At 38.8% G+C, this 57,671-nt stretch carries 60 protein-coding genes, 1 other RNA gene and 2 other annotated features (2 of these 63 only partly in view); of the genes, 53 read left to right on the top strand and 8 right to left on the bottom strand.

Annotated elements, in window-relative coordinates; genetic code table 11:
- The 7 genes from AC3WJG_RS07250 to yajC all read left to right on the top strand — a co-directional run.
- A protein-coding gene (locus AC3WJG_RS07250) for a BofC C-terminal domain-containing protein (protein ID WP_028410578.1) crosses the window boundary here: on the top strand, nucleotides 1-306 show its 3' portion. 231 nt of this gene lie to the left of the window's left edge; only the last 306 of its 537 coding nucleotides appear in the window; the start codon falls outside the window, past its left edge; the stop codon is at nucleotides 304-306.
- Nucleotides 307-603: 297 nt separating this feature from the next.
- Nucleotides 604-1,215 (top strand): Holliday junction branch migration protein RuvA, encoded by a 612-nt coding sequence (ruvA, locus tag AC3WJG_RS07245; protein ID WP_013059321.1) that lies wholly within the window; start codon nucleotides 604-606, stop codon nucleotides 1,213-1,215.
- A 16-nt stretch (nucleotides 1,216-1,231) separates the two neighbouring features.
- Nucleotides 1,232-2,233 (top strand): Holliday junction branch migration DNA helicase RuvB, encoded by a 1,002-nt coding sequence (ruvB, locus tag AC3WJG_RS07240; protein WP_013059320.1) that lies wholly within the window; start codon nucleotides 1,232-1,234, stop codon nucleotides 2,231-2,233.
- Nucleotides 2,230-2,430, top strand: coding sequence for a DUF2905 domain-containing protein (locus AC3WJG_RS07235; protein ID WP_013059319.1), 201 nt, complete (start codon nucleotides 2,230-2,232; stop codon nucleotides 2,428-2,430). Before ruvB ends, AC3WJG_RS07235 begins: the two co-directional genes overlap by 4 nt.
- Nucleotides 2,431-2,453: 23 nt before the next feature.
- The gene (queA, locus tag AC3WJG_RS07230) at nucleotides 2,454-3,482 is read left to right on the top strand and encodes a tRNA preQ1(34) S-adenosylmethionine ribosyltransferase-isomerase QueA (protein ID WP_025750588.1); all 1,029 of its coding nucleotides are present in this window, start codon (nucleotides 2,454-2,456) and stop codon (nucleotides 3,480-3,482) included.
- A 23-nt stretch (nucleotides 3,483-3,505) separates the two neighbouring features.
- On the top strand, nucleotides 3,506-4,645 hold the full coding sequence (tgt, locus tag AC3WJG_RS07225) for a tRNA guanosine(34) transglycosylase Tgt (RefSeq protein ID WP_013059317.1): 1,140 nt from the start codon (nucleotides 3,506-3,508) through the stop codon (nucleotides 4,643-4,645).
- Nucleotides 4,646-4,717: 72 nt separating this feature from the next.
- The gene (yajC, locus tag AC3WJG_RS07220; RefSeq protein ID WP_013059316.1) at nucleotides 4,718-4,981 is read left to right on the top strand and encodes a preprotein translocase subunit YajC; all 264 of its coding nucleotides are present in this window, start codon (nucleotides 4,718-4,720) and stop codon (nucleotides 4,979-4,981) included.
- Nucleotides 4,982-5,016: 35 nt separating this feature from the next.
- Here the strand turns inward: yajC and AC3WJG_RS07215 are convergent, their stop codons facing one another.
- Nucleotides 5,017-5,400: a TIGR04086 family membrane protein gene (locus tag AC3WJG_RS07215; RefSeq protein WP_013085105.1), complete on the bottom strand. Its 384-nt coding sequence runs from the start codon at nucleotides 5,398-5,400 to the stop codon at nucleotides 5,017-5,019.
- Nucleotides 5,401-5,546: 146 nt separating this feature from the next.
- Here AC3WJG_RS07215 and AC3WJG_RS07210 point away from each other — a divergent pair, with 146 nt between their 5' ends.
- Nucleotides 5,547-6,200 (top strand): DUF421 domain-containing protein, encoded by a 654-nt coding sequence (locus tag AC3WJG_RS07210; RefSeq protein ID WP_407818572.1) that lies wholly within the window; start codon nucleotides 5,547-5,549, stop codon nucleotides 6,198-6,200.
- Nucleotides 6,201-6,220: 20 nt separating this feature from the next.
- On the opposite strand, the gene spoVB is transcribed toward AC3WJG_RS07210, so the two are convergent.
- Nucleotides 6,221-7,831, bottom strand: coding sequence for a stage V sporulation protein B (gene spoVB, locus AC3WJG_RS07205; RefSeq protein ID WP_102812664.1), 1,611 nt, complete (start codon nucleotides 7,829-7,831; stop codon nucleotides 6,221-6,223).
- Nucleotides 7,832-7,895: 64 nt separating this feature from the next.
- On the opposite strand from spoVB, the gene AC3WJG_RS07200 reads away from it, so the two are divergent.
- The 6 genes from AC3WJG_RS07200 to dtd all read left to right on the top strand — a co-directional run bounded on the left by AC3WJG_RS07200 (nucleotide 7,896) and on the right by dtd (nucleotide 16,436).
- Nucleotides 7,896-8,189 carry a post-transcriptional regulator gene (locus AC3WJG_RS07200; protein ID WP_025750585.1) on the top strand — a complete coding sequence of 98 codons (294 nt, stop codon included), beginning with the start codon at nucleotides 7,896-7,898 and terminating at the stop codon, nucleotides 8,187-8,189.
- Nucleotides 8,190-8,326: 137 nt separating this feature from the next.
- Nucleotides 8,327-10,564 (top strand): protein translocase subunit SecDF, encoded by a 2,238-nt coding sequence (gene secDF / locus AC3WJG_RS07195; protein WP_028410582.1) that lies wholly within the window; start codon nucleotides 8,327-8,329, stop codon nucleotides 10,562-10,564.
- 140 nt (nucleotides 10,565-10,704) lie between these two features.
- Nucleotides 10,705-13,044, top strand: a complete 2,340-nt coding sequence (recJ, locus tag AC3WJG_RS07190; protein WP_102812663.1) for a single-stranded-DNA-specific exonuclease RecJ — start codon at nucleotides 10,705-10,707, stop codon at nucleotides 13,042-13,044.
- A gap of 18 nt (nucleotides 13,045-13,062) precedes the next feature.
- On the top strand, nucleotides 13,063-13,575 hold the full coding sequence (locus tag AC3WJG_RS07185; protein ID WP_013059309.1) for an adenine phosphoribosyltransferase: 513 nt from the start codon (nucleotides 13,063-13,065) through the stop codon (nucleotides 13,573-13,575).
- A 185-nt stretch (nucleotides 13,576-13,760) separates the two neighbouring features.
- Nucleotides 13,761-15,959 (top strand): RelA/SpoT family protein, encoded by a 2,199-nt coding sequence (locus AC3WJG_RS07180; RefSeq protein WP_013059308.1) that lies wholly within the window; start codon nucleotides 13,761-13,763, stop codon nucleotides 15,957-15,959.
- A gap of 15 nt (nucleotides 15,960-15,974) precedes the next feature.
- Nucleotides 15,975-16,436, top strand: coding sequence for a D-aminoacyl-tRNA deacylase (dtd, locus tag AC3WJG_RS07175; protein WP_028410584.1), 462 nt, complete (start codon nucleotides 15,975-15,977; stop codon nucleotides 16,434-16,436).
- Here the strand turns inward: dtd and AC3WJG_RS07170 are convergent.
- On the bottom strand, nucleotides 16,427-17,311 hold the full coding sequence (locus AC3WJG_RS07170) for an N-acetylmuramoyl-L-alanine amidase family protein (RefSeq protein ID WP_225049509.1): 885 nt from the start codon (nucleotides 17,309-17,311) through the stop codon (nucleotides 16,427-16,429). The genes dtd and AC3WJG_RS07170 overlap by 10 nt on opposite strands.
- 166 nt (nucleotides 17,312-17,477) lie before the next feature.
- Between AC3WJG_RS07170 and AC3WJG_RS07165 the strand changes: the two genes are divergently transcribed.
- From AC3WJG_RS07165 to pstA, 8 genes are all read left to right on the top strand, one after another.
- The gene (locus tag AC3WJG_RS07165) at nucleotides 17,478-17,654 is read left to right on the top strand and encodes a hypothetical protein (protein ID WP_013059305.1); all 177 of its coding nucleotides are present in this window, start codon (nucleotides 17,478-17,480) and stop codon (nucleotides 17,652-17,654) included.
- A gap of 87 nt (nucleotides 17,655-17,741) precedes the next feature.
- Nucleotides 17,742-17,974: a binding site (T-box leader), on the top strand.
- 68 nt (nucleotides 17,975-18,042) lie between these two features.
- On the top strand, nucleotides 18,043-19,311 hold the full coding sequence (gene hisS, locus AC3WJG_RS07160; RefSeq protein ID WP_028410586.1) for a histidine--tRNA ligase: 1,269 nt from the start codon (nucleotides 18,043-18,045) through the stop codon (nucleotides 19,309-19,311).
- A 12-nt stretch (nucleotides 19,312-19,323) separates the two neighbouring features.
- Nucleotides 19,324-21,102, top strand: a complete 1,779-nt coding sequence (gene aspS, locus AC3WJG_RS07155; RefSeq protein ID WP_028410587.1) for an aspartate--tRNA ligase — start codon at nucleotides 19,324-19,326, stop codon at nucleotides 21,100-21,102.
- 118 nt (nucleotides 21,103-21,220) lie between these two features.
- Nucleotides 21,221-21,402, top strand: a non-coding RNA gene (gene ssrS / locus AC3WJG_RS07150) — 6S RNA.
- A 162-nt stretch (nucleotides 21,403-21,564) separates the two neighbouring features.
- Nucleotides 21,565-22,329, top strand: a complete 765-nt coding sequence (locus tag AC3WJG_RS07145) for a tRNA threonylcarbamoyladenosine dehydratase (protein ID WP_028410588.1) — start codon at nucleotides 21,565-21,567, stop codon at nucleotides 22,327-22,329.
- Between the two features lie 422 nt (nucleotides 22,330-22,751).
- The gene (locus AC3WJG_RS07140) at nucleotides 22,752-23,636 is read left to right on the top strand and encodes a phosphate ABC transporter substrate-binding protein PstS family protein (protein WP_028410589.1); all 885 of its coding nucleotides are present in this window, start codon (nucleotides 22,752-22,754) and stop codon (nucleotides 23,634-23,636) included.
- A 124-nt stretch (nucleotides 23,637-23,760) separates the two neighbouring features.
- Nucleotides 23,761-24,648, top strand: coding sequence for a phosphate ABC transporter permease subunit PstC (gene pstC / locus AC3WJG_RS07135; protein WP_013059300.1), 888 nt, complete (start codon nucleotides 23,761-23,763; stop codon nucleotides 24,646-24,648).
- Complete coding sequence (gene pstA / locus AC3WJG_RS07130; protein WP_028410590.1) at nucleotides 24,645-25,574, top strand: phosphate ABC transporter permease PstA; 930 nt, start codon at nucleotides 24,645-24,647, stop codon at nucleotides 25,572-25,574. Before pstC ends, pstA begins: the two co-directional genes overlap by 4 nt.
- A gap of 46 nt (nucleotides 25,575-25,620) precedes the next feature.
- Here the strand turns inward: pstA and AC3WJG_RS07125 are convergent, their stop codons facing one another.
- The gene (locus tag AC3WJG_RS07125; RefSeq protein WP_028410591.1) at nucleotides 25,621-26,898 is read right to left on the bottom strand and encodes a replication-associated recombination protein A; all 1,278 of its coding nucleotides are present in this window, start codon (nucleotides 26,896-26,898) and stop codon (nucleotides 25,621-25,623) included.
- Nucleotides 26,899-27,124: 226 nt separating this feature from the next.
- Here AC3WJG_RS07125 and cymR point away from each other — a divergent pair, with 226 nt between their 5' ends.
- The 21 genes from cymR (at nucleotide 27,125) to AC3WJG_RS07020 (ending at nucleotide 48,294) form a co-directional block, all read left to right on the top strand.
- Nucleotides 27,125-27,541, top strand: a complete 417-nt coding sequence (gene cymR / locus AC3WJG_RS07120) for a cysteine metabolism transcriptional regulator CymR (RefSeq protein ID WP_013059297.1) — start codon at nucleotides 27,125-27,127, stop codon at nucleotides 27,539-27,541.
- 23 nt (nucleotides 27,542-27,564) lie between these two features.
- Entirely contained in the window at nucleotides 27,565-28,707 is a 1,143-nt protein-coding gene (locus AC3WJG_RS07115) for a cysteine desulfurase family protein (protein WP_028411684.1), read from the top strand.
- A 106-nt stretch (nucleotides 28,708-28,813) separates the two neighbouring features.
- Entirely contained in the window at nucleotides 28,814-29,926 is a 1,113-nt protein-coding gene (gene mnmA, locus AC3WJG_RS07110) for a tRNA 2-thiouridine(34) synthase MnmA (RefSeq protein WP_028410593.1), read from the top strand.
- A 157-nt stretch (nucleotides 29,927-30,083) separates the two neighbouring features.
- On the top strand, nucleotides 30,084-30,743 hold the full coding sequence (locus AC3WJG_RS07105; RefSeq protein WP_013085089.1) for a tetratricopeptide repeat protein: 660 nt from the start codon (nucleotides 30,084-30,086) through the stop codon (nucleotides 30,741-30,743).
- Between the two features lie 24 nt (nucleotides 30,744-30,767).
- Nucleotides 30,768-33,125, top strand: coding sequence for an SF1B family DNA helicase RecD2 (recD2, locus tag AC3WJG_RS07100; RefSeq protein ID WP_492588075.1), 2,358 nt, complete (start codon nucleotides 30,768-30,770; stop codon nucleotides 33,123-33,125).
- Between the two features lie 141 nt (nucleotides 33,126-33,266).
- Nucleotides 33,267-33,458, top strand: coding sequence for a YrzR-like zinc ribbon domain (locus tag AC3WJG_RS07095; RefSeq protein ID WP_013059292.1), 192 nt, complete (start codon nucleotides 33,267-33,269; stop codon nucleotides 33,456-33,458).
- A 25-nt stretch (nucleotides 33,459-33,483) separates the two neighbouring features.
- Complete coding sequence (locus tag AC3WJG_RS07090) at nucleotides 33,484-33,618, top strand: YrzQ family protein (protein WP_013059291.1); 135 nt, start codon at nucleotides 33,484-33,486, stop codon at nucleotides 33,616-33,618.
- Between the two features lie 114 nt (nucleotides 33,619-33,732).
- Nucleotides 33,733-34,794, top strand: a complete 1,062-nt coding sequence (locus tag AC3WJG_RS07085; protein ID WP_013059290.1) for an AI-2E family transporter — start codon at nucleotides 33,733-33,735, stop codon at nucleotides 34,792-34,794.
- A gap of 51 nt (nucleotides 34,795-34,845) precedes the next feature.
- Nucleotides 34,846-35,057: a binding site (T-box leader), on the top strand.
- A 125-nt stretch (nucleotides 35,058-35,182) separates the two neighbouring features.
- On the top strand, nucleotides 35,183-37,816 hold the full coding sequence (alaS, locus tag AC3WJG_RS07080; RefSeq protein ID WP_028410594.1) for an alanine--tRNA ligase: 2,634 nt from the start codon (nucleotides 35,183-35,185) through the stop codon (nucleotides 37,814-37,816).
- Nucleotides 37,817-37,900: 84 nt separating this feature from the next.
- A complete protein-coding gene (locus tag AC3WJG_RS07075) occupies nucleotides 37,901-38,170 on the top strand; it encodes an IreB family regulatory phosphoprotein (RefSeq protein ID WP_013059287.1) in 270 nt (89 codons plus the stop codon).
- Nucleotides 38,171-38,587 (top strand): Holliday junction resolvase RuvX, encoded by a 417-nt coding sequence (gene ruvX, locus AC3WJG_RS07070; RefSeq protein ID WP_013059286.1) that lies wholly within the window; start codon nucleotides 38,171-38,173, stop codon nucleotides 38,585-38,587.
- Nucleotides 38,588-38,741: 154 nt separating this feature from the next.
- Complete coding sequence (locus AC3WJG_RS07065; protein WP_013059285.1) at nucleotides 38,742-39,026, top strand: DUF1292 domain-containing protein; 285 nt, start codon at nucleotides 38,742-38,744, stop codon at nucleotides 39,024-39,026.
- Between the two features lie 412 nt (nucleotides 39,027-39,438).
- Nucleotides 39,439-40,542 carry an endolytic transglycosylase MltG gene (gene mltG / locus AC3WJG_RS07060; protein ID WP_028410595.1) on the top strand — a complete coding sequence of 368 codons (1,104 nt, stop codon included), beginning with the start codon at nucleotides 39,439-39,441 and terminating at the stop codon, nucleotides 40,540-40,542.
- Nucleotides 40,543-40,723: 181 nt separating this feature from the next.
- Nucleotides 40,724-41,380: an O-methyltransferase gene (locus AC3WJG_RS07055; RefSeq protein WP_013059283.1), complete on the top strand. Its 657-nt coding sequence runs from the start codon at nucleotides 40,724-40,726 to the stop codon at nucleotides 41,378-41,380.
- On the top strand, nucleotides 41,377-42,306 hold the full coding sequence (locus AC3WJG_RS07050; protein ID WP_028410597.1) for a peptidase U32 family protein: 930 nt from the start codon (nucleotides 41,377-41,379) through the stop codon (nucleotides 42,304-42,306). Before AC3WJG_RS07055 ends, AC3WJG_RS07050 begins: the two co-directional genes overlap by 4 nt.
- Nucleotides 42,307-42,345: 39 nt before the next feature.
- Entirely contained in the window at nucleotides 42,346-43,608 is a 1,263-nt protein-coding gene (locus AC3WJG_RS07045; RefSeq protein WP_337133911.1) for a peptidase U32 family protein, read from the top strand.
- A 7-nt stretch (nucleotides 43,609-43,615) separates the two neighbouring features.
- Nucleotides 43,616-44,251: a uridine kinase gene (gene udk, locus AC3WJG_RS07040; RefSeq protein ID WP_013059280.1), complete on the top strand. Its 636-nt coding sequence runs from the start codon at nucleotides 43,616-43,618 to the stop codon at nucleotides 44,249-44,251.
- 217 nt (nucleotides 44,252-44,468) lie between these two features.
- Nucleotides 44,469-44,945: a transcription elongation factor GreA gene (gene greA, locus AC3WJG_RS07035; RefSeq protein ID WP_013059279.1), complete on the top strand. Its 477-nt coding sequence runs from the start codon at nucleotides 44,469-44,471 to the stop codon at nucleotides 44,943-44,945.
- 119 nt (nucleotides 44,946-45,064) lie between these two features.
- Nucleotides 45,065-45,622, top strand: a complete 558-nt coding sequence (locus AC3WJG_RS07030; RefSeq protein WP_028410598.1) for an isochorismatase family protein — start codon at nucleotides 45,065-45,067, stop codon at nucleotides 45,620-45,622.
- A gap of 122 nt (nucleotides 45,623-45,744) precedes the next feature.
- Nucleotides 45,745-47,511: a peptidoglycan D,D-transpeptidase FtsI family protein gene (locus tag AC3WJG_RS07025; protein ID WP_060745435.1), complete on the top strand. Its 1,767-nt coding sequence runs from the start codon at nucleotides 45,745-45,747 to the stop codon at nucleotides 47,509-47,511.
- A 117-nt stretch (nucleotides 47,512-47,628) separates the two neighbouring features.
- Complete coding sequence (locus AC3WJG_RS07020; protein WP_028410600.1) at nucleotides 47,629-48,294, top strand: YrrS family protein; 666 nt, start codon at nucleotides 47,629-47,631, stop codon at nucleotides 48,292-48,294.
- 12 nt (nucleotides 48,295-48,306) lie between these two features.
- Here AC3WJG_RS07020 and AC3WJG_RS07015 read toward each other — a convergent pair whose 3' ends face one another.
- Nucleotides 48,307-48,522 (bottom strand): YrzA family protein, encoded by a 216-nt coding sequence (locus AC3WJG_RS07015; RefSeq protein ID WP_334038162.1) that lies wholly within the window; start codon nucleotides 48,520-48,522, stop codon nucleotides 48,307-48,309.
- 138 nt (nucleotides 48,523-48,660) lie between these two features.
- Between AC3WJG_RS07015 and AC3WJG_RS07010 the strand changes: the two genes are divergently transcribed.
- The 6 genes from AC3WJG_RS07010 to AC3WJG_RS06985 all read left to right on the top strand — a co-directional run bounded on the left by AC3WJG_RS07010 (nucleotide 48,661) and on the right by AC3WJG_RS06985 (nucleotide 53,059).
- Nucleotides 48,661-49,302, top strand: a complete 642-nt coding sequence (locus tag AC3WJG_RS07010) for a class I SAM-dependent methyltransferase (RefSeq protein ID WP_028410601.1) — start codon at nucleotides 48,661-48,663, stop codon at nucleotides 49,300-49,302.
- 17 nt (nucleotides 49,303-49,319) lie between these two features.
- On the top strand, nucleotides 49,320-50,015 hold the full coding sequence (gene mtnN, locus AC3WJG_RS07005) for a 5'-methylthioadenosine/S-adenosylhomocysteine nucleosidase (protein ID WP_028410602.1): 696 nt from the start codon (nucleotides 49,320-49,322) through the stop codon (nucleotides 50,013-50,015).
- A gap of 141 nt (nucleotides 50,016-50,156) precedes the next feature.
- A complete protein-coding gene (locus AC3WJG_RS07000) occupies nucleotides 50,157-51,080 on the top strand; it encodes a PLP-dependent cysteine synthase family protein (RefSeq protein ID WP_028410603.1) in 924 nt (307 codons plus the stop codon).
- Nucleotide 51,081: 1 nt separating this feature from the next.
- Complete coding sequence (locus tag AC3WJG_RS06995; RefSeq protein ID WP_060745433.1) at nucleotides 51,082-52,215, top strand: bifunctional cystathionine gamma-lyase/homocysteine desulfhydrase; 1,134 nt, start codon at nucleotides 51,082-51,084, stop codon at nucleotides 52,213-52,215.
- Nucleotides 52,216-52,296: 81 nt separating this feature from the next.
- Nucleotides 52,297-52,527, top strand: a complete 231-nt coding sequence (locus AC3WJG_RS06990) for a YrhC family protein (protein ID WP_013059270.1) — start codon at nucleotides 52,297-52,299, stop codon at nucleotides 52,525-52,527.
- Between the two features lie 391 nt (nucleotides 52,528-52,918).
- Nucleotides 52,919-53,059 carry a YrzI family small protein gene (locus AC3WJG_RS06985; RefSeq protein WP_014458165.1) on the top strand — a complete coding sequence of 47 codons (141 nt, stop codon included), beginning with the start codon at nucleotides 52,919-52,921 and terminating at the stop codon, nucleotides 53,057-53,059.
- Between the two features lie 169 nt (nucleotides 53,060-53,228).
- On the opposite strand, the gene sigK is transcribed toward AC3WJG_RS06985, so the two are convergent.
- Nucleotides 53,229-53,957: an RNA polymerase sporulation sigma factor SigK gene (gene sigK, locus AC3WJG_RS06980; protein WP_028410605.1), complete on the bottom strand. Its 729-nt coding sequence runs from the start codon at nucleotides 53,955-53,957 to the stop codon at nucleotides 53,229-53,231.
- Between the two features lie 216 nt (nucleotides 53,958-54,173).
- Between sigK and AC3WJG_RS06975 the strand changes: the two genes are divergently transcribed.
- A complete protein-coding gene (locus tag AC3WJG_RS06975) occupies nucleotides 54,174-54,323 on the top strand; it encodes a hypothetical protein (RefSeq protein WP_013085077.1) in 150 nt (49 codons plus the stop codon).
- 174 nt (nucleotides 54,324-54,497) lie between these two features.
- On the opposite strand, the gene pssA is transcribed toward AC3WJG_RS06975, so the two are convergent.
- Nucleotides 54,498-55,037 carry a CDP-diacylglycerol--serine O-phosphatidyltransferase gene (pssA, locus tag AC3WJG_RS06970; protein ID WP_013059266.1) on the bottom strand — a complete coding sequence of 180 codons (540 nt, stop codon included), beginning with the start codon at nucleotides 55,035-55,037 and terminating at the stop codon, nucleotides 54,498-54,500.
- Nucleotides 55,038-55,151: 114 nt separating this feature from the next.
- Here pssA and AC3WJG_RS06965 point away from each other — a divergent pair, with 114 nt between their 5' ends.
- On the top strand, nucleotides 55,152-55,934 hold the full coding sequence (locus tag AC3WJG_RS06965) for a phosphatidylserine decarboxylase (protein WP_337133912.1): 783 nt from the start codon (nucleotides 55,152-55,154) through the stop codon (nucleotides 55,932-55,934).
- Between the two features lie 73 nt (nucleotides 55,935-56,007).
- On the opposite strand, the gene AC3WJG_RS06960 is transcribed toward AC3WJG_RS06965, so the two are convergent.
- Nucleotides 56,008-56,148, bottom strand: coding sequence for a sporulation histidine kinase inhibitor Sda (locus AC3WJG_RS06960; RefSeq protein ID WP_028410607.1), 141 nt, complete (start codon nucleotides 56,146-56,148; stop codon nucleotides 56,008-56,010).
- A 549-nt stretch (nucleotides 56,149-56,697) separates the two neighbouring features.
- On the opposite strand from AC3WJG_RS06960, the gene AC3WJG_RS06955 reads away from it, so the two are divergent.
- Both AC3WJG_RS06955 and yqeH read left to right on the top strand, forming a co-directional pair.
- The gene (locus AC3WJG_RS06955; RefSeq protein ID WP_013059263.1) at nucleotides 56,698-57,210 is read left to right on the top strand and encodes a YqeG family HAD IIIA-type phosphatase; all 513 of its coding nucleotides are present in this window, start codon (nucleotides 56,698-56,700) and stop codon (nucleotides 57,208-57,210) included.
- A gap of 3 nt (nucleotides 57,211-57,213) precedes the next feature.
- Nucleotides 57,214-57,671 carry the start of a ribosome biogenesis GTPase YqeH gene (gene yqeH / locus AC3WJG_RS06950; protein ID WP_013059262.1) on the top strand. Its footprint extends 649 nt past the window's final position, so only the first 458 of its 1,107 coding nucleotides appear in the window; its start codon is at nucleotides 57,214-57,216; its stop codon lies beyond the right edge, outside the window.

The following is a 57,671-nucleotide window of genomic DNA, read 5'->3' as shown; positions in this document are numbered from 1 at the left end:
CTAGTTTTTAGAACAAGCATAGACGATATTTCACCTATTTTAAAAGAGAACGGTTATGTAGGGCTTTCTGTTAATGGTATTCTCTCAGCATTTGAAGGCAAACCAGCTTCGTCGCAGCACATTATACAATCGTTTTTTCAAATTGACATCAAAAGGCTTGAGAGCTATCAGCATGAACAATTAAAGAAAGGTATTCGCGTTCAATCAAAAGATGAATATCTTTCCCTCATTAATTTCTATAAAATCTATCAGCTCCAGCAGCGGCCGCTTTCAATCAAGCAGCCGTTTTTTAGTATGGTAAAATAATTATTGAATTCAACATTCTAAATTGCTTCTATTTGCTTTTGGCGATATGTTAAAATGGTATTCAGCAGTCTAGTATTGTATATATTTTAAAAGGTCATTCATCAATAAAAGTGTGCGGTTCTATTTTTTACAGCTATTGTAAAAATAGGTTGTCAAAGATGAAAAGAGGCAAACGTTCTCTTGAACGTCTTTTTAAAAAGCAGCTTTAAAGGAAAATAGAGAACGATGCGGGCAGGATTCTTCGTAGGCAAAGTTGAAGGTCACTGCCCGCGCGTACGTGATTAAGGAGAGAGCTTATTGTTTGATTATATCAAAGGCACTGTTACATATATAAATCCTGAGTATGTAGTAATCGAAAACAACGGGATAGGCTATCAAGTCTTTACGCCGAACCCATATGTATTTTCAATTGATGAACAACCAAAGACGGTTTACACCTATCAATATGTAAGAGAAGACGTAATTGCACTTTACGGGTTTGCTTCCCGAGAACAAAAGGATTTATTTATGAAGTTAATTAGCGTGTCAGGAATCGGCCCAAAAGGCGGTTTAGCTATTTTAGCGTCAGGTAATCCAGCGCAGGTTGTCCAAGCTGTGGAAGAGGAAGACGAGAAGTTTTTAGTTAAGTTTCCAGGAGTAGGTAAAAAAACAGCTCGACAGATGATTCTAGATTTAAAAGGAAAGCTGCATGATATTGTACCAGATGCCGTTCCTTCTTTATTTGCAGATTTGGACGCACAAGAAGTCAAATCTCAAAGTTCAGAAGCACTCGATGAAGCGATTGAAGCACTTAAAGTATTAGGTTATGCAGAAAGAGAAATCAAAAAAATTGTTCCGGCTTTAATGAAGGAAACGATGACAACGGATCAGTATATTAAAGAAGCGTTAAAGCGATTATTGAAACAATAAGTAAGGGAGGAGTAAAATGGACGATCGTATTGTAACGGGAGATGTTCTTGGTGAAGAAGAAATCATCGAGCAAAGTTTGCGGCCGCAAACCTTACAGCAGTATATTGGTCAGCATAAAGTAAAATCCCATCTGGACATTTTTATTAAAGCTGCCAAAATGCGAAGCGAAACGTTAGATCACGTGCTTTTATATGGTCCTCCAGGGTTGGGGAAAACAACTCTTGCTACTATTATCGCTAATGAAATGGGCGTGCAAATCCGAACGACCTCAGGACCCGCTATTGAGCGTCCAGGCGATTTAGCCGCAGTTTTAACCAGCTTAGAGCCTGGAGATGTGCTTTTTATTGATGAAATTCATCGATTAAATCGTTCGGTTGAAGAAGTACTATACCCAGCAATGGAAGATTTCTGTTTAGATATTGTTATTGGAAAAGGACCGAGTGCACGTTCCGTCCGTCTGGATTTGCCTCCGTTTACGCTAGTAGGTGCCACGACAAGAGCAGGGCTTTTATCTTCTCCTTTGCGTGATCGCTTCGGCGTTTTAAGCCGTTTAGAATATTACCAAGAAGAAGATCTTGCTTCGATAGTAGAAAGAACAGCCGCTATTTTAGATGTAGAGATTGATGAGAAAGCTACGTTTGAGATGGCTAGACGTGCTAGGGGAACTCCGCGTATTGCGAATCGCTTGCTTCGAAGAGTCAGAGATTTTGCTCAGGTCAAAGGAGACGGAGCCATAACCGAAAGGCTTGCCAACGAAGCATTAGAAATGTTGCAGGTGGACCGTTTAGGTCTTGATCATATTGACCATAAATTATTAAGAGGGATTATCGAAAAATTTAGGGGCGGCCCTGTAGGGTTAGACACAATATCGGCTACTATTGGTGAAGAGTCTCACACAATTGAAGACGTATACGAGCCGTATCTATTGCAAATCGGCTTTTTGCAGCGAACGCCTCGAGGACGAATTGTGACGCCTTTGGTCTATGATCATTTTCAGCTGGAGGTGCCTGATCAGTGAATGATATGCCTAAGATGCTTATCACATTAGGGGGCATTTTAGTCGTCATTGGGCTGTTATGGCAGTTCGTTGGCAAGCTTCCTGGCGATATTTTTATCAAAAAAGGAAATACAACCTTTTATTTCCCGATTGTGACATGTATTCTAGTAAGCGTTGTGTTATCACTTATTTTTTATGTAATTGGCAAATTTAAATAATTAAGTAGAAACAGGTGAACATTTTGAAAGTAGATTTATTTGATTTTCATTTACCAGAAGAATTGATTGCCCAAACGCCGCTTGAGCAGCGAGATGCGTCAAGACTCATGGTATTAAACAAAGAAACAGGAAATGTGAAGCATCATATGTTTCATGACCTTCTTGATTATGTGCAAGAAGGAGATTGTTTAGTGTTAAACGACACGCGTGTTCTTCCTGCACGATTATTTGGGACAAAAGAAGATACAGGTGCTAATATTGAAGTATTGCTTTTAAAACAAACACAAGGCGATACGTGGGAGACGCTTGTAAAACCGGCTAAACGAGTAAAAGAAGGCACGGTTATTTCGTTTGGTGACGGACGTCTGACAGCTGTATGTAAAGAAACGAGCGACCAAGGCGGACGTTTGTTAGAATTCAACTATGAAGGCATCTTTTATGAGGTTCTGGAACAACTGGGAGAAATGCCGCTGCCGCCTTATATTAAAGAACGCTTGGATGATCAAGAGCGCTACCAAACGGTTTTTGCTCGCGAACAAGGTTCTGCAGCAGCGCCAACAGCAGGTCTTCATTTTACAGAAGAGATGCTTGAACAGTTAAAAGAAAAAGGTGTGCATATTGCATTTTTAACGCTTCATGTCGGATTGGGTACATTCCGTCCAGTCAGCGTTGACGACTTAGAAGAACACGATATGCACTCAGAGTTTTATCAAGTGAGTGAAGGAACTGCTGCTTTACTAAACAGCGTACGCGAAAAAGGCGGTCGCATTATTTCAGTAGGCACAACTTCTACCCGTACCCTTGAAACGATTGCAACTGAGCATAACGGCAAATTTGTTGCTTCTTCAGGCTGGACCAATATTTTTATCTTCCCAGGGTATGAATTTAAAGCAATTGATGGAATGATTACAAATTTCCACCTTCCAAAATCTACGCTCATTATGCTTGTAAGTGCCTTAGCAGGAAGAGAAAACGTTATTTCTGCCTATGAACAAGCTGTAGCAGAGAAGTATCGCTTTTTCAGCTTCGGCGACGCGATGCTAATTTTGTAATTTAACATGAAAGGAATACATCAATGACAGCAATTCGTTACGAACATATAAAAACTTGTAAACAAACAGGAGCGCGTTTAGGGATTGTCCATACGCCTCACGGCTCATTTGAAACGCCTATTTTCATGCCAGTAGGCACATTAGCTACAGTAAAAACAATGTCTCCGGAAGATTTAAAAGCAATGGGGGCAGGCATTATTTTAAGTAATACGTATCATTTATGGCTTCGTCCAGGTCATGAAATTGTTAAAAAAGCGGGTGGCCTTCATAAATTTATGAACTGGGATCGTCCCATCTTAACGGATTCAGGCGGCTTCCAAGTTTTCAGCTTAAGTGATTTGCGCCGTATTGAAGAAGAAGGCGTTCATTTCCGCAACCATTTGAATGGAGACAAGCTTTTCTTATCTCCAGAAAAAGCGATGGACATTCAAAATGCGCTTGGGTCTGATATTATGATGGCATTTGATGAATGCCCACCTTATCCAGCAGAATATGACTACTTAAAACGTTCAGTTGAACGCACAAGCCGCTGGGCAGAGCGATGCCTTGAGGCTCACAGCCGCCCTCAAGACCAAGGTCTTTTTGGGATTGTTCAAGGCGGAGAGTTTGAAGATTTACGCCGTCAAAGTGCAGCAGATTTAGTTTCAATGGACTTCCCAGGTTATGCTGTGGGAGGGCTGTCAGTTGGAGAACCAAAAGATGTAATGAATCGTGTGCTTGAGTTTACGACGCCATATTTACCAACCGACAAACCACGTTATTTAATGGGAGTGGGATCACCTGACTCGTTAATTGATGGAGCGATTCGCGGGATTGATATGTTTGATTGCGTATTACCAACGCGTATTGCACGTAACGGAACGCTTATGACAAGCGAAGGTCGTCTTGTTGTTAAAAATGCAAAATATGCAGAAGACTTCGGTCCGATTGATCCAAACTGTGACTGCTACACGTGTCAAAATTATTCAAGAGCGTACATTCGCCACTTAATTCGTTGTAATGAAACGTTTGGAATTCGTTTAACATCTTACCATAACTTATATTTTCTGCTAAACTTAATGGAGCAAGTCCGTGAAGCCATTCGCGAAGACCGACTTGGCGATTTCCGCGATGAGTTCTTTGAAAAATATGGGTTTAACGGCCCGGACGCAAAGAATTTCTAGGTCACTACAGGAATTTTCATCAAATTTATGAATGAGTACCTGTTGATAATATAAATAAAAGGAGGAGTTTTCATGGGAGTTTTACAAAATATTTGGCCATTACTTTTAATGTTTGTCATTTTCTATTTCTTGTTAATCCGTCCACAGCAAAAACGTCAAAAAAACGTACAGCAAATGCAATCAGCACTTAAAAAAGGTGATAAGGTTGTTACAATTGGCGGTATGCATGGTTTGGTAGACGCAATTGATGAGTCACAAGTTGTGGTTCGCAGCACTGACGGTTCAAAATTAACGTTTGACCGCAATGCTATTCGTGAAGTAAGAAGCGTAGATTAATAAAAAAACGTCACGTACATGTACGTGACGTTTTTTTATGCTTCTCGTGAACCGGCAATGTTTACGCCAACAATTCCCCCTAGAATAGCGACTCCAATAAATCCAGCGTGAAATAAGAGCTGCTGTGCAGAAAACAGGTGACTATAGCCGAGGAATTGTAGTAAAAACATTAAAAAAGAATAAGAAACACCAGTGGCTCCTCCAACGAGAAGTCCCTTTGAACCGTTTCGGCCTCCCGCGATAAATCCTCCGATAAACAGTGTAATAAATGAGAGAATAAGTAAAAATAAACGTACGGATTGTTCTTCAAGCGATGTGAATTTTAAAATAAGCGAAAAGATAATGCTAATCGCTAAAGCCATCACTAAGATTGTTGCTACTCCTGCAAATACAGCGTTGCTCATTCGTTTTGCACCCAACTTGTTTCCCCCTCATGAAATAAAAAGATAGGTGAACCCTTAGTACGAGCATATTCGAGAGACCTTCAAAATAGACGCATAAAAGTAAGGCTATTTTAAAATAAATGGTACAAACTACAAGGGAATACATAAAGGAGGTCTTTGCAGTGGAGTTGTTCATCATGGTTGCGCGAACCGTTCTTTTATATGTAGTCGTTTTGATTATTTTTCGCGTTATGGGAAAAAGGGAGATAGGTGAGCTAAGCATATTGGATTTAGTGGTCTTTATTATGATTGCTGAAATGGCAGTAATGGCGATTGAAAACCCAAAAGATCCTTTACTGTATTCAATTCTTCCAATGCTAACGCTTCTTATTATTCAAATTGGCTTAGCTATATGGTCTCTTAAAAGCAATCGAATGCGAAATTTTATTGATGGCAAACCTAGCATTATTATTGAGAATGGAAAAATAAATGAACATGAAATGAAAAGGCAGCGATATAACTTCAATGACTTGCTCGTGCAGCTGCGTGATAAAAATATAAAAAATGTAGCTGATGTTGAATTTGCTATTTTAGAATCTTCAGGAAGGCTATCCGTGTTTGAGAAAGATCAGCAATCAGGTGAAAAAGGCAATTTGAATTTGCCTTTTATCATTGACGGCGTTATTCAAGAAGAGCATCTGCTGCATGAACATAAAACAACGGAATGGTTAAGGGCAGAGCTGGAAAAGCGAGGGTATTCAAACTTAGATAAGATTTCATATTGCAGCTACGACAACGGGAAATTTTTTATAGATTTGGTAGATGTGAAACAATAAAACGCGGATTGCTCCGCGTTTTATTTTCGTTTAAAATAGCGTAAAACAGAAAAACGGTTTAATTCTTCCTTTGTTATCAGTCTAAAAAGCAGCAAAAACAGTACATATACAAAGCTTGTCAGTGCAATTGATAAAACGGTTCGTAAGCTCAACGGGATGGAAGTGAAAAGGTTCATATAAGCGAAGTGTCCAATAAAGCCTGATATGCCCATTACAGCAAAGCTGCGAAGGTACTCAAACACATGAAGCTTATACGTGATTTTTTTCATAACCGTAGAAAGATGTAAAAGAGTGACAAGCATCATCCCAACAACAATTGCAAGACCAGCTCCCATAATGCCTAGATTGGGCTGAGTTCCGAGTAAGAAGATAAGAGATGTTTTGACCGCTGCTCCTATAAAACTGTTAATCATGGCGGCTTTTGCAAGGTCTAGCGCCTGCAGAACAGCTTGAAGCGGCCCTTGAAAGTAATAAAAGATAAAAAAAGGCGCCATGACTTTGACAAAAATAGCAGCTTTGTCAGAACCATACATCAATTCCATTACCGGATTAGCAAATACATAAAGAACAACAACGGCCAGTCCGCCTGTTACAAACGACAAGCGGAGAGCTTGATGAAGCCGATATTCGATTTGTTTCATTTGATTCTGTGCAAGAGATTCACTGATTGCGGGAACCAAAGAAGTGGATAGAGACACCGTTACAAAAGAAGGCAACATCAGGAGCGGGAGTGCAAAGCCTGTTAATTCTCCGTACTGCTTCGTTGCTACCGCTGTCGCTACTCCTGCGATTGCTAAACTTTGAGCTACTACAATCGGCTCTAAAAACCAAGAAATTGACCCAATCATGCGGCTTCCTGTCGTGGGAAGAGCGATTCGCATTAAGTCAAAGAACGTATCTTTGCCCGCATGTAAAGAAGCAAAAAATTTTCGTCTTACCGTTATTTTCTTCTTTCGCTTGAACATAAACACCATATAAAACAGTGAAGCTAGTTCTCCAAATACGGAAGAGAGCATAGCACCAGCCGCAGCGTACTCAATTCCATAGGGCAAAAATGCTTTTGTACATACGGCAATTAACGTAATCCGCACCACTTGTTCGATAATTTGAGAATAAGCGGCAGGCTTCATTTGCTGCTTTCCTTGAAAATATCCACGGATGACAGACGAGACGGCGATGATTGGAATAACTGGAATAATCGCAAGCAGCGGATAGATCGTACGTGAATCTGTAAAGAAGGTTTTTGCTACAACGGGAGCGAATAATATTAGTCCGAGCGTAAATAAAACGCTCAGCGTACACGTAATACTTAAAGAGACGACAAGTATTTTTTTTATTTTATGCCTGTCACCTAAAGCTTCTGCTTCTGCCACTAACTTGGATATGGCAACCGGTAGCCCAAGCTGTGTTAAGGTGATTACTAATACCAGCGTGGGGACCGCCATCATATAAAGTCCCACACCTTCGTCTCCAATCATTCGAGCCACCACAATTCGATTGACAAACCCGAGTACACGTGTAATTAAGCCAGCAATTATTAAAATAATAGTTCCCTGTAAAAATTTAGACATATACTCACTGCTTTCTTGAGGTTTATACAGTGAATATATGCGCCCCCGGTGTCCAAGCATGACAAGTATTCCTCATACGAGAAAGAAATTTTACGCGAAATGTCAAACGGAAAGGAGGATCGATATGACACATCCATTTATTTCAGCTTCGAAAGAACTTATACAGCCTGTCTTATCCAGCAAAATGGAAGAGTTTCATATGCTTGGATATGAAGAAGTAACGGAGAACGATTTATTGAGTTATTTAGAAATGAAAAAATGGAAAAAAGAAAAGGAGCTATCTCTCCATCAAGTGGTAAATGATATTTTATCTGTTAAGATCACGCAGGTGATGAGCTATGTAACAATTGAATCTTATAAATCTGATATGTTCTCAAGTGTTAATAATGGAGAAGACTGGAAAGAATTATTAAAGTAGAGCTTGTAAAATACATGTAATAAAATTTGATAAGGTCTTTATTTGACAGACATTAGGTTATGAATGATAATTAGATTGGTCATTTATCTATTGTTATCATTTCATGTTTTTTACATAAGAAGGAGGATTTTCTGTCGATGGTTAAAAGAGGACGTATCGTTGCCTTTTTCCTCTTAGTACTGCTTGTGTTTAGTACAATCGGAACAACGATGACTGGAATTACAAAAGATATTAAACTTGGCCTCGACCTTCAAGGTGGATTTGAAATTTTATATAAAGTCAGTCCAGCTAAAAAAGGCGATGTCATTGACAAAAAGGCACTTAACAGCACGGTTGAAGCGCTGCGTCAACGTGTCGATGTACTGGGAGTTAGTGAGCCCAGCATTCAAATTGAAGGAAACGACCGTATCCGCGTTCAGCTAGCTGGTGTCACGAATCAAAAGCAAGCCAGGGATCTGTTATCAACTCAAGCAAACTTAACGTTCCGTGACGTGAACGATAAGGTGCTGATGGATGGTACAGACTTAGCGCAAGGCGGAGCAAAGCAATCGTTTGACCAAAGCAATCAGCCTAGCGTCTCACTAAAGTTAAAAAATGCGAAAAAATTTGAAAAGATCACGCGAGAGCTTTCTCAAAAACCAGCACCTAACAATTTAATTGTCATTTGGCTGGATTATGAAGAAGGAAAAGACTCATACCAAAAAGAAGCGACAAAACAAAATCCGAAGTATCTATCTGCAGCCTCTGTTAGCAGCGTGTTAACACAGCCAGATGTTGAGATTTCAGGTGGAAACTTCACAGTGAAAAGTGCAACACAGCTGGCGGAATTGCTAAATGCCGGGTCGCTGCCGGTTAAATTGGATGAGCTATACTCTACATCCGTTGGAGCACAGTTCGGAGAAGAAGCTCTTCATACGACTATATTAGCGGGTATTATCGGCATCGGAATTATCTTCCTTTACATGCTGTTTTTCTACCGTTTACCGGGGCTTATTGCCATTATTACACTCAGTTTCTATATCTACTTGAACTTAGTTGTATTTGACTGGATGCACGTAGTTATGACGCTTCCAGGTATTGCGGCTCTTATTCTCGGCGTAGGTATGGCAGTAGATGCAAATATTATTACCTACGAGCGGATTAAAGATGAGCTGAAAACAGGAAGGTCCGTTATATCGGCATACCGGGCAGGAAATCGTCGCTCTCTTGCCACCATTTTTGATGCCAATATTACAACGATGCTAGCGGCTCTTGTACTGTTCTTTTACGGTACAAGCTCAGTAAAAGGATTTGCTACGACGTTAATGATCGGGATTGTGCTAAGCTTTGTAACTGCTGTTTATGGTACTCGTTTACTAATGAGTCTTTTAGTAAACAGCCGCTGGTTTGATAAAAAACCAGGCTACTTTGGCGTGAAGAAAGAGCAAATTCACGATTTAAGCAAAGATGACGGCACAACCGTTTTACCTACGCGTTGGGATAAAATTGACTTTGTTAAATACCGTAAAGCGTTCTTCACGTTTTCAAGTGTGCTCGTGATTATCGGTATTATCTCGGTTGCCGTGTTCAGGCTGAACCTCGGTATTGACTTTACAAGTGGAACTCGCATAGAGATTCCGGCAAATCATACCGTTACGCAGGCTGAGATACAGCGTGAAATGAAGTCTCTTGATATCGAAACGGATGACGTAGTTATTACAGGAAAAAGTAATGATACGGGTGTCGTACGTGTAGTTGGGGTCTTGAATAAAAAAGAAATTGCCAATTTAAAAGATCACTTTAAAGACAAATATGGTTCTGAACCAAATGTAAGCACCGTTTCGCCGACAGTTGGAAAAGAACTGGCGAAAAATGCGATGCTTGCGATTTTAATTGCTTCAATTGGAATTATCATTTATGTAACGATTCGATTTGAATTTTACATGGCGCTTGCAGCCGTGCTTGCTCTGTTGCATGATGCGTTCTTTATCGTTACGGTCTTTAGCTTAACGAGATTAGAAGTTGATTTAACGTTTATCGCTGCTGTCTTGACGATTGTTGGTTACTCAATTAACGATACGATCGTTACGTTTGACCGCATTCGTGAAAATATGCAGAAATTTAAATCCAAAACGTTTGACGACTTGGCGTTTATCGTAAATCTAAGTTTGCGTGAAACGTTTACTCGTTCGATGAACACCGTGTTAACAGTTGTGATTGCAGTTGTAGCACTTCTTCTATTCGGAAGTGAATCGATTCAAAACTTCTCAATTGCTCTGTTAGTAGGTTTAATCCTTGGTGCATATTCATCTGTGTTTATTGCTGCTCAGCTATGGCTTGTGTGGAAAGGAAAACAGTTGAAGCGTGAGGAACAAAAAGAAGTAGAAAGCAAGTAATTCAAAAACGTGCGAAGTATTCGCACGTTTTTTTGTGCGTGAAAATTCAAGACGTACTGTCAGAAAAATGTGCTTATTTTCTTTCGTTGCTCCATTTCATCCACTCTAGTATAATAATGTGGGTTAAGGGGTGAAGAGACATGTTACAGTCAAAAAAACGTTGGAATGTTCAAGAATGTGATGAACAACTTGTTAATGAATTTGTAGAAAACCTCAATATTACACCTCTAGTAGCTTCGTTATTACTTAATAGAGGCATGACAACAGTAGAAGCGGCGCGTGAGTTTTTACACGTTGATGCACAAACGTTCCACGATCCGTTTTTGTTGCACGATATGGACAAAGCAGTAGCTCGTATTCAGCAAGCAATTGATCATAATGAAAAAATTATGATCTATGGAGATTACGATGCTGACGGCGTCAGCAGCACTTCTGTTATGTTATCTGCTTTACAGCAGCTTGGCGCTGATGTTGATTTTTATATTCCTAATCGCTTTACAGAAGGTTATGGGCCGAATAAGGCGGCATTTGATAAAATAAGCGCAGGCGGCTATCAGCTGGTGATTACGGTAGACACAGGTATTTCGGCAGTCGAAGAAACTGCGTATGCACGTGAATTAAACTTTGATTTAATTATTACGGATCACCACGAGCCGGGGCCGGTTTTACCGGATGCTTATGCAATTATTCATCCAAAGCTGCCGGGAAGTACATATCCATTTAAAGAACTGGCAGGTGTAGGAGTGGCTTTTAAACTCGCTCATGCGCTGTTAGGGGAGCTTCCGGAACATCTGTTAGAACTAGCAGTAATTGGGACGATTGCTGACTTAGTTCCTTTAGTCGACGAAAACCGCTTAATTGCTCGCAAAGGTCTTGATTATCTCAAGCTCACGAAGCGCACGGGAATTGAAGCGCTGCTGAGCGTATGCGGAGTAAAACGTGAAGAAATTAATGAGGATACAATTGGATTTGCGATGGCTCCTCGCATTAATGCAGTAGGACGTCTTCAAGATGCTGATCCAGCTGTTCATTTACTTATGACGACAAATGCTGAAGAGGCAAAAGGTTTAGCTAAAGAAATTGATGCGTTAAACAAGGAAAGGCAGCAAATCGTAAACGATATTACAGAAGAAGCTGTTGAATTTGTTGAGAGTATGTATCCTCCGGATGAAAACAGTGTTCTTATTGTAGAGGGAGAAGGATGGAATGCAGGCGTTGTTGGAATTGTCGCTTCTAGGCTCGTAGAAAAATTCTATAGACCAACAATTGTACTAAGTATTGACTCTGAAAACCGTATTGCCAAAGGTTCAGCAAGAAGTATCGAAGGTTTTGACTTATTCGCGAACTTATCTAAGTGCCGTGACATTTTGCCGCATTTTGGAGGGCATCCAATGGCAGCCGGCATGACATTAAACAGCGATGATGTAGAAGAGCTGCGCAGACGTCTTAATGAACAAGCAAGCAACGTGTTGACCGAACAGGATTTTATTCCAATTACATCAGTTGATACAGTATGCACAACAGAGGAAATTACGCTGGAAAACATTGAACAAATGAGTGCGCTTGCTCCATTTGGTATGCATAACCCGAAGCCAAAAGTTCTCATTAAAGATGTTCATACAACATCTATGCGGAAAATTGGTGCTAATAAAAATCATTTAAAACTCGTATTTGAAGACAGCGGTGTATCGGTTGATGCAGTAGGATTTGGGTTAGGCTATATATTAGATGAAGTATCTCCTATAGCTAAAGTATCATTAGTAGGTGAACTATCTATTAATGAGTGGAATAATATGCGCAAGCCGCAGCTGATGGTGGAAGATATTTCTGTAGATGAATGGCAGATGTTTGATTATCGCAGTGCAGTTGATGTCAAACGTTTCTTTCAGCAGGTATTTACGGATCAAATGAAAGTTGTTGCTTTTCACGCTTCAACAATTGATAAATACAAGTCGCTGCTGCCGATGGAGCATGTTGTTCTTATTCAAGATGAAGAACAGGCAAAAGCATGTATGTTTGCAGGGGAACAGATCGTTTTATTAGATTTGCCTCCTTCACAGAAATGGCTTGAATGTTTGTTTGTCCAAGGTATCCCTGCTAGAATATACGCTATTTTCTTAACGGAAGAAGACCATTATTTTGATACAATTCCAACTCGCGATCATTTTAAATGGTTTTATGGCTTTTTAGCGAAAAAGGGTCCATTTGATTTAAAACGCTACAAAGAAGATTTAGCGATTCATAAGGGCTGGTCAAAAGAAACGATTGATTTTATGGCAAAGGTGTTTTTTGAGTTAGAATTTGTTACAATAAACAATGGCTTAATTTCGTTAGTGAAAAATTCTGCGAAACGTGATTTAATAGAATCTGCGACTTATCGCCAAAAGCAGCAGCAGATTGAAATAGAAAAAAACTTTATTTATACGTCATATGTACAGCTTAAAAATCAATTTCAAGATATTTTTAAGCGTTCGATTTAATGAGGAGGCAACATTAGAATGAATTTTAAAGATTATATTACAATTGTACCTGACTGGCCAAAACCAGGTATTACATTTAAAGATATCTCAACATTAATGGACAATGGTGATGCATACCGTGCCGCAACGGATGAGATTGTAAAATATGCCAATGATAAACAAGTTGATATTATCGTAGGGCCAGAAGCTCGCGGATTTATCGTTGGTTGTCCAGTAGCATATGCGTTAGGTATCGGTTTTGCACCTGTTCGTAAAGAAGGAAAATTACCGCGTGAAGTAATCAAAGTAGATTACGGTTTAGAATACGGTAAAGACGTATTAACGATTCACAAAGATGCAATTAAGCCAGGTCAGCGCGTGTTGATTACAGATGATTTATTAGCAACAGGCGGTACAATTGAAGCGACAATTAAGCTTGTCGAAGAATTAGGCGGAATTGTTGTTGGAGCTGCGTTCTTAATTGAACTTTCTTACCTTGACGGCCGTGACAAACTAGACGGTTATGATGTATTCACATTAATGACGTATTAAGAAGAACGATCACATAAAAAAGAGTACCTGATACAGGTGCTCTTTTTTCGTTAAAAAACGTTAATACGTAAAATGGAAATGATGTAAATTTGATAAATTAAACGCAAAGGCTTTACATCCTTGGATTTTTTCAAGATAATAGTTACAATATGAATTAAAAATGCTAGTTGATAAAAGGTGATTTCATGGCAAATGAGCAAGTCCTAACAGCGGAACAGGTCATTGACAATACGAAGCGATATTTAAATGAAGAAGACGTGGCTTTTGTACAAAAAGCATATGATTTTGCAAAAGAAGCTCACAAAGAACAATATCGCAAGTCGGGTGAACCATATATTATCCACCCGATTCAAGTCGCAGGAATTTTAGTTGATCTAGATATGGATCCAGCAACAATTGCAGCTGGATTTCTACATGATGTGGTTGAAGATACAGAGATAACACTAAAAGATTTAGAAAAAGCTTTCAATGAAGAAGTAGCAATGTTAGTAGACGGCGTAACGAAACTGGGAAAAATTAAATATAAGTCTAAAGAAGAGCAGCAGGCTGAAAATCACCGCAAGATGTTTGTAGCAATGGCTCAAGATATTCGAGTCATACTGATCAAACTTGCGGATCGTCTTCATAACATGCGTACGCTAAAGCATTTACCGCAGGAAAAACAGCGACGCATTTCAAATGAAACGCTTGAAATTTTTGCTCCTCTTGCTCATCGTCTTGGTATTTCAAAAATTAAGTGGGAGCTTGAAGATACAGCTTTACGTTACTTAAATCCTCAGCAATATTATCGCATTGTAAATTTGATGAAGAAAAAGCGTGCGGAACGCGAGCAGTATTTGGCTGAAGTTATCGATGAAGTTCGAGAGCAAGTAGATGAAGTGTCGATTAAAGTTGAAATTTCAGGACGTCCAAAACATATTTATTCCATCTATCGTAAAATGGCACTGCAAAACAAGCAGTTTAATGAAATTTACGATTTACTAGCTGTGCGCATTATTGTAAATAGCATTAAAGACTGCTATGCGGTGTTAGGAATTATTCACACGTGCTGGAAGCCAATGCCAGGACGGTTCAAAGATTATATTGCAATGCCAAAACAAAATATGTACCAGTCTCTTCATACGACGGTTATCGGACCAAAAGGTGATCCGTTAGAAGTTCAAATTCGAACGTTTGACATGCACCAAATTGCTGAGTATGGAATTGCTGCTCACTGGGCTTACAAAGAGGGAAAAACAGCTGAGCATGCTTCATTTGAAGAAAAGTTGACGTGGTTTAGAGAAATTTTAGAATTTCAAAATGACGCAAACGATGCAGAAGAGTTTATGGAATCTCTAAAAGTTGATTTGTTTTCTGACATGGTTTACATTTTTACGCCAAAAGGCGACGTCATTGAGCTTCCTTCGGGTTCTGTTCCAATTGATTTTTCCTATCGTATTCATTCTGAAATCGGAAATAAAACCATTGGAGCAAAAGTCAACGGCAAGATGGTTACGCTTGATTACCGTTTGAAAACGGGGGACATTATCGAAATTTTGACGTCTAAGCATTCGTATGGTCCAAGCAAGGACTGGTTAAAGCTTGCTCAAACGTCTCAAGCCAAAAATAAAATTCGCCAATTCTTTAAAAAGCAAAGCCGCGATGAAAATATTGAAAAAGGCAAAGAGCTGGTTGAAAAAGAAATTCGTCAAATGGAGTTTGACTTAAAAGAAGTATTAACAGCTGATAATATCAAACGAGTAGCGGAGAAGTTTAATTTCTCAAACGAAGATGATATGTATGCAGCTATTGGGTATAACGGATTAACTGCGGCTCAAGTAGCTAATCGTTTAACCGAGAAGTGGAGAAAGCAGCGCGATCAAGAACAAGAGATCCAAATTGACGATATTGCACGCGACACTGCGGCCAAGCGTGTTCGCCAACATAAGCGAAAAGATTCCGGGGTTATCGTACCGGGTGTAGAGAACATGCTGATTCGCTTGTCTAAATGCTGTAATCCAGTTCCTGGAGATGAGATTGTTGGTTTTATTACAAAGGGACGGGGAGTATCTGTTCATAGAGCAGATTGTTTAAACGTTCACACAGATGATGCTGAAAGCCGTCTTATTCCTGTAGAGTGGGAAACACATATTAAAGAAGGCAAAGAGTTTAATGTGGAAATTGAAATTTCAGGATACGACCGCAGAGGCTTACTAAATGAAGTTCTGCAGGTTGTAAACGAGACTAAAACGAATATTTCAGCCGTTTCAGGAAAATCGGACCGAAACAAAATGGCTACGATTCATATGTCAATTTCTATTCATAACATCAGTCACCTTCATAAAGTGGTTGAGCGCATTAAGCAGCTTCGAGACATTTATTCAGTTCGCCGAATTATGCATTAAGAAAGGTCGTTATACATGAGAGTAGTCGTACAAAGAGCAAAGAATGCAAAAGTAACTGTTGCAGGTGAGACGGTCGGTGAGATTAAGCAAGGATATATGCTTTTAGTGGGCATTACCCATGACGATACTGAAGCTGATGCAGAGTATGTAGCAGATAAAATTGTGAATTTGCGAGTGTTTGATGATGAGTCTGGCAAAATGAATTTGTCGCTTCTAGATGTAGAAGGAGAAATTTTATCGGTATCTCAATTTACGCTTTACGGAGATTGCCGAAAAGGCAGAAGACCAAACTTTATGGGAGCTGCTAGGCCAGATCATGCTGTAACGCTTTACAACTATTTTAATAAAATATTATCAGAAAAAAATGTTCGAGTAGAGACCGGCGCATTTGGTGAAATGATGGACGTATCATTTACAAATGACGGACCGGTCACACTTATTGTAGAAAGCAAAGAAAAAACGCAGACTCACAGATGAGCCTGCGTTTTTTCTTTGCTTTGAAAGTAATGATTTAACCCTTCAACGATAGCGGACGTCATCATTTGCTGATAACTGATGGAATTAATATATGTTTCTTCCCGTTCGTTGCTTAAAAAGCCCAGTTCAATTAATGTACTTGGACGTGTATTTTCGCGAAGAACATAATAGTTTCCAAAACGTTCTCCTTTGTCTTTCAATTTTGCATGATTAATAAGGGACTGATGAATAGAATGTGTGAGTGGACTGTCCTGATGCTGATGGTAATAATACGTCATAAGGCCAGTTAGCTGTGAGCTGTTCGTACTGTTGTAGTGAATGCTTATAAAAGCATCTGCTTTAGTCGATTGCAGCGTGCGCTGTGAAAGTAGAAGGTACTTATCATGGGTGCGGGTTAAAATGACGTGTGCGCCTTCTTTTTGAAGTTTGTTTTGTAAAATAAGTGCTGTTCGGAGAGTGAGGTCTTTTTCATATGTGCCCTGTGTGCCGATGGCTCCTTTGTCTTTTCCTCCATGGCCTGCATCAATAATAATTGTTTTGCCCTTTAGGTGCCGCAAGCTTTTACTCAGCGTATAAACAGGCTGGCGCTGCGCTACCTGCATGCTAGGCTGAACGCTGCTGAGCGCTACGGTTTTCGTAAATTTTTTAAACACCCATCCTTGAATATCTGAGCTTTCTACATAATACCAATCTCCTTGACGGTCTGAAACGGATAGTCTTGTATTCTTCGTCAATTTATTTGTAATTGAAAATGAACGTCCTGGACCGCTGCGTACATGAAGAGAGTCAGCTGTTACAATAATGGGTTGATGCACCGGTACATTTGGGCGCTCAAATGAGGACGAGCACAGTAACAAAAGGATACTTGCAGTCAAAACAGATACAGACTTCATGTTAAGATGGCGAATAGATAGACCTCCTTTTTATAACAAAATAGAGTATTCGATGAAAATAAAAAAAATCCTTTCTCTTATGTAAAAACATCTTTTTTGGGCAATGCTAATAAAAGGATAAGTAAGTGTAGGCAGGGAGGAAGAAACAATGAAGTTTAGTGAAAAAGGTGAACAATCATTTCAGCAGGTAAATCCGGTATTTGGCATTCATTTTCATGATTTTATTGACAGAGAAAGTGAAGCTTCATCCCTTGAATTGGCTTCTGAATTTGGTTTAACGCTTCGAGATATTCAGAAACTAAGAAAACAATTAGACCGCTCTTAACATGAAAGGTGCTTGACAACTGCTCATTTCATTCGTAATATAGAAAGCAATTGCTAAATTAAAATGAATGTATAACATTTTTATATTGATAAGCCAAAGATCGAGAAAAGTAGTAAAGATGACACATGGCTAGAGAGGAAATGTCTTAGGCTGAAAGCATTTCTACATGATGACTTTATGAAAGAACACTCAGGAGGCTTCACTCTGAAAAGGGAAACTTAGTAGGAGATGAACGTGTTCGTGCGTTAACGAAATGAGTGGAAACATGTCATATGTTTCAATTAGGGTGGTACCACGTGAGATCAACTCTCGTCCCTACTATGGAAAAATAGTAGAGGCGAGAGTTTTTTTGTATTGTAAATTTTAAATATAGGAGGCATATCACGTTATGTCAGTTCAAATACCTAGAGGCACACAAGATATTTTACCGGGCAAAGTAGAATATTGGCAGTTTGTTGAACAGCGAGCAAGAGAAATCTGCCGTGCGTTCAACTACCAAGAAATTCGTACACCAATGTTTGAACACACTGAATTATTTTTGCGCGGAGTGGGAGAAACAACAGATATCGTGCAAAAAGAAATGTACACATTTAAAGATCGAGGTGACCGCAGCTTAACGCTTCGCCCAGAAGGAACAGCTGCAGTTGGACGATCATTTGTGTCAAATAAGATGTTTGGAAATCCAACGCAGCCAACCAAGCTGTTTTATATTGGCCCTATGTTTCGCTATGAACGACCTCAAGCGGGACGTTTCCGTCAATTCGTTCAGTTTGGTGTAGAAGCATTAGGGGTAAATGATCCAGCTATTGATGCTGAAGTTCTTGCCCTGTTAATGAGCTTTTACCAATCGCTTGGATTGAAAAAATTAAAGTTGGTTGTTAACAGTTTAGGAGATACAGAAAGTCGTCAAGCTCACCGTCAAGCGCTTATTGACCACTTTGCACCTCGAATTGGAGAGTTTTGCAGCGACTGCCAAAGCAGATTGGAGAAAAATCCTCTTCGTATTTTAGACTGTAAAAAAGATCGGGACCATGAACTGATGGCTACAGCGCCGTCTATTCTTGATTATTTAAATGACTATTCAAAAGAATATTTTGAAAAAGTACAGCAGTACTTAACCGATTTAGACATTGACTATGTTGTAGATCCGACGCTAGTACGCGGGTTAGATTATTATAATCACACAGCATTTGAACTAATGAGTGAAGCAGAAGGATTTGGCGCCATTACAACTCTTTGTGGCGGAGGCCGTTATAATGGGCTGATTCAAGAAATCGGCGGACCTGAAACACCGGGTATCGGATTCGCTTTAAGTATCGAACGCTTATTATCTGCATTGGAAGCAGAAGGAATTGAGCTTCCGGTAGAAACAGGCGTAGATTGCTATGTAGTAACTATGGGCGATGAAGCAAAAGAAAAATCCGTTTCAATTGTGAATACGCTTCGACGTGCAGGCTTTGTAGCCGATAAAGATTATCAAGATAAAAAAATGAAAGCTCAGTTTAAAGCAGCTGATCGTGTACAAGCAAAATTTGTTGTTGTTCTAGGTGAAGATGAGCTAGCAAAACAAGTTGTAAACGTAAAGAATATGGAATCTGGCGAACAGCAAGAAGTATCAATTGATCAATTGGTCAGCTATTTGCAAGAACAAGTATAAGGGGGAACCATGATGACAAAACGTTCATACTACTGTGGTGATGTAACAGAACAAGCAACTGGCGAAACAGTTCTATTAAAAGGATGGGTTCAAAAACGCCGTGATTTAGGGGGATTAATCTTTATTGATTTACGCGACCGCGGCGGAGTTGTACAGGTTGTATTTAATCCTGAAAAATCTGCTGAAGCGCTAAAAATTGCTGAAGATGTACGTAATGAATTCGTACTGGAAGTGCAAGGAACTGTTGTAGCTCGTGAAGAGGGAACCGTTAACCCGAACTTAAAAACAGGTAAAATTGAAGTTCACGCTGAGCAGATTACGGTATTAAACAAAGCCAAAACACCTCCTTTTGCTATTGCGGATCAAACGGAAGTATCAGAAGATGTTCGATTAAAATATCGTTATTTAGATCTTCGACGTTCTGAGATGTTTAACACGCTTAAAATGCGCAATGACATTACAAAAACAATTCGTGACTTCTTAGATCAAAATGACTTTTTAGATGTTGAAACACCTATTTTAACGAAAAGTACGCCAGAAGGCGCACGTGATTATCTTGTACCAAGCCGCGTGCACGAAGGGGAGTTTTATGCTCTTCCTCAATCACCGCAAATCTTCAAGCAGCTGCTAATGGTAAGCGGAGTTGAGCGTTATTATCAAATCGCTCGCTGCTTCCGTGATGAAGACTTGCGTGCAGATCGTCAGCCTGAATTTACTCAAATCGATATTGAAACATCATTTTTATCTCAAGAGGACATCATGACAATGACGGAAGAAATGATGTCTAAAGTAATGAAGCGCGTAAAAGATTTAGATATAACGACGCCTTTCCCGCGCATGTCATATGATGAAGCGATGAGTCGCTACGGTTCAGATAAGCCGGATACACGTTTTGAAATGGAGCTAGTCAACTTATCAGAGCTTGTGAAAGACTGCGGATTCAAAGTATTTAGCGCAGCAGTTGAAAACGGCGGAGAAGTAAAAGCCATTAACGTAAAAGGTGCCGCTTCTAGCTATTCACGTAAAGATATCGATGCTCTAACAGAGTTCGTGAAAATTTACGGTGCTAAAGGGTTAGCATGGCTGAAAGTTGAAGCTGACGGCTTAAAAGGACCGATTGCAAAATTCTTCAATGAAGATGAGCAAAAGCAATTTGCGGAAGCTCTTCAAACGGAAGAAGGAGATTTACTTTTATTTGTAGCTGATAAAAAGTCAGTTGTAGCAGATGCACTTGGCGCTCTTCGCCTAAAGCTTGCAAAAGAACAAGGAATTATTGATGAAACGAAATTTAACTTCCTATGGGTAACAGATTGGCCTCTTCTTGAGCATGACGAAGAAGACAACCGTTACTACGCGGCTCATCATCCATTCACAATGCCAGTTCGTGAAGATTTACCAATGTTAGAAAGCGATCCTGGACAAGTCCGTGCACAAGCATATGACTTAGTATTGAATGGCTACGAACTTGGCGGAGGATCTTTACGTATTTACGAGCGTGATATTCAAGAAAAAATGTTTAAAACGCTTGGATTTACATTAGAAGAAGCATATGAGCAGTTTGGTTTCTTACTTGAAGCATTTGAATACGGTACTCCTCCTCACGGCGGAATTGCGTTAGGTCTTGACCGTTTAGTTATGCTTCTAGCAGGACGCACAAACTTGCGTGATACAATTGCCTTCCCTAAAACAGCAAGTGCAAGCTGTCTATTAACAAATGCACCTGGTGAAGTAAGTGAAGCGCAATTAGACGAGCTGCATTTGCAGGTAAAAAAGCAAAAAACAGAAGCGTAATCGATTGAACCGTCTGTTAAATCGAGCCTGTCACGTTCCAGTGACAGGCTCGATTTTTTTGTTTTACTTATTAATTGCAAAGTGATTTTTTCTGTGATAAGATACTTTCAAGAACTAAATAGTCCTGATGTGTTCGTCCTTAATCCAGTTTTGACCGAACAATTTTTTGCTTGGGAGCTCGGAGTTTTTAACGAGCGTACATGCCTCATCTCGAGGACTTACAATGGTTAAAGCAGAGCACCCACCTGCCGAGAGCGGGTTCAAAACGAAGGCACTCGAGACGGCACGATCGGGACTAGCATACATATAAAAAATCCTCTATGTAATTATTTGCATAGAGTTTTTTTATGGATAAATAACGAATGCTCATGTTCGTTTTGCTAAAAATATGGTATAGTCAATTTCGTTGTTTATTTGAATTATTCATACACGTTAGTGTATTTAATAGAGGAGTGTTTTAACATGTTGCATCAGTTTTCGCGTAATGAACTGGCGATAGGAAAAGAAGGGCTAGCTACTTTAAAAGGCAGCACAGTTGCTATTTTAGGGATAGGAGGAGTAGGGTCGTTTTCTGCTGAGGCTTTGGCTAGGTCAGGAGTAGGGCGTTTAATTCTTGTAGATAAAGACGATGTTGATATTACAAACGTAAATCGTCAAATTCACGCGCTGCTTTCTACGGTAGGTCAGCCCAAGACAGAATTAATGAAACAGCGTATTTTAGATATTAACCCAGACTGTGACGTCGTTTCTCTTCAAATGTTTTATACGGAAGAAACGTATGAAGAGTTCTTTAGTTACGAACCGGACTTCGTAGTGGATGCATCCGATACGATTTCGTATAAAATTCATTTAATGAAAGAATGTTTAAAACGTGATATTCCGATTATTTCAAGTATGGGTGCTGCGAATAAAATGGATCCAACACGTTTCAAAATTGCAGACATTTCAAAGACACATACAGATCCGATTGCAAAAGTGGTTCGTACTCGTCTGCGTAAAGAAGGAATTCGCAAAGGAATTAACGTCGTTTTTTCTGATGAACGTCCAATCGTTATTCGCGAAGAAGTTCGCAAAGAAGTAGGAAACGATCAAGCGCAAATTCGCAAAGCGAAAATGCCCCCATCTTCTAATGCTTTTGTTCCATCTGTAGCAGGATTAATTATGGGCGGTCATGTTATCAATGAATTATTAACTGATATTAAGATTCGCCGCGTAGGTGATCAATAAAAAGAAGGCTATCGCAGCCTTCTTTTTTTTATGGAAATATCTGTTCTATTTATGCTTTGGATGGAATCTTCTGTTTGATATGTATAAAAAGTACTAATAAATTGAAAAATATGGCTTGATGGTGAATTTACACTGTATTAAAAAAAGAGATTTATGTAAATTTATTTAACGCTTTATTTACATAAAATTTACGTTTTGGCTTTCTTTCTTTTGTATCTTCTACAGTAATATCCAGAAAGTCTTATATATCAAGGGTTTTAATAGAAATAAGAAAAAATAAACCCCAAATAAGTAAGTTTACAGTAACTTAAAATTCACTTCATATAAAGACAACAATCTACTCGTATAATGTGTCTTGTACCTGTTGTTCGAGTACAAAGGACTAGTACTAATTACACATATATTTATTGGAGGGTAATGTAATGAAAACAAAGGGTTTTAAAGTAACATTAGCAGCTTTTTTAATGGTAGGAGCACTAGCAGCATGTGGTAAAGACGGAGCAAGCAACGACAGTGGTTCGGGCAGCAAAGAAGAAGTGTCAGGTACGTTAACAGCAGCGGGATCTACAGCTTTACAACCACTTGCAGAAGAAGCAGCGAATGGAATTACTGAAAAATATCCAAACCTTTCAGTAACGGTACAAGGTGGAGGTAGTGGAACTGGTGTTAACCAAGTAGCATCAGGAGCAGTTGACATCGGAAACTCTGACGTTCCAGCAGCCGATAAAATCGAAGATAAATCAAAAGCAGATAAACTTGTCGATACGAAAGTAGCGGGCATTGGGTTCGCACTTGTTGTAAATAAAGATGTAAAAGTAGAATCGTTAACACAAGAGCAAATTCAAAAGATTTTCTCTGGTGAAATTAAAAACTGGAAAGAAGTTGGCGGAAACGACGAAAAAATTAACGTAATCAACCGTCCAGCATCATCTGGTACACGTGCTACATTCGAGAAAACATTAATGGGTGACGCAAAAGTAAATGACAGCGTTGGTACAGCTCAAGATTCAAACGGAGCGGTTGAGCAATCAGTAAACTCAACGCCAGGAGCAGTAAGTTACCTTGCTATGTCGTATTTAATTGGCGATAAAAAAGAAAGTCTAAAAATGCTTAATATTGATGGTGTGGAGCCAACAACAGAAAACATTGTTTCTAAAAAATATCCGTTTTGGTCTTATGAGTACATGATTACAAACGGTGAGCCAAAAGATGGTGCAAAAGAGTACATTGACTATGTAGCTGGTAAAGACTTTGCTAAGCAAGTAGAAGATATGGGATATATCCCAATGACTGAGTTCAAAAAATAAGAGTGTTTTTAAAAAGAATAGGGCTGACTAACACAGTCAGTCTTATTCTATTTGAATGTTAATAAAGTATATAGCGAATAAAAAGAAAAGCGAATATATACTGAATATGTAAGGAGACAGAGCGATGAAGGGGAAAAAATCCATTAATTATGTAAAAAGCGAATACATTGGCCGTACGCTTTCTACATTTTGCGGTATTTTAATTGTACTTGTTACGTTAGCTATTATCGTATTTATTTGTGAAAAAGGCATACAGTCATTTTTACAAAGTAATATATCAATCGGTGAAATGTTGACTTCAACAAAATGGAGCCCAAACAATAAAGAATACGGGGCACTTGTGTTTATCCTGGGTTCCATGCTTGTATCGATCGGAGCCGTTATTATAAGTGCTCCAATTGGAATTGCTATCGCCATTTTTAACAACTATATTTCGCCTAAATTTGGGTCAACGGTTTTACGACCGGTTTTAGAACTTTTAGTCGGAGTTCCTTCAGTGGTATACGGCCTTTTAGGGGTTACCATTTTAGTACCGCTTCTTCGCGATAACTTCGGCGGAGTGGGCTTTAGTTTGATTGCCGGAATTATTGTCTTAAGCGTCATGATTCTTCCGACAATTGCAAGTATTGCTGACGATGCAATTCGAAGCGTAGCACCTGAATATTTAGAAGCTTCTTATGGACTAGGTTCAACAAGATGGCAGGCAATTAGCCGAGTCATTATTCCATCTGCTAAAACAGGTATTTTAACAGGTATCGTGTTAGGGCTTGCCCGCGCATTCGGAGAAGCGCTAGCTGTTCAAATGGTTATCGGAAATACGGTTAAGCTTCCTGAAAGCTTATATAGCCCAACGGCAACATTAACAGGTATTTTAACAATGGATATGTCTAATACGCTAAACGGAACGGCATGGAATAACGCATTATGGACGTTAGCCATGATTTTACTGCTTATTTCTTTCGTGTTCATTTTAATTATCCGAGCAATTGGGAAACGAGGTGCTCATCAATGAGAAACAAAAATGCACGCACAGTAAATAATATATGGACAGGTATTTTTTATGGCATTGCCGCTCTAGTTGTGTTGCTATTAGTGTATTTAGTTGTTGAAATTATCGCTAAAGGCTGGGGATTTTGGGATCCGAACTTTTTATTTGGAAAGCCAAGCAATACGATGGCAGGAGGCGGTATCGGACCACAGCTGTTTAACTCGTTCTACATGCTTGTTTTAACGCTGATCATTTCTATTCCTCTTGGTTTAGGAGCCGGAATTTACTTAGCGGAGTACGCGAAGCAAGGTCGTTTTTTAAATTTCGTCCGCTTATGTATTGAAACAATGGCGTCATTACCGTCCATTGTAGTTGGTTTATTTGGATTATTAATTTTCGTCACATTTTCCGGCTGGGGCTATACGCTTATCGGCGGAGCACTTGTGATTACAATTTTGAATTTACCGGGTTTAACGCGCGTATGTGAAAGTGCGATTGCATCTGTTCCTGCGAGTGTAAAAGAAGCAAGTTTAGGTTTAGGTGCAACTAAATGGCAGACAATTGTCAAAGTCGTCATTCCATCAGCGATTCAACAAATTATCACAGGCGTTATTTTAACAGCGGGACGAATCTTTGGAGAGGCAGCTGCGTTGATTTATACGGCTGGCTTAACGACGCCGATGTTAAATTCAAATGCCGACTTAACAAGTCCTGTAAACCCGTTTAATATTTTTCGACCAGCAGAGACGCTTGCCGTTCACATTTGGAAATTAAACTCTGAAGGAATCGTACCTGATGCAAGATTGATTGCAACAAAGTCAGCTGCTATTCTAATCATTATGGTTCTGTTGTTTAACATAGTCGCTCGTTTAGTCGCTAAACTTTTAGACAGCTACTTTAAAGGTTCAACAAAAACGAAAAAACGAAAAGACGTTAAAAGTGCAGCTTAATAGATAAAGACAAAAAAGAAAATGGCTTTGAAACTGAGCAACAGTTTCAGCCATTTTCTTTTTTTAATGTCTCTAAACGATTGAAAACTTTTGAAAAGTATTTTTCTTGTCCATTTTGTTTAGGATGAAAATATTGTTTGTTTTTGATGCGATCCGGTAAATACTGTTGAAGGACCCATCCGTTATCAAAATCATGCGGGTATTGATATTCAACGCCTCGGCCAAGGTTCTCTGCTCCTTTGTAATGAGCATCCTTCAAATGAGGGGGGACGTCGCCGGACAGCCCTTTTTTAATATCGCTTATCGCTTCATCTAATGCTTTGTAAGCAGCATTGGATTTCGGTGATAGGCAAAGCTCAATAACGGCGTTTGCAAGCGGGATACGTGCTTCTGGGAGTCCTAATCGCTCAGTTGCTTGAATGGCTGCGAGAGTTCTCATGCCGGCATCCGGATCAGCTAGTCCAATGTCTTCATAGGCAATGACTAAAAGGCGACGATTGATGCTGATCAAGTCTCCTGCTTCAATTAGCCGTCCCAAATAATGAAGAGCGGCATTTACGTCGCTGCCGCGAATCGATTTTTGAAAAGCCGATAATACATCATAGTGAGCGTCACCATTTTTATCATGTGAAAAATATTTTTGCTGCAGACATTCTTCTGCCGTTTGTAAGGTAATAACGATTTTACCATCGCTTTCGCCTGTTGATAAAACAGCCAGTTCCAGAGCATTCAAAGCCGAGCGCACGTCACCGTTACAGCTGTTGGCAAAGTGGTTCATGGCGTCATCTTCTATGATAATTTTTCTATCCCCAAATCCGTTGGATGAGTCGTTGAGTGCCCTTGTTAGCGCCATTTTGATATCATCTGGCGTAAGAGATTTTAATTCGAAGATTTGGCATCTGCTTCGAATAGCAGGATTAATTGCGTGATAAGGGTTACTTGTTGTCGCTCCGATTAGAATGATCATGCCATTTTCTAAATAAGGAAGCAAAAAGTCTTGCTTGGCTTTGTCAAGGCGATGAACTTCATCTAACAGGAGAATTACTTTGCCTGACATTTTGGCTTCTTCGGCGACAATTTCCATATCTTTTTTATTGTTTACAACGGCATTCAGCTGACGAAACGCCGTGTTGGTTGTTTTTGCAATAGCTGTGGCAATTGTTGTTTTTCCAACGCCTGGAGGTCCATATAAAATCATCGAGCTTAAGTGATTTGCTTTTACCATTCGATAAATCATTTTATCTTTGCCAACTAAATGCTGCTGTCCGATAACATCATCTAAATGAGTCGGACGCATTCGAAATGCGAGAGGTTTTGTAGCCATATTTTTCTCCTTTCTTTTCTTTCACTGTATCATAAGAGGTGAATAGGTGGTGGGAATTTATCTTATAGGCATAGTATGTTATAATATCAACAGTCACATTTGCAAGAAATGCGTATAGAGAAGTTCATATAGCTTAGTAAAAAACGACTCATCACAGTATTCAGTGACAACGTGAGGGTCTTATTTTTTTCATAAATAAAAAAAGTGTATTGAAGGAGTGTATCGTATGAAAATTTCAACAAAAGGACGCTACGGTTTAACGATTATGATTGAGCTTGCGAAGCGCTTTGGCGAAGGTCCTATCTCGCTTAAAACTATTGCTCAAACGCATGACTTATCTGAACATTATTTAGAGCAGCTTATTTCACCGCTGCGTAACGCTGGGCTTGTAAAAAGCGTGCGCGGAGCTTATGGAGGTTACATCTTAGCACATGAACCTGCTAACATTACTTCTGGAGATATTATTTCTGTTTTAGAAGGTCCTATTAGTCCTGTAGAAGGAATTGAAGATGAAGAGCCTGCAAAACGCGAGCTGTGGATTCGTATTCGAGATGCGGTTAAAGAAGTGCTAGATAGTACAACGCTTGAAGATTTAGCAAATCATTCTGATGATGATCAAGCGTCTTATATGTTTTATATTTAATAATGAGCTAGGAGGCGTTTATTTTGGAACGTATTTATGTTGATCATGCAGCAACGTCTCCAATACATCCAGCAGTCGTTGAGAAAATGACGACTTTTATGCATGAGTACTTTGGAAATCCGTCTAGTATTCATCACTACGGGCGGGAAAGTCGACGCTATTTAGACGAAGCTCGCCAAACGATTGCAGCAAGTATTGGAGCACACGAAAATGAACTGATTTTTACAAGTGGTGGGACAGAAGCAGATAATATGGCACTGATCGGAGTAGCTCTTGCAAACCGCCATAAAGGAAATCATATTATTACCACGCAAATTGAACACCACGCTGTGCTTCATACGTGTGAATATTTAGAAACACAGGGCTTTGAAGTGACTTACTTGCCAGTTAATGAGTACGGACAAGTATCTGTGGATGAAATAAAATCAGCCCTGACCGATCAAACAATTCTTGTGTCGGTGATGTTTGGAAATAATGAAGTAGGTGCTATTCAGCCAATTGGAGAAATTGGAGTTCTATTAAAAGAGCATGGAGCATATTTCCATACGGATGCAGTGCAAGCTTATGGATTAATTCCGTTAAATGTGCAACAATTAGGTGTCGATCTTTTATCCGTTTCGGCTCATAAAATTAACGGACCAAAAGGGATGGGCTTTTTATATGCAGCTGCTCACGTTTCACTGTCTCCTTTGCTATTTGGAGGAGAACAAGAGCGCAAACGACGAGCTGGAACTGAGAACATGACAAGTATTGTCGGGTTTGAAGAAGCTGTGAAAATTTCGCAACAAACGCTGCAAACACGTGCAGATGAATATAGAAGATACAAAGAAATAATGGTAGCTGTGTTGAAAGAAGAAGGTATTTCGTTTGAAATTAACGGACATCTTGAAAATGCTCTGCCACATGTGTTAAATTTATCATTTCCAAAAACAAATGTTGAATCGATGCTCGTAAATTTAGACTTAGCAGGAATTGCGGCATCGAGCGGTTCAGCTTGCACAGCGGGAGCAATCGATCCTTCTCATGTGCTTGTAGCTATGTTTGGAAAAGGGTCTGAACGTTTAACAACTTCTATTCGATTTAGCTTTGGCTTAGGAAACTCAGCTGAGCAAATTGAAAAAACCGCACGTCAAACAGCAAACATCGTTAAGCGACTAACGATGTAAATAGCAGCCATCAGTAGGGTCTTCATCCCTCACTGATGGTTTGTGTCGTTTCTTTCGCTTTTTAGCGAACAATTTAATTAAAATGAAGAAAACGGAGGTGGCGAAGTTGACAAAATCACCTAAAGATACACGTGTAGTAGTCGGAATGAGCGGAGGCGTTGATTCATCTGTAGCAGCTCTTTTATTAAAACAACAAGGATACGATGTGATCGGAATCTTTATGAAAAACTGGGACGATACGGATGAAAACGGCGTTTGTACTGCGACTGAAGATTATAACGATGTTATTCGCGTATGTAATCAAATTGGTATTCCCTACTATGCAGTCAACTTTGAAAAACAATATTGGGATAAAGTATTTACCTACTTTTTAGATGAATATAAAGCAGGTCGTACACCGAATCCTGATGTAATGTGTAATAAAGAAATTAAATTCAAAGCCTTTTTAGAGCATGCAATGACGCTAGGAGCAGATTATCTAGCGACAGGACATTATGCACGCGTTGCGTACCGCGACGGGGAGTATAAAATGCTTCGAGGCGTAGATGGAAATAAAGATCAAACGTATTTCTTAAATCAATTAGGACAAGATCAGCTTTCTAAAGTAATGTTCCCGATTGGTGAAATTGAGAAATCAAAAGTGCGTGAAATTGCAAAAGAAGCAGGCCTTGCTACAGCAACGAAAAAAGACAGCACAGGTATTTGCTTTATTGGTGAACGCAACTTCAAAGAATTTTTAAGTCAGTATCTTCCTGCTCAGCCAGGTGTAATGCAAACGCTTGACGGCGAAGTGAAAGGCAAGCATGACGGTCTCATGTACTATACAATTGGCCAACGCCATGGTTTAGGTATTGGAGGCAGCGGTGAACCTTGGTTTGTAGTCGGAAAAGATTTAGAAAAAAATGTTTTGTACGTCGATCAAGGCTTTCACAATGAGTTGCTCTATTCTACATCTCTTACAGCAACCAATGTCAGCTGGGTAAGCGACCTTGACTGGTCGTCACCAATGACCTGTACAGCAAAATTCCGCTATCGTCAAACCGATTCAGCAGTAACTGTTGAAAAAGTCGATGATGATACAATTAAGGTTATTTTTGCTGAACCTGTTCGCGCAATTACGCCAGGTCAAGCAGTTGTGTTTTACAAAGACGATGAATGTCTTGGCGGAGCAACAATTGACAAAGTATTTCAAGAAGAAGAGCAAATCTGGTACGTATAATTCATATAAGCAAGAACGAAAAACCTCGGCCGTATATAGCTGAGGTTTTTCTATGATATACTTTACTTATTGGGTAAACTAATAACTTACATATTGTAGATTTTCATGATGTGAAAATCTTTTAAATCATAACTAAAACAGTGGAGTGAACGAAAAAATGACAGATAAAAATCAGCTAGGAATCCAGTATATGCAGGAAGGGAAATTTGAAGAGGCTGCTAAAACATTTTCAGAAGCAATTGAAGATAATCCAAAAGATCCAATTGTGTATGTGAATTTTGGCAATTTGTTAGCGGCTGTTAGTGAGATGGATCGTGCTTTGAAATTTTATGAACGTGCGATTGAATTAGATGAAGAAACGGCAACAGCGTATTACGGAGCAGGAAATATTTATTTTAATGCAGAGCAGCTTGAGCAGGCAAAGCACTACTTTGATTTAGCAATCAAAAAAGGCTTAGACTCATCCGATGCGTACTTTATGCTTGGTTTAACGCTGTTTCATATGGAAGAAATTCGTTTCGCGATGCCTTATCTTCAGCGGGCGGTAGAACTAAACGAACATGACGTAGAAGCAAAATTTCAGTACGGTCTTTGTTTAGCACAGCTCGAAATGGTAGATGAAGCAATTGCTGAATTTCTTAAGGTAGTCAATCAAGAGCCAGAACATGCCGATGCTTTTTATAATTTAGGCGTAGCTTATGCTATGAAAGATGACAAAGACAAGGCGATTGAGATGTTAGATGAAGCTTTAAACGTGCAGCCAGATCACGTAATGGCAGCAAATGCCAAACAAGTGCTGTCTACATTAGAACATTAAGAAAGCGGGTAAAGGAAGGATAACATGAACGAAGAACAAGTGAACCCTTCACAGCCAGAACGTCATTATATAAGCGGCACGTCGATTGTAACGGTCTTTCATAACGAAGAAAACTTATATAACGTTACGCGGATACGGATCAAAAAAACAAATTTAGAGATTGAAGATAAAGAAACGGTCGTTACAGGCTATTTTCCTAAGCTGAATGAAGATGAAGTATACACGTTTTACGGAGACTTCAAAGAGCATCCAAAGTTTGGTCTGCAGTTTCATGTTGAACAGTTTAAAAAAGAACTTCCGCAATCAAGGCAAGGGGTTGTTCAGTACCTGTCTAGCGATTTATTTCACGGTATCGGTAAAAAAACCGCTGAAAACATTGTGGACGCCCTAGGAGAACGCGCTATTTTTCGTATTTTGCAAAATGAGTCTGTGCTAAAAGAGGTTCCGAGGCTTTCAGCCGACAAGGCAGAAGCTTTAGTCACGCAGCTTCGTGAACATCAAGGGTTAGAAGAAGTAATGGTAAAGCTGACAGACCTCGGGTTTGGACCGCAGCTTTCGATGAAGATTTTCCAAGCGTATAAACAAGAAGCGCTTGAAATTGTTCAAAATAATCCTTATCAGCTCGTAGAAGATATTCAAGGTATTGGTTTTAGCAGGGCCGATGAACTTGGAAAGAGGCTTGGTATGGCAACCAATCATCCTGATCGTTTGCGCGCAGGTATTTTATACGTCATTGAGCAAGAATGCAATCAAATGGGGCATGTATACGTTACGGCAGACCAGCTGTATGGAAAAACAGCAGAGCTTCTTCGGAAAAGCAGGCATGAGAATCTGTCTGAAATGGATCTTACAAGAGAAGTGGACGCATTAAAAGCAGATAAAAAGCTTATCATCCAAGACGAAAAAATTTATTTTCCTCCCCTTTTCTATGCTGAAAAAGGGCTGGTTAAAGCTATTCAAAAAATTATGGCTCAAACGCAGTACGAAGAGCAGTTTCCGGAATCAGAATTCTTATTGGCTCTGGGTGAACTAGAAGAGCGGTTAGACGTCCAATATGCACCGTCTCAGCGCAAGGGTATACAAACCGCTTTAATGTCTCCAATGCTTCTCTTAACAGGTGGACCAGGTACAGGAAAAACAACGGTTATTAAAGGAATAGTCGAACTTTATGCAGAACTTCACGGATGTTCGTTAAATCCAGGGGACTATAAAAAAGATGAGGCTTTTCCTGTTTTACTTGTGGCACCTACGGGACGAGCTGCTAAACGAATGAGCGAAGCGACGGGACTTCCGGCAGTCACGATTCACCGATTATTAAAATGGAACGGACAAGAAGGATTTGATCATAATGAGGAAAATCCAATTGACGGAAAATTACTGATTGTAGATGAAGTATCAATGGTAGATTTGTGGCTCGCTCATCAGCTGTTTAAATCTCTTCCTGCTAATTTACAGGTTATTTTAGTTGGAGACGAAGACCAGCTTCCTTCAGTAGGTCCGGGACAGGTATTAAAAGATTTACTGAGTTCCGAAGTAGTTCCTACCGTCCGTCTGACAGATGTATACAGGCAAGCGGAAGGATCGTCAATTATTGATTTGGCTCATGAAATAAAAAAAGGAAAGCTTCCGGAAGACTTATCGAGGCAGCAAGGAGATCGTTCCTTTATTCGTTGTCAAGGACAGCACATTACGAACGTTGTGCAACAAGTTTGCGGGAATGCGTTAAAAAAAGGCTATAAGGCTAAAGATATTCAAGTTTTAGCTCCTATGTATAAAGGTCCTGCAGGGATTGATAAACTGAATGAAGTTCTTCAGGAATTATTTAACCCGGCTTCTGAGCAAAGAAGAGAGCTTAAGCACGGAGATATTACGTACCGAGTCGGAGATAAAGTGCTGCAACTTGTAAATCAGCCGGATAGCAACGTATTTAACGGAGATATGGGAGAAATCGTTTCGGTTTTCTTTGCCAAAGAAAATACGGAAAAACAGGATATGCTGGTTATTTCATATGAAGGAAATGAAGTAACTTACACAAAGCAAGACTTTAATCAAATAACTCATGCATACTGCTGTTCCATTCATAAATCACAGGGAAGTGAATTTCCCATTGTTGTGCTTCCAATTGTTAAAAGCTATTACCGGATGCTGCGACGCAATTTACTTTATACCGCCGTTACGCGAAGCAAACAGTTTTTAATTTTATGCGGAGAAGACGAAGCGTTTCAGCTTGGAGTTAGCCGAAATGAAGACAGCGTTCGCCAAACGAATTTACAGCCGCTGCTTCGAGAAAGCTTGGATAACGACATAGAAGATCCCGAAATTCCATTTATGAAAGATGCAAATATTGGGATGGAAAACGTTACGCCGTATGATTTCATGTAACCTTTCGCATGCTAACAAAGAGTTAAATAAACTCCTTTGTTGCCATCCTTCTTTGCTAATTGTCAGAAAATAAAGTATGGACATGGAAAGAAGTGGACATAATGCGTTTATATAAGTAGAACGTATAAAGAGGTGTCGACTTTGTTTAAATGTCCAAACTGTAAAAGTATTGACGTTGGCAAAATTGGTGTAAATCAGTATTACTGCTGGAATTGTTTTATTGAAATGACTATTTCAAAAGGACAAATTAATACTCACCAAGTAGAAGAAGATGGAACATTGAGCTCGCTTGATGATTTATTCTCAGACGACGAGCGCACAATCAATTTCTAATTCTTTTTTACCGGGAGGAAGAGCAATGGGCAGAATCATTCCGTCAGTAGTCGCTTTCGGTCTTGGAGCTTATGCATTTAAAATGGCAGATGATCGAGAGATGTTTACAAAAAGAAATATGAAAAAAATGCGTAAACGTATGATGAAAGCTATTCACTAATAAAAAAAGCACTATTGCACTGAGCTGCAATAGTGCTTTTTTGCAGGCAGAAGAGACAACTGCATGTATAAACTCCTTTCTTTATCAAAAAATAGAAGAGAGGAGGAGTTTACGTTGAAAGATAGTTCATTCAAATGGTTCTATAGATTCGGACTGCTGTTATTAGCGCTGCTGTGCATATTAGTCTTTTTTAAAGTCCAGTTTTTATGGCTTCCTGTTATTTACATGTTTTTAAAAGCACTGCTGCCTTTTTTTATTGCAGCATTCATTACATATTTACTTCATCCGCTTATTGAAAAAACGCATGATAAAGGCGTGCCTCGTCCTCTAGCTATTTTACTGATCTACATCATCTTTTTTGGAGGAATTGGGTTTGGAGCCTATAAGTCGTATCCTATTTTTGTGGAACAAGTAAAAGATTTAAACGAACAGCTGCCTCATTTTACGAATACATATAGACATTGGGTAGAATCGATTCATGATCGTACAACTTCACTTCCAAACGGTGTACATGAGAAAATTGAAGGCAGCATTGATGATGTAGAGGCTACGCTCAACGTGTGGCTTACAAAAGTGGCGGAAGGATTAAAGTCATTGATTACCTCTTTTTTGATTTTAATCATTATTCCATTTATTGTTTTTTATATGCTGAAGGATTTTTCCTCTATTAAGAAAGCAACAGCTTATGTCACGCCTAAAAAGTGGCACAAACCAGGCGAACGTTTTTTATCGGATGTGAATGAATCACTCGGCAATTACATTAGAGGGCAATTTTTTGTTTGTCTCATTATTGGTGTGATTGCCACAGCGGCACTGTGGTTCTTTCATGTGCCTTATGCACTTCTTTTAGGCTTCATTATTGGCGTAACGAATATCATCCCTTATTTTGGCCCGATTATTGGTGCGGTTCCAGCGGCTATTATTGCAGCCACAATCTCGATAAAGTTGGTTATTACCATTGTCATTATAATCTTTGTGCTGCAGTTTCTAGAGGGAAATGTGCTGTCTCCGCTTATCGTAGGAAAGAGCCTTCATATTCATCCTTTGTTTATCATGCTTGCGCTCCTTTTAGGAGGAGAATTTGGAGGAGTATTGGGTCTCATTTTGGCTGTGCCAATTTTAGCAGTCATTAAAATATCTATTTTGCATATCCGCTCTTATACGCTCAAACATTGACAAAGAGCGGTTAATTTGTCATAATATCGCCATAAGAAAACGCTACATATTTTAAACACAATGATGGATCGAGTACGTTGCACACTAGTTTTTAGAGAAGGGCTTCCTTGGCTGAAAGAAGCGCTAAACAAAGAGCAGCGGAACGCTAGTCCAGAGTGCAGGCTAAAACCTGCCGTGTCAGCAACGTTAACGCTATGAAGGTGATAAATGCTTTTGGCATTTATAATCAGGGTGGTACCGCGAGTTCAACTCTCGTCCCTGCTACAGGGATGAGAGTTTTTTTGTGTGCAAATAACTAGTAATTGCTTTTGTACACAGAGAAAATAGATGCTTTTATGTCATCATTTTTTTGTCTATAAATAAGAAGAGTATTAAAGGAGGACCAATCATGAAAAAACTGACGTCAGCACAAGTTCGTCAAATGTATTTAGATTTCTTTAAAGAAAAAGGCCATGATGTAGAACCAAGCGCATCTTTAGTTCCGCATGAAGATCCGTCTTTATTATGGATTAACAGTGGAGTAGCTACATTAAAAAAATATTTTGATGGTCGTGTTATTCCTCAAAATCCGCGTATTTGTAACGCACAAAAATCCATTCGTACAAACGATATCGAAAACGTAGGTAAAACGGCTCGCCATCATACGTTTTTTGAAATGCTTGGTAATTTCTCTATCGGTGATTATTTCAAAGAAGAAGCCATCCAATGGGCATGGGAATTTTTAACGAGCGATAAATGGATTGGATTCGACGCAGATAAGCTATCTGTAACAGTTCACCCCGAAGATGAAGAAGCATTTAAGATTTGGAATGAAAAAATGGGCGTGCCTAAAGAGCGCATCATTCGTTTAGAAGGTAATTTCTGGGATATTGGAGAAGGTCCGAGTGGTCCAAATACAGAGATCTTTTATGATCGCGGAGAAGCATATGGAAATGACCTAACTGATCCGGAATTATATCCAGGTGGAGAAAATGAGCGTTATTTAGAAATTTGGAACCTTGTATTTTCTCAATTTAATCACAATCCTGATGGCACGTACACGCCGCTTCCAAAGAAAAACATCGATACGGGAATGGGCTTAGAGCGTATGGTTTCTGTTATTCAAGACGTGCAAACAAACTTTGATACAGATTTGTTTATGCCAATTATTGAAGCAACAGAAAACATTTCAGGCGCTAAATATCGTACAAATGATGAGCAAGATACGGCATTTAAAGTTATTGCTGACCATATTCGTACGGTAACATTTGCTGTAGGTGATGGTGCGCTTCCTTCAAATGAAGGTCGTGGGTATGTGCTGCGCCGTTTGTTACGCCGAGCAGTTCGCTATGCTAAAAAGCTAAACATTAATCGTCCGTTCATGTACGAGCTAGTGCCGGTAGTAGGTGAAATCATGGTTGATTTCTATCCGGAAGTAAAGGAAAAAACGGATTTTATCCAGCGCGTAGTAAAAAATGAAGAAGAGCGTTTTCACGAAACGTTAAATGACGGACTAGCTATTTTGGGAACCGTTATTAAAAAAGAAAAAGCGCAAAACAGTGATATGGTACAAGGCGAAGATGTTTTCCGTTTATATGACACGTATGGATTCCCTGTTGAATTAACGGAAGAATATGCAGAAGATGAGAACATGAAAATTGATCATGCAGGTTTTGAACGCGAAATGGAAGCACAGCGTGAGCGTGCACGTGCTGCTCGTCAAGATTCTAGCTCTATGCAAGTTCAAGGCGGCGTACTTGGTGAAGTAACTGTTGCAAGTGAGTTTGTTGGTTATGATAAAAATGAAGTAGAAACAGTTGTTGAAGCAATTATTGTAGACGGTGAGCTTGTTGACCGCGCTGAAGCTGGAACAGAAGCGCAAGTCATCTTAAGCCACACGCCATTCTACGCAGAAAGCGGCGGTCAAATTGCGGACCAAGGTACGATTCAAAGTGCTTCAGGAACAGCGGAAGTAAAAGACGTTCAAAAAGCGCCAAACGGCCAAAATGTCCAAACGGTAGCTGTAACAAACGGTGAGCTTGTAAAAGGTGAAACATATACGGCGGGGCTTGATGAAGAAAACCGCAGTGCGATTGTGAAAAACCATACGGCAACACATTTATTGCATCAAGCATTAAAAGATACGTTAGGAACGCATGTTAATCAAGCGGGTTCTTTAGTAACAGCGGATCGCTTGCGCTTTGACTTCTCTCACTTTGGTCAAGTGACACAAGAAGAGCTTGAGAAAATTGAACAAATCGTTAATGAAAAGATTTGGGACAGCATCTCTGTACAAATTGAAAACAAAGCAATTGACGAAGCAAAAGCGATGGGTGCAATGGCGCTATTTGGTGAGAAATACGGAGATATCGTGCGCGTAGTACAAGTAGGCGACTACAGCTTAGAATTATGTGGTGGATGTCACGTGCCAAATACGTCTGTTATCGGTTTATTTAAAATTGTATCAGAATCGGGAATCGGTGCAGGTACTCGACGCATTGAAGCTGTAACTGGAAAAGCTGCCTATCAGTTAATGAACGATCAAGTAGGCTTACTAAAAGAAGCTGCGGCAAAAGTAAAATCCAATCCGCGTGATTTAGTAGGGCGCGTTGAAGGATTACTAGAAGAAATTCGTAATCTTCAGCGTGAAAATGATTCACTATCTACAAAGCTTGGCAATATTGAAGCTGGCAATCTCGTTGACCGCGTACAAAACATTAATGGTGTGAATGTCCTAGCAGCGAAAGTGAATGCAACGGATATGAATAACCTTCGTGCAATGGTTGACGATTTAAAACAAAAATTAGAATCCGCTGTGATCGTATTAGCTTCTCCACAAGGTGAAAAGGTAAATATTATTGCAGGTGTAACAAAAGATTTAATTGCTAAAGGCCATCACGCTGGCAAACTTGTTAAAGAAGTAGCGACGATTTGCGGCGGAGGCGGAGGCGGACGCCCTGACATGGCGCAAGCTGGAGGAAAAGACGCTAGCCAAATTGAAAAAGCACTTGGCACTGTAGAAGAATGGGTTAAATCCGTTTAATTCTCCTCTTTCTTGGTGTACAATATAAATAAGACTTAGCATAGTGCACAATGTGTTCACAAATTAAGAGAGTGAGGTGGGACCGTGAGTTCATTTGATAAAACCATGCAATTTAATTTTCAAGATGAGCCAGCTGAAACAAACGTACATGAAGTATTGTTTACGGTTTATGACGCACTGCAAGAAAAAGGCTACAACCCAATCAACCAAATCGTTGGGTATTTGTTATCAGGAGACCCTGCTTACATTCCTCGTCATAACGATGCGAGAAACACAATTCGCCAGTTAGAGCGAGACGAGCTCATTGAAGAACTTGTTAAATCTTATTTACAACAGCATCGAAAGGATTCATAAATGCGCGTATTAGGATTAGATGTAGGAACCAAAACAATTGGTGTGGCAGTTAGTGATGAAATGGGATGGACAGCGCAAGGAATTGAAACAATTAAAATTGCAGATGAGCAGATGGAGCAATCATATCCTCGTTTACAGCAGCTAATTGACGAATATTCCGTAGAGAAAATCGTAGTGGGTCTTCCTAAAAATATGAATGGTACGATTGGCCCTCGAGGCGAAGCGTGCATTGAGTTTGCTGACAACGTCAAAGAAAAACTTAACATTGAAACGATGATGTGGGACGAGCGCTTGTCGACGATGGCAGCAGAGCGAGTACTGCTGTCTGCCGATGTAAGCCGTAAGAAACGCAAAAAAGTAATCGATAAAATGGCAGCTGTTATGATTCTTCAAGGATACTTAGACAGCAAGCAGTAAGAAAAGCAGCAGGCTTTGCCTCAGCTGAAAAGTTATGAATTTCCCTTTTGCATATTCTTTTGTACGTAAAAGGGAAGTGAAATAACTGAACGGCTTGCTTTTCGCTGAAGAAAAAGTTAAGCTAAGAGCTTACAATATAAAATGAGGTGCAAACATGAGCGTAGAAGAAAATAAAATTACAATCGTCGATGAGAATGGAAATGAGCAGCTATGCGAAATTTTATTCACATTTGATTCTGATCAATATAACAAATCATATGTAATTTACTATCCAATCGGAGCAGACCAAGATGATGAAGAGGAAATTGAAATTCATGCATCTGCTTTCACACCAAGTGAAGATGGTCAAGACGGTGAGCTTCAACCGATTGAAACAGAAGAAGAATGGGACATGGTTGAGGAAATGGTTAATACATTCCTTGACGAAGAAGGCGAATAATTATAGTGAAAAAGCTGATGACAATCGTTATCAGCTTTTTTTTACATAGCGGCTGTTCTTTTTAGATATAAAAAGGTTTTTCCTTGCATTCTTAGGGCAGATTGTATGATAATGACGAAAAATAAGATAAATTGTAGTATAATAATTCCTGCGTGTGAGAGTGCATTTTAATAAAAGAATTCATTGTTTGAACGGATGAAACTAGACTTTGGGCAGACAATAACATAAATCATGGAAAAATTTTAGAAGAGGCGAGAGTTTAAGGAAGCGATACCATCTCACACCTATAGGCGATACGAATGAATCACAATCTCATGTCTCCTCTCTGTATATACTTATAAAAAATCAAGAAGAAAAGAGGTGAAACTGGTTGTATCTTCTTTTACAGAAGTAGATTTAACCAGGAAGCTGCTTGTCGCAACAAACATTTTTACCACCTAATCGTTCAAGAAAAAAACGAGTTATTTTTATTACAATTATCGTACTTCTTTTACTAGTTGGCGGTGCATTTTTCTATGCTCAATCCCGCTTAACGCCCGTGGATCGAAACAGCAATAAAAAAGTAAATGTGACCATTCCACAAGGTTCTTCCGTCCAATCGATTGGTACGGTATTGAAAAAAGAAGATTTAATTAAAAGCAAAAGTGCATTTCGCTATTACGTAAAATTAACCCATGTGTCTGGATTTCAAGCTGGAACGTATTTATTTTCTCCTTCCATGAGTTTAGGGGAAATGGTTGAAAAAATGGAAAAAGGCCAGGTTTCAAAACAACCTGATATTCGTGTCACCATTCCAGAAGGACGCCAGCTTGTGGAAATTGCTGATATCATTGCTAAAAATACAAAGTTTACAAAAGACGAAGTCATGAAAAAGCTAGACGATAAGGCATTCGTCAATAAAATGAAAGAAAAATATCCAGATTTAGTAACGGATGAAGTGATGCAAAAAGATATTAAACATCCGCTAGAAGGTTATTTATATCCCGTTACGTATGATTTTTATGATAAAAATGTGTCGTTAGATGAAATATTGGATAAAATGGTAGGGAAAACAAATAATGTATTAGGTCAGTACAGTGGGCAAATGGAGAAGAAAAAATTCAGTGCACATAAATTGTTAACAATGTCTTCTCTGATTGAAGAGGAAGCAACTGCAAAAGTCGACCGAGAAAAAATTGCCAGCGTCTTTTATAATCGCCTTGAAAAAAATATGCCTCTTCAAACGGATCCAACCGTCTTATATGCCTTAGGAGAGCATAAAGACCGCGTGTTCTATAAGCATTTAGAAGTGGACTCTCCTTACAATACGTATAAAGTAAAAGGGTTGCCTCCAGGACCAATTGCCAGCTCTGGTTTGATGTCAATCAAAGCTGCGTTACATCCAGCCAATACAGATTATTTATACTTCTTGGCCACACCTGAAGGAAAAGTTATTTTCACCAAAACCTTAGAAGAACATAACAAAGAAAAAGCCAAGCATATTACAGGTAAAGAAAAGCAAAATACCGAAAAATAAGTGGAAATTTAAAATTGGGGAATCGCGATACTTCGCATTCCCCATCTTTTATGTTAAAATATATCGGGTTTACGTAAAAACGAAAAAAACTTATAATAGACTAGTTGTCTTACTATTTTGCAGTAATAAAACGTTATGAAAACATAATGTAAAATGTACTTCTGAGAACGGAGGAAGTGTTTTGCTTTTACAAAACGTAGAGCAGTATGTGGAAAAGCTTATTCCTAAGCGCCAGGAGCTTATTGAAGAAATGGAAGCTTATGCAAAAGAACATCACGTTCCGATTATGGAATTGATTGGTGTTGAAACGCTATTGCAAATTCTTCGTCTTCATCAGCCAAAACATATATTAGAAATTGGAACAGCGATTGCATATTCGTCTATTCGAATGACCCATGCGCTTCCAGAGGCACGAGTGGTTACGGTAGAACGAAATGAAGAGCGTTACCAAAAAGCGCAAGAATTTATTGAACGGGCGGGAAAACAAGATAAAATTGTGTCGTTGTTTGGAGATGCACTAGAGCTTAGAGATGAGATTGAACGTCATGGTCCTTATGATGCAGTGTTTATTGATGCAGCTAAAGGTCAGTATCAGCGTTTTTTTGAACATTATGAGCCGATGCTATCTTCTAAAGGAATGATTATTTCGGATAACGTACTATTTAAAGGTCACGTAGCGACCGATTTGGCCGAAGTAGAAACACGTCGACGCCGCAGCTTAATTAAAAAAATTCAGGCATACAATACGTGGCTGATGAATCATCCCGATTATTATACAACTATTCTCCCTATTGGAGACGGAATCGCGATTAGTATTAAAAGAGGTGACCAAGAATGAAAAAACCAGAACTATTAGTGACACCAACTGCAGTTTCAGAAATCGAATCATTACTACAAGCTGGAGCAACAGCTATTATGGTTGGTGAACAGCGCTACGGTTTGCGTTTAGCAGGTGAATTCAAACGTGAAGATATCGTAGAAGCTGTAAATATTTCTCATCAGCATAATGCAAAAGTCTACGTAGCGATGAACGGATTATTTCACAATGATAAAATCGCCGAACTAAATGAATATATTTTATTCTTAAAAGAAGCAAGCGTGGATGCGATTGTTTTTGGAGATCCTGCTGTATTGATGGCAGTGCGTGAAACAGCTCCAGAAATGAAGATGCACTGGAGTACTGAGACAACGGGAACAAACTGGTATTCATGTAACTACTGGGGGCGTAAAGGAGCTAAGCGTGCAGTTCTTGCTCGTGAGCTAAGCATGGATAGCATCATTGATATCAAAGAAAAAGCCGAGGTAGAAATTGAAGTTCAGGTGCATGGCATGACGTGTATGTTCCAATCAAAACGTTCACTTCTTGGCAACTACTTTGAGTATCAAGGAAAAGTCATGGAAATTGAAAATCGTAAAGTAGAAAAAGATATGTTTTTACTTGATAATGAGCGAAACAATAAGTATCCAATTTTCGAAGATGAAAATGGAACGCACATTATGAGTCCAAATGATATGTGCATTATCGATGAGCTTTCCGAGATGATTGACGCTGAAGTAGATGTATTCAAAATTGACGGCGTGTTAAAGTCACCGCAATATATTTTAGAAGTAACAAAAAAATATCGTCAAGCGATTGATTTATGTGTAGATGACCGTGAAGAATACGAAAATGTTAAAGACGATTTGTTAGAAGAAATTGAAAGCTTGCAGCCAATTAACCGCCCGTTAGACACAGGGTTTTTCTTTAAAGAAACGGTATATTAAAAAGCTTGCAAAGAAAGATAAACAAAGGAGGTACAAACGATGGCTGTTCAAATCGATACTGTAGTAGAAGGTAAACGAGTTATTACTAAGAAGCCTGAGTTGTTAGCTCCAGCCGGTAACCTTGAAAAATTAAAAGTTGCCGTACACTATGGAGCAGATGCTGTGTTTATCGGAGGAAAAGAGTTTGGCCTTCGTTCAAATGCAGATAACTTTACATTTGAAGAAATGGCAGAAGGTGTTCAGTTTGCAAACAAATACGGCGCACGTATTTATGTTACAACAAACATTTTTGCTCATAATGAAAATATGGACGGACTTGAAGATTATTTAATGGGATTAGAGCGCGCTGGTGTTTCTGGAATCATCGTAGCTGATCCGTTAATTATCGAAACCTGTCGACGCGTTGCACCTAAGCTTGAAGTACATTTAAGTACGCAGCAATCACTTTCAAACTGGAAAGCCGTTCAGTTCTGGAAAGAAGAAGGATTAGAACGTGTTGTACTTGCTCGTGAAACGGGTGCTGAAGAAATGCGCGAAATGAAAGAAAAAGTGGATATTGAAATTGAAGCTTTTATTCACGGAGCGATGTGTATTGCTTATTCAGGCCGCTGTGTGCTAAGTAATCATATGACAGCGCGAGATTCAAATCGCGGAGGCTGCTGTCAATCATGCCGTTGGGACTATGGTTTATTTAAAGTAGAAGACGGTAAAACGGAAACGGCTTTATTTGATGAGCAAGACGATCCGTTTGCAATGAGTCCAAAAGACTTAAATTTAATTCAATCTATCCCTCAAATGATTGAGCTGGGTATTGATAGCTTAAAAATTGAAGGACGTATGAAGTCGATTCACTATATCGCAACAGTGGTGAGCGTATATCGCAAGGTGATTGACGCATACTGTGCAGATCCTGAGAATTTTGTGATTCAAAAAGAATGGCTTGATGAGCTAGATAAATGTGCAAACCGCGATACGGCTCCTGCCTTTTTTGAAGGAGTTCCTGGAGTGGATGAGCAAATGTTTGGCGTACACGGCAAGAAAACAAAATTTGATTTTGCTGGTTTAGTATTGAACTATGATGAAGAAACAAGCATCGTGACATTGCAACAGCGTAACTATTTTAAACCGGGAGAAGAAGTGGAATTTTTCGGTCCGGAAATTAAAAACTTCACGCAAAAAATAGATAAAATTTGGGACGAAGATGGCAATGAACTAGATGCTGCGCGTCATCCGCTGCAAATTGTGAAATTTAAAGTGGACCAACCTCTATTTTCATATAACATGATGCGAAAGGGGATTTAAATATAAAATGGGGAAAAAGCCCGTTGTAATCGGTATCGCTGGTGGATCCGGTTCTGGTAAAACAACTGTAACCAAAGCTATTTATGAATATTTTAAAGGGCATTCTATTATGCTTCTTGAGCAAGACTATTATTATAAAGATCAAAGCGATGTACCGTTTGAACAGCGTTTGCAAACAAACTACGATCATCCTTTAGCATTTGATAATGATTTGCTGATTGAACACTTGCAAAACTTATTAAATTATGAGAGCATTGACAAACCGGTATATGATTATGCAATTCATACGCGTTCTGAGAAGGTAATTAGAGAAGAACCAAAAGATGTTATTATCTTAGAAGGTATTCTTGTACTAGAAGATCAGCGCTTGCGTAATTTAATGGATATCAAGCTATACGTAGATACAGATGCGGATCTTCGTATCATTCGTCGTATGCTTCGTGATATTAAAGAACGAGAGCGTACGCTTGAGTCAGTTGTTGATCAATACGTATCTGTCGTTCGCCCGATGCATAATCAGTTTGTTGAACCAACAAAACGCTATGCAGATATTATCATTCCTGAAGGCGGTCAAAACCACGTAGCGATTGACTTGATGGTCACTAAAATTCAAACAATTCTTGAACAAAATGCCATTTTATAATAACATAGCATAGATGCAGGAATTTTTTGAAGACAATGCAGACATATTCTGCTAACTAAACACAAACATTATAAAGAATAGAGAAACGAGCAGCTTCTGTTTTGAAGCTGTCATTTCTCTATTAACTGATTTTTCCACAGAGTGGAAAATTTTTTGTACATACAGAAATGGACTGTATACACTAGAGATTTTGAGTTCAAGAAGGAGTGAAGGGATTATGGCACAAGAAAAAGTATTTCCAATGACAGAAGAAGGAAAGCTAAAGCTAGAGCAAGAGCTAGAATATTTAAAAACAGTAAAACGTAAAGAAGTTGTAGAGCGTATCAAAATTGCCCGCAGTTTTGGAGATTTATCGGAGAACTCTGAGTACGATTCTGCAAAAGACGAGCAGGCTTTCGTAGAAGGCCGTATTACAACGCTTGAAAATATGATTCGCAATGCGAAAATTATTGAAGAAGATGTAGAAAATTCTTCTATTGTATCATTAGGTAAATCTGTAACATTTGTAGAGTTGCCAGATGGTGACGAAGAAACGTATACAATTGTAGGTAGTGCAGAAGCAGATCCGTTTGAAGGGAAAATTTCAAATGATTCGCCAATTGCTAAAAGTCTAATGGGCAAACAAATTGGAGATCAAGTAACTGTTCAAACTCCTGGTGGAGATATGTCAGTGAAAATTGTATCTGTTAAGTAAAACATCTGGTTGGAAGCGTTCTACTGAATGCTCGTAAGTAAAAAAGCTGACACGCGTCAGCTTTTTTTATATGATTTTAAAAAACGGAGAGAATAGAAAAGATATGTAAGAAAGGAAAGATGAAGATGAAAGATATCGATTTTACTAAAACAGCGCTTGTTTTAATTGATTTACAAAAAGGGATTGTTCCAATTGGAGGAGACGAAATTGTGGAGAAATCTGTTCAGCTTGTGAATCGTTTCCGCGAACAAAATGGATTTATTAGTTTTGTACGAGTAGATTTTCAAGATGGAAAAGATGCGTTGACGCCAGAAACGGATCAAAAGCCATCTGCTCCTCAAGAAAGACCTGCAGACTGGGCGGAATTCGATCCAAGACTTAATGTTCAAGAGAATGATTACATTGTGACAAAACGTCAGTGGGGAGCCTTTTTTGGGACAGATTTAGACCTTCAGCTTCGCCGAAGAGGAATTGATACAATTGTCCTTTGCGGAATTGCAACAAATATTGGTGTAGAAAGCACAGCTCGTGAAGCATTTCAGTATGGGTATAACCAAATTTTTATCACGGATGCCATGGCGACATTTACAAAAGAAGAGCATGAAGCAACTCTTTCTTACATCTTTCCGAAAATAGGAAAGCTAAGAACAACTCAACAATTTTTAACAGAAAATTAATAATAAAAACTTGCTGAATCAGCAAGTTTTTTTGTGAAATGAAAAAAAGAATGAATATTTCTTAAGATAATGGTTTTAAAAGTAATGGCAACGTCGACACTTGTAAAGAGTGAGGTGTAGTCATGAAAATAATTCACAAGCGAATTTATATTACTCTTATTTTTATTTTATTATTAATTAGTGGACTGGGAGCACGGCTTGTTCAACTTCAGCTTGTCAGCACAGAATCTTTTACTGACAAAAAGATTAACTTAATTGAAGGAAGCGTAAAACAGCGTACGCAGGAAATGGTGGTAGATGACGGGCGAGGGAAATTTGAAGATAAAAATGGACAGTCTTTAACATCTATCACGCACAATCGCTTAGTCTTGTTTCCATTTTTAGAAAAAATGAAGTGGCCTGTTCAGCAAGTAAGTGAAATCGTGGGAATGCAACCAAAGGAACTAACGAATAGACTAGCGAATGCTAAAACACCGGTTGTTATTACAAAAGAGTTATCCCATGCACAAGTCGAAAAAATAAATGCATTAAAGGTGCCTGGCGTATTTGGAATTCCTCTAAAAGATGAGCGTCCAGTTCCTCTTGCTGAACATTTAATCGGACTAGAGGCACAAAGCAAACAAATAATTGAAGAGAAGTATAGTGACAAATTGAAAAATGGAGCAATTAAATCAACTACGCCTGTAGGTATCTCAGGGATGCAGAGGGCTTTTGACGAGTTTTTGCTGCCTGAACAGGAGTCTAAGCTCCTTTATCATGTTGATCGCCTAGGTGGGCCTATGTTTGGCATCGATGTAAAGTACACGGGTACAGCTAACCCTTATTATCCAGTCAGTGTGCGTACGACGCTTGATTTGTCTGCTCAGGAGCTAGTGGAGAATACATTAAATCATTATAAGTTAAAAGACGGAGGAGCCGTCTTAATTGATATAAAAAGCAATAAAGTAATTGCGATGGCCAGCAGGCCTTCGATTAATAAGAAAGATCCATTTAAAAAGCAAAACGGTTCAGACAGCGTAGAAAATCGTTTGCTGACGCCACAAACTCCTGGATCTATATTTAAAACCGTAACAGCAGCTGCAGCGCTTGAACAAAATAAAATTCAGCCTTCTTTGACCTATAACTGCGATAAAAGTATTTATGGCAATAATGTAGAAGAAGATCATCAAAAAGGGCAGCTGACGTTTGAAGAAAGCTTCGCGCAAAGTTGTAATGCAACGTTTGCCCAGCTAGCAAAAGAAATGATAATATCTAATCCGAATATCCTTGAACAATATGCTGATAAGTTAGGACTTATTCAGCCTGTAGGATGGACGGGCGATGTGTTTCACTTTGAACATTTCAAGCAGTTTTTAGGAGAAAAATCGGGAAGAATATGGACAAATGCAAGAGAAAAAAAAGTACCAAATGCTGTAGGGCAAACGGCAATTGGACAGCTTGATGTAAAAGTGACTCCGCTTGCAGTAGCAAATATGATGGCGTCAATTGCACGCGGAGGAGAAAAGAAACAGGTAAAAGCTGTAGATGCGCTAGAGTATAAAAACAATACGTCATTGTATACATTTAAAGAGCATGAGTTAAAAGGAGATACCATTAATAAAGCCACAGCTGCTTCTATGCAGCAGCTTTTAAAAGGTGTCGTACAGAGCGAAAAAGGAACAGGAAGAAGATTTCAAACGCTTCCTTATGAAGTGGCAGGAAAGTCAGGAACTGCTGAAATCAATGTGAAAGACGATATCGTCAATAAATGGTTTGCGGGTTACTTTCCTGCAGATAATCCAAAATATGCAATGGTAGTAGTGGATTTAAATACAAAAAGTGCGATATCTCCCACAAACAGCGTATTTTATGATATTGTTAAAGGGATGTATGACTTAAATACACGTTAAAATAAGAAGAATTTGTAAAAAATATTACAAATATACTTCAAATAAATTTTGATGCTTCATGTATAAGAAAACACATGTTAGAATAAAGCATTATAAAAGTTGGAGGAAATTGTAGCAATGAATAACAATCGTTCTTCAAGACACGAAAACAAAGAAAAAAAAGTAAACCGATTATATAATCTGTTAATTGCTGTCGTAGCAGTTTTAATTGTATTTGTCGGTGGTACGATGATTCTTGGAAACAAGGATAAATCGGATAACCAAGCGGAAACAACTCAAAACAATCCGCAAACAAATGACCAAAAAACGGACAAGACGGCTAAAAAAGACGATGATTCTTCGAAAGAGGATCAAGCGACAGATGATCAAGCAACGGACGATCAAAGTTCCGAAGATGACCAAAGCTCTGAAGATGATCAAGCAACAGATGAAGAATCAAACGACTCAGATTCCCAGGCTGAAGTAGAGAAAAATCCAGAGCCTGGCGTGGCAGAACGCAAGGTAGATCCTTCATGGGATTCAGTAGGTACATCACAAGATGCACCTGCAGCAACATATAAAAAAGGATCAACGGATTGGAACGAAATGCTAAAAGCTGTAGGCGAAGGGTCAGGCATTAGTCCAAGCAATATGACCGTATGGCGTTTAGGGAATAACGGTGGCGTAGGTAAAGCCGTAGCTACGGTTAGTCCTAAAGGCAACTCTTCAACAAAATACCGCGTTCAAATTGAATGGGTAGATGGAGAAGGCTGGAAGCCCGCGGTAGTGGATAAGCTTCAATAAAAAAGCAGCGCGCTAGCGCTGCTTTTTTATTTTGAAATGAACAACTGCAGAGTACAGTTTTTTACCTCGTTCATAGTCCACAGACATTTGATGAGATACGCTGTGCACCTCAAGTAATATCGCTTTATTTTGATCAATTTTTTCAGCAATTTGTTTTTCAAGCACTTTAACATCAGGCGCTTCAAAAAATTCTATTTTATCTTCAATCATTTCAAATTCAAAGTTCATCTTACGACCCCCTTACCTCATTACTATAGTATAGCAAATAGAAAGTTAAAAGCTTAAAATATTTGTAAATGAAGAACAAACGATAGCTAAAAACATACTATATTCATAAGAATTATTAGTTATGAGGAGGCGTTTTTTATGGGGCTAGAGTTTTTAGATATCTTTGAAAAGTGGGCGAATGAGTATGATGCATCGGTAAGCGGGAAAGATGAACAGTATAGAGAAGTGTTTCGCAATTATAATGAAATCTTAGAATATGTAGCAGACCGTTCAATAGGGCATGTGATAGAATTTGGAACAGGGACTGGAAATCTAACAAAAAAACTGTTAGAAAAAGAACTGACTGTAGTAGGAATTGAACCTTCAGTACCAATGAGACAATTGGCACACCAGAAATTAGGGGCAGATGTTTTAGTCACACCAGGAGACTTTTTACAATTTGATACATCATTGTTTCCAGCAGAGAGCTTAGTTAGTACGTATGCTTTTCATCATTTAACAGATAAAGAAAAAGAAGAAGCTGTGATAAACTATGGAAAGTTACTTCAAAGCGGTGGTAAAATAGTGTTTGCTGATACAATGTTTGAAACAGCGGATTCATTTGCTGATACCATTGTTCAGGCAAAACAAAAAGGATATACGCAACTAGCAGAAGATCTAGAGAGGGAATACTATACAACGATTCCCGTCTTAAAGCAAATCTTTGAAAGCAATGGTTTTCACATAACCTTTACACAATTTAATCACTTTGTGTGGGTATTGGAGGCAACGAAACAATAGTAGAAAGAGGTTTTAAAATGAAAGTAGCAATCATTGGAGCAATGGAAGAAGAAGTGACGATTTTACGCGATAAAATTGAGAATCGTCAAGAAACAGTAATCGCAGGATGTGAATACTCAACAGGAACAATCAGCGGTGTGGAGGTTGTATTATTAAAATCAGGTATTGGAAAAGTAAATGCTGCGTTATCTACAGCCATCTTACTAGAGAAGTTCAAACCTGATTACGTTATTAACACAGGATCAGCAGGCGGCTTCCATCCAGAGTTAAACGTAGGGGATGCGGTTATTTCAACAGAAGTTCGTCATCATGATGTAGATGTAACGGTATTCAACTATGAATACGGTCAAGTGCCAAACTTGCCTGCAGCTTTTAAAGCAGATGATAAACTAGTTCATCTTGCTGAAGAAAGCGCTCTTGAAGTAACGGATATGAAAATTGTAAAAGGACTAATTGCTACAGGAGATTCGTTCATGAACGATCCTGTGCGCGTAGAGTTTGTTCGCTCTAAGTTTCCAGACCTGTATGCAGCCGAAATGGAAGCAGCGGCTGTCGCTCAAGTATGCTATCAATTTGGCGTACCGTTTGTTATTCTTCGTGCTCTTTCTGACATCGCCGGCAAAGAATCAAATGTTTCTTTTGAGCAATTTTTAGAAAAAGCGGCTGTTAACTCAACGAAATTAGTATTGAATTTTATTACAAAATTAAAATAAGCTGTTCGTAAAATATAGAGTTTGTTTTCGTCTACACTCTGCATCGTTTGTCATAACATGGGGTGTAGACTATATTTTTATTTAATTCCGACTTTATTTATAGGTTAAGTTATATTATTCGATAGCGAGGTGTTCAAGATTATGAAGGTAACCAAAAACGTTCATGAATTGATTGGAAACACACCTATGATTGAGATTACACAATTTGATTTACCCAGAGAAATCAGGATATTTGCTAAACTGGAATATGTTAATCCAGGAGGAAGTGTAAAAGATCGCTTAGGAAAAGAACTGCTGCAAGAAGCTCTTAGCTCTGGAAGACTGAAGCGAGGCGGAACGGTGGTTGAGCCTACTGCTGGGAATACGGGGATTGGGCTGGCTTTAGCTGCTCTTCAGCACGAAATAAACGTTATACTATGTGTTCCAGAAAAATTCAGTATTGAAAAACAGCAGCTTATGAAGGCTTTGGGGGCAACGGTGGTTCAAACGCCTACTGAAGCTGGTATGAAAGGTGCTATAAACAAGGCTCAAGAGCTGCTGCGTGAAATACCTGATTCTTATTGTCCTCAGCAATTTGCTAATCCGGCCAATCCTATGACTTATTACAAAACCTTAGGACCAGAAATATATGAACAGCTTGATGGAAAAATCGACGTGTTTGTAGCTGGAGCAGGTACGGGTGGAACATTTATGGGGACAGCAAAATTTTTGAAAGAAAAAAATCCTTTTCTAAAAACAGTCATTGTTGAGCCAGAAGGTTCGATTTTAAACGGAGGGAGATCCGGCCCTCACTTAACTGAAGGAATTGGAATGGAGTTCATCCCTGATTATATGGAGCGGTCTTATTTTAATGCTATTCATACTGTTGAAGATGTTTGTGCTTTTCAAAGAGTAAAAGAGCTGGCTTTAAAAGAAGGTTTACTAGTAGGAAGTTCTTCAGGAGCAGCCTTCGAAGCAGCCCTGCTCGAAGCAAAAAATGCAGAAAAAGGCGCTCATATTGTTACCATTTTTCCCGATAGCAGCGAACGGTACTTAAGTAAAAATATTTACGGTGGAGGAAGATAAGATGAAACGTAAAACACAGTTGATTCATGGCGGAATTGTTGGCGATGAACAGACGGGTGCTGTCTCTGTTCCTATTTATCAAGTGAGCACTTACAAACAAGAGGGAGCTGGAAAACATACGGGATACGAGTATTCGAGAACCGGTAACCCTACACGACACGCCTTAGAAGAACTTATTAAAGAAATTGAAGGAGGGTATGCTGGGTTTGCGTTTGGATCTGGTATGGCAGCTACTACTGCTGTATTCATGCTGTTTAACAGCGGAGATCATGTGTTAATTACAGATGACGTATACGGAGGAACGTACAGAGTGATTACAAAAGTACTGAGCCGTATTGGCATTGAAGCTAGTTTTATTGATACAAGTGACATCGAAAATATTAAGAAAGAAATTCGCCCCAACACAAAAGCTATTTATATCGAGACTCCCACAAATCCTCTCCTAAAAATAACTGACTTGCAGCAGGCTTCTTCAGTAGCTAAACAGCATCATTTACTTACCATCGTTGATAACACATTCAGTACCCCGTATTGGCAAAATCCTATCGAAAAAGGAGCGGATATTGTTCTGCACAGTGCAACTAAGTATCTAGGCGGCCACAGTGACGTTGTAGCAGGGCTAGCCGTTGTGAATTCGCCTAAATTGGCAGAAGACCTTCATTTTATTCAAAATGCGACTGGAGGCATTTTAGGACCCCAAGATTCTTGGCTTTTAATGAGAGGGGTTAAAACATTAGGAATACGAATGGAAGAACATGAATTCAACACTGGGAAAATAGTAGAATTTTTACTTGCCCATCCTGCTGTTACAAAAGTATATTATCCAGGATTAAAAACCCATCCAAACCACCTCATTGCTAAAAAGCAGGCAAGAGGTTTTGGGGGAATGGTTTCTTTTGATGTGGGAAGCGAAGAAAAAGCGGAAGAAGTACTGAGCAAAGTGAAGTACTTTACATTAGCAGAAAGTTTAGGAGCCATTGAAAGCCTCATTTCCATTCCTGCCAAAATGACTCACGCTTCTATACCGAGCGACCGACGTAAAGAGCTAGGAATTACAGAGGGATTAATTCGTATTTCTGTAGGTCTTGAAGATGTAGAAGATTTAATTGAAGACTTAGAAGAGGCATTGAAATAAGGGTGGTAAAAATAGGATTTTCGTAGACCTATAGATCTATGATAAAGTAGAGTTATAACATTCTACTGAGAAGGTGATTGTATGAAAGCTCAACACATCAAAGCAAAAATTGAAGATTACAGCCGCTTTATTTACGTCCTTCTAGCCGTAAGTACATTCTTGTACATTGGTGTTATGATTGGCCAAGGTGAAAAAAGTGATATGCAGCTTGGAATAATGGAAGCGATCGTTATTCTTTTTGCCGCCCTTGCCTTTTATTTTAGTTATCAAACTAAAAAACTGAAAAAAGAACTAATGAAAGAAAAAGAATAATAGATATAAAAAGGCGATCATACATCGTCTTTTTTTTTATGAGGGTTAAAGAAATAAAAAAATTCCCTATTTTTCAAAAAAACAGTTTACTTTTTGTGAGTCCGTGGATATAATTACCATTGTAAGGAAAATACTTTATTAAAAGGAGGTCGAGTCATATGTTAAGACGTTTATCAGTTATGGATCATCCAGCTTCAACTATGTCCAAAAATCGTCTATATACGTATACTATTCGGCCGTGTTCCTGTATCAAGTAACTTTCTTACCTTGATCATTAAAACACGTTAATTCACCACAGGTGCGAATAGTATCCCTGTGGTTTTTATTATTTTTCAGCCACAGGATGCTTATGCATTACTGTGGCTTTTTTGTGTATAAGGAGGTGATTGTAATGACACTGAACATTTTCTTTTTAACTATTACCATAAAGTCCCGTCAATACTCAGAGGAAGAAATTAAGCATGAACAGTATGTAAGACAATTAGAAGAAGAAATAAAAGACCGCAAGTATGAGTTTTATCGTCATTTCTAATTTGAACAGTGGAAAGGAGTGGATGAATGATGATTAATCAAAAAGGATATATCGTTGTATGGCTGCTTGTGGAGAAAGATTCCACCTAAATGATTAGTAGGGGGAGTAATGATGTGTTTGCTACGGATTATTATTTGGAAACTATTTTAAAAAAGAGCGGAAAGAAGGATTAATTATCCTTCTTTCCGCTCTTTTTTTTCTCTTTTTCGGCTCTGTAAAATTCGTGAAACATTTTCATCAGCGCTCGCTTTTCAATTCGCGAAACGTAACTTCTTGAAATATTTAATTCCTTTGCAATTTCTCGCTGGGTTTTTTCATCCTGCAGATCCAAACCGAAGCGGCCAACAATTACTTCCTTTTCTCGATCATCGAGGATATCGATGTATTCTTTTATTTTTTCTAATTCCATATTTAGTTGAATCATATCAATTACATCGTCTGATTCTGATTTTAATACATCAATCAAACTGATTTCATTTCCTTCTTTATCCTGGCCAATTGGATCATGCAGCGACACATCTTTTTTTGTTTTTTTGAGCGCTCGCAAGTGCATCAATATTTCATTTTCAATACAGCGTGCGGCGTAAGTAGCTAATTTTGTTCCTTTTCCTTGCGAATAACTTTCGATTGCTTTAATTAAACCGATTGTCCCAATTGAAATTAAATCCTCCGCATCCTCTCCCGTATTTTCAAACTTTTTAACAATATGCGCAACGAGTCGGAGATTGTGTTCAATAAGAAGGTTTCGCGCTTCTTGGTCTCCTTGTTCCATTAAAGATAAATATCTCTTTTCTTCAGCAGCAGACAAGGGTTGAGGAAACGCATTGTTTTTTACGTAGGAAACAAGGAAAACCAATTCTTTAAAGAAATAGCCTAGTGCGGTAAATAATGCAGACATCTCTTCACCTCCATAAGGGGATATCAACCTGTGAGAGACTAACATTACACTATATGTAAAAAGAAGGATGTCTTTGCCTGTACGTTTAAAATTCCTCCCGGGGACAAGAGAGTTTGAAAAAGTCCACAGATTTTTCTTTAGAGATAGTTAACAGCCTATACAGAGAAAAAGTATGTACATACGCTAGTAGTAGTTCATAGTGTAAGGAGGGAGAGTATGTACGGTTACGGAGGCTGCTGTTATCCTAATTATCCAGCATACCCATGTGGAGGAGGCTTCGGCTGGGGACTTGGATTGTTGATTGTTCTGTTTGTCCTGTTATTAATTTTCGGAAGCTTCTATTGGTTTTTTAGCTGCTGGTATTAAAAAAACTCATGCATGCGCATGAGTTTTTTTAGATGACATATCCTACCGAATAGAACCATTCATTTTTAAGAATTCTTAAGGAATTTTCGCTTTGTTTCTTAAAGAAGATGATTTATTCTATAATTAAGAAAAGAAGCAAGATGATAATATTCCTCTGTAAAAGTAAATGGAGCTCTATACTTTTTTTAGCTTGAAAGTACTAATCATCAAGCAAGCGAGTACGATAATTAAAAACATATAAAAGTGTGAAGGCAAATAAGGGACGCCCAAGTAGCTAAGAGTTAATAAACAACCTGCTGCGGTAATAGGGAGCCCTGTAAAATACCCAGTATTTTCTGTGATGTTAAAGCGGGCAAGACGAAGTGCTCCGCAAGCAATGTAACAGATGGTAACAATTGAACCTGCAGCACCAAAGTGAGACAAAATACTTTGATAAAGTAGTAGAGCTGGAGCGATGCCAAATGATATAATATCGCACATGGAGTCCAGTTGTTTTCCAAGTTCAGATTCAATTTGCAGCTTTCTGGCTACCATGCCGTCGAATCGGTCTGCTAACGCTGCTAAAAAAATTAGTAATAAACTTAAGTTCAATTCATTTTTCATGACAAATAAAATAGCAAAGCTTCCTAAACTTAAATTAACAATCGTTAAGGAGTTTGCCGCTTGGGATCTCAGCTTTTTAATTGTATGATCTAGATAGTCTAATAAAAACAATTTCCTCACTCCTTTAAAGGATGGAATGAACTAAAGGTAAAAATAATGGTAATTTCATTGTAGACGCAAACCTTATTCTAGTAAAGAACTATTCAGTATGTGGAGGTAAAATTATTGTTGCAGCACCTGTATCGAACGTTTATTGAGCTTACGAATCACCAAGGATCATCGAAGCTCATTCGAAAATTCACTTTCTCTAAATGGAGTCGGTTTGTTATACCCTCCTATACAAAAGTTTTTAAAGTAAATAAAGAAGAAATGGACAAGCCTCTGCATCACTATCAAAACTTACACGAGCTATTTATTCGCCGTTTGAATCCTTCTGCCCGTCCGGTCGATCAGCAGAAAGACAGCGTTGTCAGTCCTGTAGATGCAAAGATAGAAGCATATGGAGTCATTACGCCTCAAAAAGAAATGATTGTAAAAAACAAACCCTATTCTATACAGGAAATGGTTTCAAATGATCTCATTCTTGAAAAATATATAGAGGGACAGTTTATTATTCTCTATCTTAGTCCGAAAGACTATCATCGCATTCACAGTCCTCTTAAAGCCCAAGTGGGGAATACGTGGACCGTTGGACAAAAGTCTTATCCAGTAAATTCATTAGGAATCAAGTACGGGAAAGAACCGCTGGTGAAAAATTTCCGGAAGCTCACGGAGTTAACGTTTGAAAATGGTCACATGCTGATGGTAAAAGTAGGAGCCATGTTTATCAACAGCATTGAAGCGGTTTCTAAAAAAGAAGTAGTCGAAAAAGGGGAAGAAATGGCTTACTTCACGTTTGGTTCGACCGTCATTTTATTATTTGAGAAGAACTCAATCACTTTTGATTCTAACGTTCACTCAGGTTCTTATATAAAGTATGGAGAACCAATTGCTCATTTGAAAAAATAGAGCCTATATAATAAAAGAGTAGATAGATAAATGAAGATGCAGCTTTCTTTTATTAAGAAGGCTCTTTTATTCGTTAAGAAGGAATTTGTATGTTAATCTTTAATGATCTTCTTTCAATTTCCTCTTCAATTAATTTTATAAAATCAGGGCTTAATTGCAGTTCGGTTGCTTTGCTGTATGATTCAATAAGCAGCTCATCTGATAATTTTCTCATAAGATTGCCGCCACCTCCTACTAAAATAAATATCCTAAAAAGTTATATTTAAATGCTAATAAATTCCTTATTTATAATCTAACATGAATCAAATAAAGGAACAATCGTTCTGTTATCCACAGCTTTCGGTGGATAAAGTGTGGGTATGTTGTTTATAATTACCATTAATTGCTGAACTATAACAGAGGATAATGTGTATAAACTTATCCACATAATTAGGCTTATCATTTTTTGTCGAAAACTTTTAACAGAATTTGTTTACCACTTACCCTATTTGATAAGTAATAAACGTTTTCTGCACTATTTTTTATTTTAAGTTTGCAGAGAGTGAATATATCGTAAGCCCACGAACAAATAGAGGTTTGCTACCTTTTGTCAATAACTTTCTGTATAAAGTTAAAGCATTCACAAGGCATATCCTTTATACTAAGAAAAGACCTGTTTTTGAAGAGAATAAAATTTTAGGTTGGAAAATAACAAGAAGTCGTTATAATGATAGACGGCGTTAATTTTAGTATGTAACTATATATTCGAGGTGCATGATACGTGTTGAAACTTTTTTTACCAAATGAACATGTGAAAAACGTGTTTCAAATTAAGCCAGACGATTTGAAAGAGCGCGGAATAAAAGGAATTATTACCGACTTAGATAACACGTTGGTGGAATGGGATCGCCCTGATGCCACTCCGGAATTAATTGAGTGGTTTCAGTTAATGAAAGATAGTGGAATTAAAATTACGATTGTATCGAATAATGTGGAGAAACGAGTCAAGCTGTTTTCAGATCCAGTTGGACTTCCATTTGTATATAAAGCACGCAAACCGATGCGTAAAGCATTTAGGAGAGCTCTTCGTGATATGGAGCTGCAAAAAGATGAGGTTGTAGTGATTGGCGACCAGCTTTTAACGGATGTATTAGGAGGAAATCGTCTCGGCGTATATACAGTTTTGGTTGTACCAGTTGCGCAAACAGATGGATTTGTAACGAAATTTAACCGTAAAATGGAACGAAGAATTCTAGGTTGGATGAAACGAAAAGGTATGATTAACTGGGAGGATTAAAACGTGAGTGAAGAAAAATTACAGTGCGTAGGATGCGGAGTGGAGATTCAAACAGAACGACCGGATGAACTTGGCTATGCTCCAAAATCAGCACTAGAAAAAGAAGCTATTATTTGCCAGCGATGCTTTCGCTTGAAGCATTATAATGAAGTACAAGATGTTTCCTTAACAGACGATGATTTTTTAAAAATCTTAAATGGAATTGGTCAAACGGACGGTTTGGTTGTAAAAGTTGTAGATATCTTTGACTTTAACGGCAGCTGGTTACCTGGTTTGCATCGATTTGTTGGAAATAACAAGGTTCTTTTAGTGGGAAATAAAGCAGATTTACTGCCAAAGTCTATAAAGAAAAATAAACTCATTCATTGGATGAAGCGAGAAGCGAAAGAGCTTGGGCTAAAATCAGTGGATGTGTTCCTTATGAGCGCGCAAAAAGGACAAGGAATTCGCGAAATTGCCGA

The organism is Priestia sp. FW507-14D1A (assembly GCF_058781295.1).
The sequence above is the reverse complement of the archived record's forward strand: the minus strand, read 5'-3'. Positions and strand labels throughout refer to the sequence as shown.

Excerpts from the sequence above, each read along its gene's own strand:
- pstC (WP_013059300.1), top strand. The coding sequence starts at position 23,761 with ATGAAGGGGAAAAAATCCATTAATTATGTAAAAAGCGAATACATTGGC.
- AC3WJG_RS07185 (WP_013059309.1), top strand. The coding sequence starts at position 13,063 with ATGAATTTTAAAGATTATATTACAATTGTACCTGACTGGCCAAAACCA.
- dtd (WP_028410584.1), top strand. The coding sequence starts at position 15,975 with ATGAGAGTAGTCGTACAAAGAGCAAAGAATGCAAAAGTAACTGTTGCA.
- AC3WJG_RS07105 (WP_013085089.1), top strand. The coding sequence starts at position 30,084 with ATGACAGATAAAAATCAGCTAGGAATCCAGTATATGCAGGAAGGGAAA.
- AC3WJG_RS07050 (WP_028410597.1), top strand. The coding sequence starts at position 41,377 with ATGAAAAAACCAGAACTATTAGTGACACCAACTGCAGTTTCAGAAATC.
- AC3WJG_RS06960 (WP_028410607.1), bottom strand. The coding sequence starts at position 56,148 with ATGAGAAAATTATCAGATGAGCTGCTTATTGAATCATACAGCAAAGCA.
- AC3WJG_RS06995 (WP_060745433.1), top strand. The coding sequence starts at position 51,082 with ATGAAACGTAAAACACAGTTGATTCATGGCGGAATTGTTGGCGATGAA.
- AC3WJG_RS07165 (WP_013059305.1), top strand. The coding sequence starts at position 17,478 with ATGAAGTTTAGTGAAAAAGGTGAACAATCATTTCAGCAGGTAAATCCG.
- AC3WJG_RS07000 (WP_028410603.1), top strand. The coding sequence starts at position 50,157 with ATGAAGGTAACCAAAAACGTTCATGAATTGATTGGAAACACACCTATG.
- AC3WJG_RS06990 (WP_013059270.1), top strand. The coding sequence starts at position 52,297 with ATGAAAGCTCAACACATCAAAGCAAAAATTGAAGATTACAGCCGCTTT.
- AC3WJG_RS07030 (WP_028410598.1), top strand. The coding sequence starts at position 45,065 with ATGAAGATGAAAGATATCGATTTTACTAAAACAGCGCTTGTTTTAATT.
- ruvB (WP_013059320.1), top strand. The coding sequence starts at position 1,232 with ATGGACGATCGTATTGTAACGGGAGATGTTCTTGGTGAAGAAGAAATC.
- sigK (WP_028410605.1), bottom strand. The coding sequence starts at position 53,957 with ATGTCTGCATTATTTACCGCACTAGGCTATTTCTTTAAAGAATTGGTT.
- AC3WJG_RS07020 (WP_028410600.1), top strand. The coding sequence starts at position 47,629 with ATGAATAACAATCGTTCTTCAAGACACGAAAACAAAGAAAAAAAAGTA.
- AC3WJG_RS07025 (WP_060745435.1), top strand. The coding sequence starts at position 45,745 with ATGAAAATAATTCACAAGCGAATTTATATTACTCTTATTTTTATTTTA.
- greA (WP_013059279.1), top strand. The coding sequence starts at position 44,469 with ATGGCACAAGAAAAAGTATTTCCAATGACAGAAGAAGGAAAGCTAAAG.
- AC3WJG_RS07200 (WP_025750585.1), top strand. The coding sequence starts at position 7,896 with ATGACACATCCATTTATTTCAGCTTCGAAAGAACTTATACAGCCTGTC.
- AC3WJG_RS07180 (WP_013059308.1), top strand. The coding sequence starts at position 13,761 with ATGGCAAATGAGCAAGTCCTAACAGCGGAACAGGTCATTGACAATACG.
- AC3WJG_RS07140 (WP_028410589.1), top strand. The coding sequence starts at position 22,752 with ATGAAAACAAAGGGTTTTAAAGTAACATTAGCAGCTTTTTTAATGGTA.
- recD2 (WP_492588075.1), top strand. The coding sequence starts at position 30,768 with ATGAACGAAGAACAAGTGAACCCTTCACAGCCAGAACGTCATTATATA.
- ruvX (WP_013059286.1), top strand. The coding sequence starts at position 38,171 with ATGCGCGTATTAGGATTAGATGTAGGAACCAAAACAATTGGTGTGGCA.
- AC3WJG_RS07015 (WP_334038162.1), bottom strand. The coding sequence starts at position 48,522 with ATGAACTTTGAATTTGAAATGATTGAAGATAAAATAGAATTTTTTGAA.
- AC3WJG_RS07145 (WP_028410588.1), top strand. The coding sequence starts at position 21,565 with ATGTTGCATCAGTTTTCGCGTAATGAACTGGCGATAGGAAAAGAAGGG.
- alaS (WP_028410594.1), top strand. The coding sequence starts at position 35,183 with ATGAAAAAACTGACGTCAGCACAAGTTCGTCAAATGTATTTAGATTTC.
- AC3WJG_RS07125 (WP_028410591.1), bottom strand. The coding sequence starts at position 26,898 with ATGGCTACAAAACCTCTCGCATTTCGAATGCGTCCGACTCATTTAGAT.
- recJ (WP_102812663.1), top strand. The coding sequence starts at position 10,705 with ATGTTACAGTCAAAAAAACGTTGGAATGTTCAAGAATGTGATGAACAA.
- AC3WJG_RS07065 (WP_013059285.1), top strand. The coding sequence starts at position 38,742 with ATGAGCGTAGAAGAAAATAAAATTACAATCGTCGATGAGAATGGAAAT.
- AC3WJG_RS06975 (WP_013085077.1), top strand. The coding sequence starts at position 54,174 with ATGTACGGTTACGGAGGCTGCTGTTATCCTAATTATCCAGCATACCCA.
- mtnN (WP_028410602.1), top strand. The coding sequence starts at position 49,320 with ATGAAAGTAGCAATCATTGGAGCAATGGAAGAAGAAGTGACGATTTTA.
- yajC (WP_013059316.1), top strand. The coding sequence starts at position 4,718 with ATGGGAGTTTTACAAAATATTTGGCCATTACTTTTAATGTTTGTCATT.
- pstA (WP_028410590.1), top strand. The coding sequence starts at position 24,645 with ATGAGAAACAAAAATGCACGCACAGTAAATAATATATGGACAGGTATT.
- AC3WJG_RS06985 (WP_014458165.1), top strand. The coding sequence starts at position 52,919 with ATGACACTGAACATTTTCTTTTTAACTATTACCATAAAGTCCCGTCAA.
- hisS (WP_028410586.1), top strand. The coding sequence starts at position 18,043 with ATGTCAGTTCAAATACCTAGAGGCACACAAGATATTTTACCGGGCAAA.
- secDF (WP_028410582.1), top strand. The coding sequence starts at position 8,327 with ATGGTTAAAAGAGGACGTATCGTTGCCTTTTTCCTCTTAGTACTGCTT.
- spoVB (WP_102812664.1), bottom strand. The coding sequence starts at position 7,831 with ATGCTTGGACACCGGGGGCGCATATATTCACTGTATAAACCTCAAGAA.
- AC3WJG_RS07045 (WP_337133911.1), top strand. The coding sequence starts at position 42,346 with ATGGCTGTTCAAATCGATACTGTAGTAGAAGGTAAACGAGTTATTACT.
- AC3WJG_RS07010 (WP_028410601.1), top strand. The coding sequence starts at position 48,661 with ATGGGGCTAGAGTTTTTAGATATCTTTGAAAAGTGGGCGAATGAGTAT.
- tgt (WP_013059317.1), top strand. The coding sequence starts at position 3,506 with ATGACAGCAATTCGTTACGAACATATAAAAACTTGTAAACAAACAGGA.
- cymR (WP_013059297.1), top strand. The coding sequence starts at position 27,125 with ATGAAAATTTCAACAAAAGGACGCTACGGTTTAACGATTATGATTGAG.
- udk (WP_013059280.1), top strand. The coding sequence starts at position 43,616 with ATGGGGAAAAAGCCCGTTGTAATCGGTATCGCTGGTGGATCCGGTTCT.
- AC3WJG_RS07090 (WP_013059291.1), top strand. The coding sequence starts at position 33,484 with ATGGGCAGAATCATTCCGTCAGTAGTCGCTTTCGGTCTTGGAGCTTAT.
- aspS (WP_028410587.1), top strand. The coding sequence starts at position 19,324 with ATGACAAAACGTTCATACTACTGTGGTGATGTAACAGAACAAGCAACT.